Below are 45325 nucleotides of genomic sequence, written 5' to 3'. Positions count from 1 at the left end.
GAGAAGGGTTTCGGTCGTTGCGGCGGGAAGAATCCCGCGCCGTTTCCGCAGGCACGGGTCGCGGCGCTGGTTGAGTGCGGCACCCGCGCGGTGATAGCAGCGGAGATCGATCCGTGGAAGGAGCAAGAGCGGGTACAGGTCGCTCGGCTCCTGCACGCGTTCGAGCCGGGGATGCTGGTCCTCGCCGACGCCGGGTTCTATAGCTATGAGCTGTGGAAAGCCGCCGCGGAAACCGGCGCGGACCTGGTCTGGCGGGTCCAGTCCGAGCTCAACCTGCCCGTGCTGTCAGTGCTGCCCGACGGATCCTATCTGTCCGAGGTCGGCGACCCGCAGCAGAAACGTCACAATCGCGAATACGAGCGGAAACGTCGCGCCAGCGGCACAGCGGTCGACTATATCCCGCTCCGGGTAATCGAATACGAGATCCCCAACAGAGATGGCCGGAACGAAATCATCCGGCTGATCACCACAATTCTGGAACCAGTCGAAGCGCCGGCCGCGGAACTCGCCGCTGTCTATCACGAGCGATGGGAGGAGGAATCAGTATTCGATGAGATCGAAACCCATATTCGTGGCGGCTCGACTGTGGTGTTACGGTCGAAACACGCCGAAACGGTCCGACAGGAACTCTGGGCGCTCCTGCTGACACATTACGCGATACGGCATCTGATGACCGAGGCGGCCGAACAGGCCGATATCGACGTCGACAGGATATCCTTTATCCGCTCATTCCGGGCGGTCCGCCGCCAGGTCAGTGACCAGGCGGCGTTTTCCCCCCGAAACACTTCGCCAAGCGACCCGGGAAGCGATCTCCGAGATCCTTGACCGGCTCAACCCGGCACGACGGAACCGCAGCTGTCCCCGCGCCGTGAAGAAAACCCAAAGCCGCTACAAGAAGAAAACCGGCCCCGCCAGCGTCCGCTACGACAAGTCACCAATCATCGCCATCCGTACCCGAAACCGGCCAGAAGAGCCTCGAACACCCGTGTCCACCTGCGGAAATGCTAAGTAAGTGGCATTGATCCCTGGGGGGCGCGCCCTGCACCAGCGTATCGGGAGGGGGTGTCGGGGGGCGGGGTTCCGGGGAGTGAGGGGCAGGGTTGTCCACAACTGTGGGTGGGTGTGGACAGCTTGTGTGGATAAGTCGGTAAAGCCAGGTCAGAGTGGGTGGAGACGTGGCTGTTGGGGGTCGTGTGACTGGTGGGGTGTTGGGTTTGGGCGCCGGTGGACACGAATGGAGCAGCGGTGACTTGAAGGCCCCCTTGGGGACGCTCAACGTCTCAAAGGGGGCCTTCGGGACATCCGGGGGTCCATAGTGGACGGACGTGGGCCGAAAGCGTCCTTCAGCCCGCCCCCGCGGCACCGAAACCCCTCATGCCTCCCCGAACTTGCTCGCCAAATACCCCTTCACCACCGACTTCGCCTCCGCCACGATCCGCTCGTCCCCGCGCGGGTCCCGCCGGAAGGCCAGCTTCAGCAGCGCGTCGGCCGTCTCGTTCGCGATCGTCAGCGCGAACCGGATGTCGTCCGGCGGCGACTGGATCCGCGCGGCGAGCACGTCGGTGAGCGCGTCGACGATGACGGCGTTGTTGTCGCGGGTCTCGTCGAGGAGCTGCCGGTCCACGACGTCACCGAAGTGGACCTTCGAAAAACCGGGCACCTCGCGGTGCATCGCGAGGTAGATGTCGAGGATCGAGTCCACGACGTCCCACCAGTGTTCGGGCGCGAGTTCGTTCAGCGTTTCCGACACCGAAGCGACGAACCGTTCGAGGTTCCGCTGCGTCAGCGCCTGAACCACGGCTCGCTTGTCGGGGAAGAACTGGTACAGCGAACCGACGGCCACTCCGGCGCGCTTCGCGATCAGCGTGGTCGTCAACGCGTCGTAACCGAGTTCGTCGATCAGCTGGGCGCTGGCGTCGAGCATCTGCTCCACCCGCTTGGCGCTGCGCTGCTGAACGGGCTGCCGCCGGAGCGGAGTCGTCTCCGCTTGCGGTTTCGCGGCCTGGATGTCGGACACTCGGGCTCCTCCTTCGCTGATCTGCGACTTTATCGTGCCGACAGGGTTCCCCCCGGTCGAGTGAAGGCATAGTATCTGAGAACTTTTCATGTTCGGCCGAGTCTGAAGAGGAAAGGTGTGCCGCCGGTGGAGAATCCGACCTTCCCGTCCGAATTCCTGTGGGGTGTTTCGACCTCCGCCTTCCAGATCGAGGGGGCGACCGGGGAAGGCGGCCGAGGACAGTCCATTTGGGACACGTTCACCGAAACGGAGGGAAAGATCGCGCGGGCTGAGCACGCCAAGGTAGCGGCCGATCACTTCCACCGCTACTCCGAGGACATCGCGCTGATGGCCGAACTCGGGGTCGGCGCCTACCGGATGTCCTTCGCCTGGCCCAGGATCCAGCCCGACGGTGAAGGCAAGCCCAACGCCGAAGGCCTTGCCTTCTATGACGAATTGATCGACGAGGTCTGCGCCGCCGGCATCGCGCCTGCCGGGACGCTGTTCCACTGGGACCTCCCGCAGGCGCTCGAAGACAAGGGCGGCTGGCTTTCCCGTGATACCGCCGAACGCTTTGGCGAGTATGCCGCCATCGTGGGCGAACGGTTCTCCGATCGGGTGAAAATGTGGATCCCGCTCAACGAGCCCATGGTCATGTCGATCTTCGGCTACGCGATCGGCGAATACGCGCCAGGCAAGACGCTTCTGCTCGACGCCTTGCCCACCGCGCATTACCAGAATCTCGCGCACGGTCTGGCGGTCCAGGCCCTCCGCGCAGCCGGTGCCCGCAGCGTCGGCACCGCCAACAATCATTCGCCGATCTGGCCCGCCTCCGATTCGCCGGAGGACAGGACCGCGGGCGAATGGATCGACGCCCTCATCAACCGCACCTACGCGGATCCGGTGCTACTCGGCCGATATCCCGAACAAGTCGTCGACCACCTCCCGGTGGGATTCGCCGACGATCTGCCCACCATCGCGCAGCCGCTCGACTTCTACGGGGTGAACTACTACGAGCCGCAGGGCGTCGCCGCGCCCGGCGAAGGCAACCCGCTGCCCTTCGAGCTTCGCGCGATCGAGGGATATCCCATGACCACCAACGATTCGCCGATCGTCCCGCATGGACTGCGCGAGCTGCTCGTCGGTTTCCACGAGCGCTATCGCGAGCATCTTCCGCCCGTCTACATCACCGAAAACGGGTGCAGCTTCGACGACGTCGTCGCCGAAGACGGACACGTCCACGACCAGGAGCGCATCGACTTCCTCGACAGTCACCTCGTCGCGGTGCGCGAGGCGATGGACGCCGGCGTCGACATCCGCGGGTACTTCGTCTGGTCGCTGATGGACAACTTCGAGTGGTCGAAGGGCTACCAGCCACGCTTCGGCCTGGTGCACATCGACTACGAGACGCAGAAGCGCACACCGAAGGACTCCTTCGGCTGGTACCGCGACCGGATCCGCCATGAGTGAGGTCCGGGAGCTGCCCGAGGCGCTCGCCGAACCGGTCGCCAGGGTCCGCGCGGGCTGGACGAGCCTGCTGTTCTTCGCGAATATCGCGCTCTGGCTCGGGGTCTACGCGCCGATCCAGGTTCTCCTGCCGAAACAGGCCGAGCTGCTGGACGCCGCCAACAAGGAGGCCGTGTTCAGCCTGGTCACCGGTATCGGCGCGGTCGTCGCGCTGATCGCCAACCCGGCCGTCGGCCTGCTGTCGGACCGCACCTGCTCGGCCCGCGGCCGCCGTCATCCGTGGACGGCGGCCGGGGCGGCGGTCGCCGCGGCCGGGCTGCTCGTCCTCGCGTTCGCGCCGAACGTCGCGGTCATGGTGTTCGGCTGGTGCCTGGTCCAGGCGGGACTGAACGGAATGCTCGCGATGCTGGTCTCGGCCATCGCGGACCGCGTTCCGGTGCCCCAGCGCGCGCAGGTCGGCGGGCTGGTCGGCATCGCCCAGATGCTCGGGACCGTGCTCGGCGCGGTGGTGGTCGTGGTGCTGCTCGACCTCGCCGGTCTCCCGCTGGGATACGCGGCGTGCGCGGCCATCGTGCTGGCGGGTGCGGCGGCGTTCGTCCTTCGCACGCCGGACGCGCGGCTGCCGGTCGCGTTCCGGCCGTCCGCCCGGACCCGGGACGTGCTCGCGAACCTGTGGATCTCTCCGCGGAAACATCCGGACTTCGCCTGGGCGTGGGGCTGTCACTTCATGATCGGGCTCGGCAACGCCTTCGGGACGCTCTATCTGTTGTTCTTCCTGAAGGACGCGGTGCACCACGAAGACCCGGACACCGGCCTGCTGATCATGATGGGGTTGTACGGCGCCGCGCTCGTCGTCGGCGCGCTCATCGCCGGGCACTTCTCCGACAAATCGGGACGCCGCAAGCCGTACGTCCTCGCGGCGTCGGCGGTGATGGCCATCGCGGCGTCGCTGCTCGTCGTCTGGCAGAACTGGACGGCCGCGCTCGCGGCGTCACCGTTGCTGGGTGTCGGTTTCGGTGCGTACATGGCCGTCGCGCTGGCGATGCTCACCCAGGTGCTGCCCGCCGCGCAGGACCGGGCGAAGGACCTCGGGGTCATCAACATCGCGAACTCGCTGCCGCAGGTGGTGGCGCCGATGCTGACCGCGCCGATCCTGGCCTACCTGGGCGGATATCCGAGCCTCTTCGCGGCCTCGGCGCTGTCCACCGTCATCGCCGCGGTGCTGGTCACGCGGGTGAAGGGCGTTCGCTAGGCCTTTGGAGACCGCGGACCGGTGCCGGTCGGGGGAGGGGAGTGCAACGGCACCGGCCCGCGGGGTTCGGGGATGGCAGCGCGCTCCGGGGCAGGTATCGCGCTGCGTTTGTGATCATCAACCTAGCGACCGATTACTGCCTTCGCTAGGTGTTCTGCCGATAATTTTCGATTAATCGCGGTGGGGACCGGAGTGATTACCGAGAGCGGCTCGACGCGTTCGGGGGTACGCGCGAACCGCCACCGGCGAAGGCGAGATCGTGGCGTGGTTGCCGAGGGGGCGCTCGGACCGCCGTTCACTCGCCGGTCTTTCAAGCCGTGATGGCGGGGCGGCGCGGGTTGACCAGCGCGTGCCTGCCGGTGGTTTCCGCCGCGCTCACCCTGCTCTGTCCGGGGACGCGGCGGCGGGCTTCGCGCCGGTGGTCCTGGGAGGCCGCGGTCTGCTGGGGCGCGAGGCCGCCGGCGACCAGGTGCTCGTGCGCGACCTGCCATACCGAGCAGGGAGCCTTGCACTTGTGCCAGCGGGTCGAGCAGGTGGGGCAGTCCCCGCGCTCGTCGGGCTCGTGCGCCAGGAGCATCGCGCGCCAGCCTTCGGTCAGGCGGGGGAGCTCCGAGCGGGCGACCGAGACGAGCGATTGCGCGTCCGCCCGGTTCGCGAGATCGGAGAGCATGTCGAGGCGTTCCCAAACCGCGTTGCGGAGGACTTGCCCTAGGACCTGATCCACGGAGAACTCACCGTTACCTTTCCGCCATCTTGGCGGCTTCGTTGAGCGCTGCCCTGAGCTGGCCGAGCTGGCCGGAGGTCAGGCGCGCGGTCTCTCCCGGCGGCGAGACGAGAACCACCTGGTTGTCTTCGACGAACACGGTGACGGCGCGTTCACGGCTGATGAGATCGCCGCACTGCACGCGCCAGACCAGCTGTCCGCCTTCGTAACGGCGCACACTCGCGGTACGAGGGTCGACCGGGGCGGAAGGGGAGACCGGACGGTTGGCGCCGGGGGCGACGGCGACCGTCTGCTGACCGGCGGGGCCGGCCGCACGCAGGTGGCGCGTGGCCATACCGGGCCGTCCCGCGGTGATGGAGCCTGTTGCGATCGAGTCCACGAACTCCACTGGCTCTTCTCCGCTCTCTCGTTCCACGTCGTCTTCGTATCCGCGTGTCCGCACCCTGAGGGGGTTCGGAGACTTGGTAGCTCTCTGTGATCGCTGCCGGTGGCCGGTCGGTCACGGAGATCTGACAACTACAGTGATGTGAAACCGAGTGCGATAGAAGGTCGAACCGCCGTCATAGCGGTGACCGGACGAGGTTTCACGGTAAGCGGTCAAACGACTTCTGCCGGGCCGATCACGACGGGCGATCCGGTGTTTCGCACGGTTGAATAGGTGTGCCTACGCTGTTTCTCGACCCCAACGGAACTGTGAGGGGGCGCAATGGACGCCAGTATCGGTGGCGGCGCTGTCGCCGGCTCGGACGCTGCAAGCGGTTCGGGTCGCCAGAGTCACCCCGTGCCACCGGATGCCTGGGAGCAGCCGGAGATGCGAGCCGCACTGGCCAGCCGGGAGATCTCGTCGGTGTACCGGCTGTTGCGCAAGCACGGTGTTTCGCAGCGTCAGATCGCCGCGATGACCGGCCAATCGCAGTCCGAGGTGTCCGAGATCCTCAAGGGTCGCCAGGTGATGGCGTACGACGTGCTCACCCGCATCGCTGACGGCCTTGGTGTCCCCAGGGGATACATGGGTCTCGCCTATGACGAGGCGACAGCGATAAAGGTCGTCGGTGCTGCCGACGGCCAGCAGGCGGAGGAGGACGAGTCCGTGAAGCGACGGAGGTTCCTCGCGCACGCCGCCCAGGTCACGATGGGTGCGGCGGTGTTCGGTCCGGAATCGGGTACGTGGTCGGCGGGCCCCGCGAAGACGCCCGCCCCCGGGCGGATCGGCATGACGGACGTCCGCCAGGTGGAAGCCGCGACCAGAGCGCTCCGGTCCCTCGACTACCAGTACGGCGGCGGTTTCTGCCGCGACGCCGTGGTCGCCCAGCTGTCCTGGGGACAGCAGATGCTCGAGTCCAACGGCACCGAGATGGTCAAAAGCAGGCTGTACGTCGCGCTCGCCGACCTGCACAGCCTGGCGGGCTGGACCTCCTTCGACACCGGCCTCATGGATTCCGCCCGCGGTCATTTCGCGAACGCGCTCGACCTGGCCAAACAGGGCGACAGTCACCCGCTGGTGGCCAACGTGCTGTACCGGATGGGCCGGGTCTACCTGCACAACGACGCGCCCAACGACGCCTTGAAACTGTTCCAGCTCGGCCAGATCGCCGCCCAGGAATCGGGTTCCGAGCTGGCGGTCGCCGTGCTCTGCGCCAACGAGGCCTGGGCCTACGCGATGATGGGCAACGAGGAGCAGGCCACGAAGCTGCTCGGCCGGAGCAAGGACGAGTTCGCCCGCGCCGATCTGGCCGAGGCCGAGTCCTGGGTCAAGTTCTTCACCGAGACCGACGTCTACGCCATGATCGGCACCGTGCACACCGTGCTCGCCGAGAAGAACGCCGAGCACACCAAGTACGCGATCCCCGCGCTGACCAAGGCCGTCGAGTCCTACACCGACGACATGGCCCGCAGCAAGACGTTCATGCTCAGCGCCCTGGCGACGAACCACCTGCTCGAAGGCGATCTCGACCACGGAGCGAAGGTGGGTTCGAAGGCCATCGACTGCGCCGAAGGCATCAAGTCGGAGCGGGTGAAGGACCGGATGCGGCCGCTGCAGGTCGAGGCGGAACGCCGCCGGAACAACGCCGATGCCCGTGACCTCGCCGACCGCCTCAACTCCTTCTACGCAGCCTGAGCCGACCGGTCCGGGCGGCCGGTTCACGCCCGCCATCCTGCGCGACGCCCTCGGGCGGACGTGCGATCTGCTGGGCGTGGACCCCGAGGGCGCCCGCCTGCTGAGGTTCACCAACAACGCCGTCTACGAGCTGGCGAGCGCGCCGTTCGTCGTCCGGATCGTCGGTTCCACCCGGCTGCGGCACCGCGTCGGCACGGTCGTGCGGGTCGCGCGGCACTTCGAACGGCACGACGTGCCGGCCATCCGTCTCGTTCCCGGCCTCGACCAGCCGCTGCCGGTCGGCGAACATCTCGTGACGGTCTGGTGGAAGGTGCCGCCGACCGGCCGGAAGGCGAAGTCGGCCGATCTCGCCGAGCTGCTGCGCCGGGTCCACGCGCTCGAACCTCCGGAGGGGCTCCCCGATTGGGCGCCGTTCGCCGCGGTCCGCGCCCGCGTTTCGGACGCGGAGGAGCTGACCGACGGCGACCGGCGGTTCCTGCTCGAACGCTGTGCCGAGCTCGAAGCCGCGCTCACGAACCTCGACTTCCCCCTGCCCCGCGGCCTCGTCCACGGGGACGCGCACACCGGGAACGTGATCCCGGGACCGGACGGACCGGTGCTGTGCGATTTCGATTCGTCCTGTGTCGGGCCGCCGGAATGGGATCTGACGCCACTCGCCGTCGGCCGTGAACGGTTCGGTGATCCACCCGCGCGCTATCGCGTGTTCGCGCAGCGATACGGATTCGACGTGACCACTTGGTCCGGGTTCTCGGTACTGCGTGCCATCCGTGAACTGAAGCTCACGACGAGTGTCCTCCCGATTCTCCGGAGTCATCCCAGCGTGCGGGATGAACTGCGGAAACGGTTGAACGATCTCCGGAACGGGCGTACTGGGGCGCGCTGGAACCGGTATCGGTGACTCCCTCGGGAAAGGTATCTGCACGTGCATTCGCCGACGGCGAATGACCGTTCGTCGCTTGCCCGAATTCGCCGATCAAACGGTGACGAATTCGCCCGGGCTAATCACTTCTCCCGGCCCAATGCTCCCCCGAATGTGCAACTTGCAACTACGCTGCGTTATTCGGCAACGCGAGTTCACCCGGTCGCCGGGTACCGATCGGTGCCGTCGGGTCAGAGTCGCTCCAGTCGCGTGCGCAGAGCGTCAGCCTCCGGGCGGCCGAGGCCGACGAGGATGGGCAACGCCCGGTCGTAGAACCGCCTGGCCTCGTCGGCGTCGCCCTCCGCCTCGGCGATCTCGCCGAACGCGGACAGCGCCCTGGCGACCTCGAACCTCGACCCGCTGGCCTCCATGGTGGCCAGCGACGCTTCGAGTTCGGCTCGCGCGGCCGCGAGGTCCCCGGCCGCGGTCAGGGCACGGCCGAGTTCGGTCCGGGCGCGGGCCACGTTGTACGGATCGGCGGCCAGTACCTCGCGAGCGCGGGTGAGGTGCTCGATCGCGGGCTCCGGCCGCCCGGCCTTGAGCTGGGTCGAGCCGAGGTTGATCAGTGCGAGCCCGACGTCGTGCGCGCGGTTCTGGCGTTCGCTCAGCCGGTGGTCTTCGGTGAACCACTTCACCGCGTCTTCGAGCCTGCCCTGCGCCAGCGCGACCAGACCGAGCCCTTCCACCGACCGGATCTCGACGACCTCGTCCCCGGCCTTCCGCGCGGCTTCGCGGCCGGCCTCGTAATGCGCGACGGCCTCGTCGTACCGGCCGCTGCCGCGGCAGGCGGCGCCGCTGCGGTTGTGCATCAGGGCTTCGGCGGAGGCGTTGCCCCAGGTCCGCGCGCACCGCACGCCGGCCTGGCTCACCTTCAGGAAGTCCGGATAGTGCTTGCGCAGCAGGAAGAGCGGCCACATCGCGGCGGCGAGCTGCCAGCCGAGTTCCGGCAGCTGCCACGTTTCGGCGGTCTCGACGGCGGCGATGAGGTTCTCGCGTTCCCGTTCGAGCCAGGCGAGTTCCTCGTCGGCGGACTCGAACGAGACCGGCGTCGGCGGCCGGTATTCGTACCGGTACGGGATCGGATCCTGGTCGGGGACCGTCATGACGGTGGTCTTGGAAGCCGTGAAGAGGTACCACTCGAGCATGCGGCGCACCGCGATGTCGCGGTCGTAGGAGTTACCCGCCGTCTTCTCCTTGGCGTGCAGCCGCGCGAGGTCGTGGAAGGTGTACCGGTCGTCGCCGCGGTCGATCAGCAGGCCGACGTCGACGAGCTGGTCCAGCAGGTCTTCGGCGACCTCTTCGCGGACGGCGATCGACGCGGCGGCCACGCCGACGCCGAAGTCGGGGCCGGGATGCAGGCCGAGCGCCGCGTACAGCGCGGCCGCGTCCGAGGGGAGTTCGTCGTAGGAGAGGTTGAAGCTGGCTTCCACCGATTGCGCTTCTTTCGTCGAGAGCGTGGCCAGTCGACGATATTCCTTCCCCAGCTCGGTGGCGATCTTCTCCAGCGACATCTTCGGCCGCCCCGCGAGCTTGGCGCTGACCGTGGTGAGGGCGATCGGCAGGCCGCCGCACAGCTCGGCGATGGCCCGCGCCTGCGCTGCTTCGGCGCCGACCCGCTCCTCGCCGACAGCGCGTCCCAGCAGTTCGGCGCTGTGCGTGGAACCGAAGGGCGCCAGCTCGACCAGCCGCGCGCGATGTTCGGTCTGGAGCCTGCCCAGACGGCGCCTCGACGTCACGATCACGAGGCTTTCGCCGCCGGCGGGCAGCAGCGGAAGCACCTGTTCGGTCGAACCGGCGTTGTCGAGCAGCACGAGCAACGGCCGCTCGGCGGTCGTCGTGCGGTAGAGCGCGGTGAGCTCCTCGACGTCCGCGGGCAGCCCTTCCGGCGGAACACCCAAGGCCCGGAGGAACCGGCCGAGCGCTTCGCTCGCGGAGAGCGGGCCGTTCGTGCTGAATCCGCCGAGATCCGCCCAGAGGTGCCCGTCCGGGAACCGGTCGCCGAGGTGCCGGGCCCACGCGGTGGCCAGTGCCGTCTTCCCGATCCCGCCCTGACCGCTGATCAGGTGCACCGCCGGTCCGTCGGTGTCGTTCTGGGACAGGAGCTTTTCGAGCAGCGCGAGTTCGGCCGTGCGGTTGGTGAAATGCGCGGGGGCGGGCGGGAGCTGACGTGGCCCCGAACTCACCTGTCTGGTGAGCCTCACCGCCGATCGCTGGCGCGGTACCTGTGGCGTGCTGACTTCACTTTCACCCGGCAACGGGCCGCCCATCTACCTTCCCCTCTTCGGGTTAACCCCAGCGAACGCGTAGAGCATCCCGGCGTAGGTCCGGCGAGGACAGCGAAATCGGTCAAATGCGGCCGGATGGAGCAAGGTGTGTAACAGCTCCCGAAAAAGTCGTGCCGGTGATGTCGAGACCGGCCCGGCGGCTTCGTCCCCGGGGCGGACGCGGCCGGAGTGGCCGCGCGAACCGGAGGGACGGACATGCGCAAGCTCATCGTTCAGCAGTGGGTCACCGTCGACAACATCGCCGCGGAGGAGGACGGCGGCCTGAGCTTCGTGTCGGGAGAACCCTTCTCCGAGAAGACCGAGCCCGCGTTCAAGGCGAGCGTGATGGGGCTCGTCGATTCGGTCGACACGATGATCCTCGGCGCGAACACCTACGCCATGGCCAAGGATTACTGGCCCCACGCCGAAGAGCAGGGCGAATACGGCGAGAAGGTCAACAACCTCACCAAGTTCGTCGCCTCGTCCAAACTGGAAACCGCCCCTTGGGGCGGTTTCCCCGCCGCGACCGTGACACGCGACCCGGCCGCCACCGTCCGCGAGCTCAAGGAACAGGACGGCAAGAACCTGTGGCTGTGGGGAAGCTTGACCCTCATGCGGTCGCTGATGGACGCCGACCTCGTCGACGAGGTCCGGATGATGGTCTGCCCGGTGTCGCTCGGCAAGGGGACGCGCGTCTTCGAGGATCGGCGGGAGCTGAAGCCGATCGAGGCCACCGCGTTCGAGAACGGCGTCGTGATCCTGCGGTACGCGGTGGAGAACTAGGTGACAGATTCCGCGAAGCCGGCGTGTGCCGGGCAGATCATGACCACCGCTGTCCACAAGGGACACTTAGCCGTCCCCGCATGACCGATTTGAGCGCTTTGTTCCGGGTCGTGAGTGGCAATGATCGTTCTAACCCTCTTTGCCACTCACGACCCCTTGACGAAACTTCGCATAGTGGCAACGAGCCGAGTCTGCCCAGCTGCGGGTCTGGAACCGCCTCTGGCCACCGGTCGAACTAGGTCGTCGGGACGACCGGGGCTCGCGTGAGGACGACGGCGAAACCGAACGCGAGCCCCATCACCGTCAGTTCCAGCGTCGCCCACGCGGCCAGCGCCGTCCGGTTGTGCCGGATGATCCGCGGCATCAGCTTCCAGCGCGTGTACGCGCCGAGGCCCGCGATCACGCCGGTGCACAACAGCTTCAACAGCACCAGTTGCCCGTACGGCGTGGTGAAGATCCCTTCCCAGAAGCCGAGCGACGGGTTGAGCGAGATCTCGATGAGCCCGTTGAACAGCCCGGTCGCCGCGCCGAGGACCAGGCACAGCGTCGCGAGTTTGGAGAACCGCGGCAGGGCGTGCGCCAGCAGCGTCCGGTTCCCGACGAGCAGCACCGCCATCGCGGCGAGCCCGCCGGTCCAGGCGACGGCGCTCATCACGTGCAGTTCCATCGAGATCATCGTGTAGTCGTGGTAGTTCCAGTTCGACGCGTGCCCGGTGACCGGCAGGGGCAGCAACGCGAACAGGCCGAGCCCGACGCGGACCTCGGCGGGCACCTTCTCGCCGTGTTTCAGCGCGAGGACGCCGAGTCCCGCGTGCAGCAGGGCCAGCAGCGCCACGATCAGCAGCGCCTTCCCCGCACCGACGTCGGCGATGTAGCTCCCGACGTCCGACATCGACAGCGTGCTGGAACCCGGGCGGTATTCGGCGGTCTGCAGGATCAGCGCGACGAGCGCGGTGGTCGCCCAGACCAGCGCGGCCGCGACGCCCGCGGGCCGCGCGATCCGCATGATCGGTTCGGAGAGCTTCGGCCGGTCGTAGCCGACCAGTACCGAAAGCAGCGCCAGCCCGATCGTGGCGACCGCCGAGATGTCCAGCAGCACCCGCACGATCGGGATCGAGACCGAGACCACCTCGCTGACCTGCGCGACCCCGGGGACCGGGGCGGTGGCCGTCAGCGCGACACCGATCAGGGCGCCGACGATCCCCGCCGTCACCAAACAGAACAGGACGGCGACGCGGGCCCGTGAGGTGGTCTCGGCCTGGGTCATGAGCCGCTCTTCTCCTTGTCACCCGCGCCGGTGCGCAGCGCGACGGTCAGTCCGACGGCGAGCAGCACGACGGCGCCCGCGATCCACACCCAGATCGGCACGCCGGACGAACCTTCGCCGCCGGTCGCCGGGGCGGTCTCGGGCTGACCCGCGTTGCTGCGCGCGGCGTCGGCGCTCGCCGGGGTCCCGGTGCCCGCGGCGGTGAGCGTGAACGGCACCTCACCGGTCACGGCGTGCCCGTCCGCGGACAGGATCCGGTAGCCGATCTTGTATTCGCCCGCCGGGCCGAGCGGGCGCAGCGGCACGGTCACGACGCTGTCGCGGACCTCGACCTGGCCTTCGGCCCACTGTCCGCCGCCCGGTCCGATGACCGCGATCTGGTTGACGTTCGCGTTCTGGACGTACTGGTCGAACGTGAGCGTGACCTTCGCGGGCCCGGAGGCGATCGAAGCGCCCTTCGCCGGGTCCGAGGAGATCAGGACGTTGTGCGCCAGCGCCGGGGTGGCGGTGGCGAGCCACGCCACCCCGGTGATCGCCAGCGCGACGATCGCTTTACGCATTCACTTTCCTTCGGTGTCGCTCTTGCCGGTGACGGCGGTGGCGCGGCGGGCGCGCAGGGTGGCACCGGCGCCGACGCCGAGGCCGAGCGCCCCGACGACCAGGCCGGCGCCGCCGAGCCAGCGGGCGGTGTTGTCGGACGACGAGGACGCGTGGGCTTCCTCGGACGTGGCCTTGGAATCGGTGCCGTGGCCGCCGCCGTGTCCGTCGGCGCTCTTCTCGGCGAGCTTCACCGTCGGCGCGGGGTGCTCGGGCTCCTCACCGGAGGCCGGGGTCGGCTGGTTCCACTCGACGACCTTGCCGTTCTCGTAGGTCTGGGTGGCCGGGAACTCGATCGTGTCGACGTTGGTCGGGAACTTGCCCGCGCTGATCTGGAACTCCTGGAACTCGGTGGACCCGGCGGCGATCTTGTTGCCGGGTTCGGCGGTCCAGGAGACCTTGGTGACGGCCTCGGTGATCTGCGTACCGGATTCGGTGGTCACCGGGGCGGGCAGTTTGGACTTGACGACCTCGGCCTTCCAGCCGGGAAGCGGCTTGGCGCGCACGGAGCTGAGCGCGTACTCGGGCTTGAGGGTGATCTCGACCTTGGTGGTGCCGGCGTCCTTCTCCTCGTTGGGGACGCGGAAGAAGATCGATCCGTAGCCGCCCTTCGACGGCTGGGGGCCGTAGACGTTGGCGGTGACGTGGGCCGAGGCGATCCCGGCCGAGAGCAGGCCGGCGATGCCGACGGTGGCGGCCAGGAAACCGGCGCGCTTGAAGACGTGCTTGGACACGAAAACTCCTGAACGTGAGTGAGCCGGCGGGCTCGGGGGCCTCGCCGATTACGGGGGATGAGCTGGGTTCAGGAGAAGAGCGGCGGGCCGCGCCTGCCGTGGACCCGGCGGAGGTCCACGCGGACGAGGTGGCCGGGCCCGGCCGGACGGGCGAGCACCGGGGACGCCACCGCGGCGGGCACCGGGAGCGCGTTGAGGATGAAGGGGACCAGCGCGCGGAGGCAGGCGAGGACGCCGAGCAGCAGTCCGTCGGCCTTGGCCAGCAGCAACGCGGTGATCAGCGTGGCGACGACGTGCCCGACGGTCATCGCGAGCCCGCCAGAGAGCGGCGCGGGTCCGTCGTGTGGCTGGTGACTGCTCAGCGAACTGAGCACGAGGTGCATCACGACCTGACCGGCGCCGAGATCGACGATGGTGGCCATCGGGCCCCGGGCCTTCGCGGCGAGCGCGGCGGCGTTCCAGCCGATCAGCACCGTGAGTAACAACGTCATCGCCGTATCGGGGAGATCGCCGTCCCCGATCATGTGAGCGGTCACGGCCAGGGCCGCCGAACTCACGCCGAGCAAGCCACCACGCACAGCGCGTAACGCGCTTCGGTGATGGCTGCCTTTACTCACGGGTGAAGGGTATTCGACGCACGTCCGGGTGGTCGATGTCCTCCCGGCTGGTGAGCAGCGGGAAAGACGGCGTGTGCGTTTGCCCGATCAGGCCGGATCGGGCAGGTTGGCGGGATAAAAGCGGTACTGATCAGGGTTGGCGTAGCTCCGTTGAGGGTGGTGGCGGGGCGGGGTGGGGTTTGACCGCGCGGCTTTTGGGTAGTCAGGCTCCCGATACAGCTACTCCGAATGGGTGAGGAGTCTCACCCAGAGGCGGCGGGAGAACCAGCACGCGATGAACCTCTTCGAGTACATCTCGGATCGGTGGGACAGACTCGCCCTCCAAGGGCTCCTCCATGTCAGCGCGGTCGTGCAGTGCACGATCCTGGCCGCCGTCCTCGGCGTGGTGATCGGCGTCGCCGTCTACCGCAGCCCGATCGGGTCGGCCGTGGCCACGGCACTGGCGAGCACGATCCTCACCGTCCCCTCCTTCGCCCTCCTGGGGCTTCTCATTCCGGTGTTCGGCCTCGGCGCGAACACCACCGTCATCGCCCTCGTGCTCTACGCGCTGCTGCCGATCGTGCGGAACACGATCGTCGGGCTGAGCGGGGTGGACCCGGCGGTCAGCGACGCGGCGCGCGGGATCGGCATGAGCCGGTTCGGCGTGCTGACCAGGGTGGAGCTGCGGCTCGCCTGGCCAGCGATCCTCGCCGGGATGCGGGTCGCGACGCAGATGCTCATGGGCATCGCGGTCATCGCGGCCTACGCGAAGGGCCCGGGCCTCGGCTCGGAGGTCTTCTCCGGCCTCACCAACGCGGGGAGCACGAACTCCCTCAACCAGGCCTTGACCGGGACGCTCGGCGTGGTCGTCCTCGCACTGGTCCTCGACGCCGTTTACGTCCTGATCAACCGTTTGACCGTCTCTAGGGGTGTCCGTGGCTGAGTCTCCTGAAACCGTATCCGGCGTCGAAATCGAGCTGGAGAACGTCACGAAGCGCTATCCTGGCACCCGGGAGCCCGCGGTCGACGACTTCTCGATGGTGGTGCCCGCGGGCAAGATCGTGGTCTTCGTCGGCCCGTCCGGCTGCGGCAAGACCACGACCATGCGGATGATCAACCGGCTGATCGAGCCGACGTCGGGCCGCATCACCATCGGCGGTGACGACGCGCTGAAGCTCGACGTCGACACGCTGCGCCGTCGCATCGGCTACGCGATCCAGCAGGCCGGGCTGTTCCCGCACTTCACCGTCGCGCAGAACATCGCCGTCGTGCCCGGCCTGCTCGGCTGGGACAAGAAAAAGGTCAACGATCGGGTCGAGGAGATGATGGACCTGGTCGGGCTGGACCCGGCCGATTTCCGCGACCGGTTCCCGCGGCAGCTGTCCGGTGGGCAGCAGCAGCGCGTCGGCGTCGCGCGGGCGCTCGCGGCGGACCCGCCGGTGCTGCTGATGGACGAGCCGTTCGGCGCGGTCGACCCGATCACCCGCGGCAACCTGCAGGACGAACTGCTGCGGCTCCAGACCGAGCTGAAGAAGACGATCGTCTTCGTCACCCACGACTTCGACGAGGCCGTGAAGCTCGGCGACAAGATCGCGGTGCTCGGCAACCAGTCGAAGATCCTCCAGTACGACACCCCGGACGCCATCCTCGCGAACCCCGCCGACGACACCGTCGCCGGTTTCGTCGGCGCCGGTGCCTCACTGAAGCAGCTGACGCTGCTGCGGGTCCGCGACGTCGAGCTGAAGCAGGACGCGCTGACGGCGACGGTGAGCGAGTCGCCGTCCGAAGTGCGCGAGAAGCTCACCCAGCAGCGCAAGCATTTCGTGCTGGTGCTCGACCAGCGCCGCCGTCCGATGCGGTGGGTGCACGTCCGCGAGCTGGCCAGGGCGACGTCGCTGGCCACCGCGGGCAAACCGCTGCGTGACTCGGTCAGTCTCCAGTCGACCCTGCAGGACGCGCTCGAAGCCATGCTCGCCGAGGGCGGCAGCGTCCCGGTGACCGGCGCGCGCGGCGAGTACGCCGGGACGATCGAGCTCGACACCGTCATCTCGACGATCCAGCAGCTGCGCGAGGAGCACTCCGACGACAGCCCGGCGGAAGGTGTGACCGCATGACGGCCGCCGTCGATACCGGTTTCTCCACCGAGTCCTCGTCGAGAAGCGCCGAACGGGTCCGGCTGTTCGCCCAGCCCGCCGCGGTGCTGCTGATCGTCGCCGGGGTGCTGATCTGGGTGTTCAGCAGTGACCTGTCCGCGACGGAGAAGGAGACCCTCAACGCCGCCGGGCTGTTCGCCGCGCTGCGCGACCATCTGGCGATGACCGTCGTGGTCACCGCGATCGTGGTCGCCGTGGCGGTGCCGCTCGGCGTGCTCGTCACGCGGCCGTGGGCGAAATGGGCGGCGCCGGTCTTCCTGGCGGTCGCGAACATCGGCCAGGCCGCGCCCGCGCTCGGTGTGCTGGTGCTGTGGTTCATCGTCACCGGCGCCACCGGCGGCCTGTGGGTGGCTTCGCTGCCGCTGGCGTTCTACTCGCTGCTTCCGGTGCTGCGGAACACGATGGTCGGCCTGCAACAGGTCGACCCGTCGTTGATCGACGCGGGCCGCGGGATCGGCATGTCGGCCTCCGGCGTGCTGTGGCGAGTCGAGTTCCCGCTGGCCATCCCGCTGATCCTGGCCGGTCTGCGGACCTCGCTGGTGCTGGCCGTCGGTACGGCGACCTTCGGCATGTTCGTCAACGCCGGCGGTTTCGGCCTGCTCATCGACACCGGCTACAAGCTCAACCTGACGAAGGTGCTGATCACCGGCTCGGTGCTCGCCGTCGCACTGGCGCTGCTGGTGGACTGGCTCGGCGCGGTGGCGGAACAGTTCTTCGGACCGAAGGGACTGCGCTGACATGCGACGTCTGAAAGCACTGTTCGGCGCGGTCCTGTTGTGCGGCACGCTTTCCGCGTGCGGGCTGGAGGTCAACACCGCGCTGCCGTACAAGATCGAACCCGGTTCGATCCAGCCCATCGAGTCGCTCAAGGGCGTCAAGGTGACGGTGGGGTCGAAGGACTTCACCGAGAACATCATCCTGGGCTACATGGCCGAGATGGCGCTTTCCGCGGCGGGCGCGGACGTCGTCGACCTGACCGACATCAAGGGCTCGAACTCGTCGCGGCAGGCGCTGCTCGCCGGGCAGACCGACGTCACCTGGGAGTACACCGGCACCGGCTGGATCAACTACCAGGGCAACGAACTCCCCGTCCCCGGCGGGGAACAGGCCCAGTACGAAGCCACGAAGGCGGCGGACGAGGCGAAGTTCGGCGTCACGTGGCTGAACTACTCGCCGCTCAACGACCAATACGGATTCGCGGTCACGGAGGCCTACGGCGAGGCGAACAACCTGAAGACGACGTCGGACCTGGCGGCGTTCCTGAAGCGGAAACCGGACCAGAACGTGTTCTGCCTGGAGACCGAATTCACCAGCCGCCAGGACGGTTTCCCCGCCGCTGTGCGGGCGTACGGGTTCCAGAATCCGGTGATCAAGAACTTCGGCATCGGCACGATCTACTCGGCCGTGGCGAGCGGGACCTGCCCGATCGGCGAGATCTTCACGACCGACGGCCGGATCGCCGGGCTGAACCTTCGCGTCCTCGAAGACGACAAGAAGGCGTTCCCGCAGTACAACGCCGTGCCGACACTGCGGACGGAGTTCCTGAACCAGCACCCGGAACTTCGCGGACCGCTCGAAACCGTCGCCGCGGCCATCGACAACAAGCAGATGATCGAGCTGTGCAAACAGGTCGACGTCGACGGCCGTGACCAGGGCGAGGTCGCCTACGAGTGGATGAAGAAGAAGGGTTTCATCAAGTAAGGCCTCGTGAGTGGCTAGGACGGTTAGAACCGTCCTAGCCACTCACGAGCAGGTCAGATGCCCAAGCGGTGCAGCAGCTTCCCCTCCAGCTGGTCCAGCTCCCCGGCCACGGCCCGGTGCGCCGCCTTCCGCCGCGCGGCCGGCATCCGCTCCGAAGCGCGAACGGTCGCCGAAAGCTGCTCCAGCGTCCCCTGGGTGTCCTTCGCGAAGGCCGCGTCGGCGTCGGTCGCCTTCGCGGACCTCTTCAGCTCCGCGAGCCCCTGCGTCAGCCCCGCGATCCGCGCGTGCAGCGCGGCACCGCGTCCGCTGTACTCGCCGAGCTGGTCGACGGCGACGCCGAGCTTCTTCGCTTGATAACGGTCGTACAGCTCTCGCGCGGCACCGGCCGCTCGAACGGCGTACGGCGCGATCACCGGCAGTACGGCCGGTCCGAGCACTTTGGCCACCGCGACGGCGTTCTTCGCCTTCTTCGGGGTAAACCTGCCTTCGCCCTCGACGGCTTTGGCCTTGCGCGCCATGGCACCTCCCACGCTGTGTCACAGACGAACTTACTGGTCCCCGATGTGGCGGGCATGTCGGCTTGCCGGACGCCTTCTAGAGTGTTGTCTGTGAGTAACGAGGTGCTACTGGACGCGGGAGCGGTGAGCCGCTGCCGGCGTCGCGTGCACCTGGAACACGATCCGGCGATGCGTGAGGTGCCGCTCGCCCCGCCCGACCCCGCGGCGCAACAGCGGATCGCCGACGCCTCAGCGCATCGCGAGGCGATCGTGCAACGCCTCATGGAGGCGACGGGACCCGACGCGACCTGGGTCAAGATCCCCCGAGATCTCCCGGCCGCCGAGCGTGTGCAGCTCACCGAAGAGGCCTTCGCCGCCGAAGCGCGCTATATCTGGGGCGCGCTGCTTCCGGTGGATCGCGCCGGTCACCGGCGTGGCGGCTCCGAACTCCTGGTCCACACCGGCGACGGATACGTGCCGGTGCTGGTCGTGCGGCACCGCATCACCGACCGCGGCGCGGGCGCGCCGACCACGGTGATGACCGACCTCGACCCGGCGAACCGGATGCCCGACCCGGCACGAAAGGTCCGCTCGCAGCCGCGGGACCAGATGCGGCTTGCGCACCTCTACCGGATGCTCGAAGCGCTCGGGAAGCACGAAGGGCATCGCGCCGTCGGCGGCGTCATCGGGCTCGACGCGGACGTCGTCGTCTGGCACGACCTGTCCGCGGCCACCTGGCCTGGCGGCCGGAGCGCGCTGACGGAGTACCAGAGCCGCTTCGCAGACAGGCTCGCCATCGCGACCGCCGCCGCCGAAGGCGAGGAGCCGCTCGCCGAGCCGTCCCGCGTCCTCGAATGCCGGCGCTGCCCGTGGTGGCCGACGTGCGAGGTCGTGCTCACCGAAACGCGCGACGTCAGCCTGGTCGTCCGCGGCGAGGACGCGATGGAGCTCCGCCGCGCCGGAGTGTCCACAGTGGACAAGCTGGCCGCGCTCGATCCGGCCGACGAACCGCCGCCGATGAACTGGACCGGCGGCACGTTCGCCGACGCGATCATCCTCGCGCGCGCTTGGCTCGCCGATCTCACGATGGTGCGCAAGGTCGACCGCGTCGAGGTCCCGCGCGGTGACGTCGAGGTGGACGTCGACATGGAGAGCTTCGGCGATTCCGGCGCGTACCTCTGGGGTTCGCTGCTGACGGGCGCCGACATCGGGATGGAGCAGGGCTATCGCGCGTTCGCGACGTGGGAGCCGCTGCCGACCGCGGACGAGGCCCGGTCGTTCGCCGAGTTCTGGGCCTGGTTCACCGAAGTCCGCGAGCGCACGCTCGCCGCGGGCCTGACCTTCCGCGCCTACTGCTACAACGCCCTCGCCGAGAACCGCTGGCTCTTCGGCTCCGCCGACCGGTTCGGCGAGTACCCCGGCGTACCGAAGAAGGCCGAGATCGCGTCCTTTGTGGACTCCGAGGAGTGGATCGACCTCTTCCGCTCCGTCACCGACCAGTTCCTGTGCTCGCACGGCAAGGGACTCAAGGTCATCGCCCCGGTCGCCGGGTTCGCGTGGCGCGACCCGGAAGCGGGCGGCGAGGCGTCGATGAGGTGGTATCGCGACGCCGTCGGCATGGACGGCGGAGTGCCGGACGCCGCCCAGCGGGAGCGCCTGCTGCGGTACAACGAGGACGACGTCCGCGCGACGCACGCGCTGCGGAACTGGATGACCGACCACGCGCAGACGTCCGTGCCGTACATGAACGACCTCTGATCACCCCGGCGCGGGGACCTTGCGATCACCCGTGTTCTTGCGGATACTCGTAGACGAGTACTCGTCAACGAGGAGGCGTCGTGAAACGGCGGAAGGTCGCGAATCTGCTGGCGCTGGCGATCCTGTCCACGCTGAACGAGCGGCCTGCGCATCCGTACGAAATGGCTTCGATCCTGAAGAGCCGCGGCAAGGACCGCGACATGGGGATCAAATGGGGCTCGTTCTACACGGTCGTCGGCAACCTGCGGAAACACGGCCTCATCGAGGCCGCCGAGAGCGGCCGCGACGGCGCCCGCCCCGAGCGCACGGTGTACCGGATCACCGACGCCGGCCGTGCCGAAATGCTCGACTGGCTGCGTGAACTGCTGGCCGAACTCGCGCCGGAGGAGCCGAAGTTCGTCGCCGGGCTGTCCGTGCTGGGCTGGCTGGGGCCGGACGAGGTGATCGCCCTGTTCCGCACCCGGCTGGCGGCGCTGGACGAAGACATCGCGTCGACCCGGGCGGAGCTGGCGCGGCTGCTGGCGGAGATCCCGCGGCTGGTGCTGCTCGAACTCGAATACCACCTGGCGATCCGAGTGGCGGAAGCCGAATGGGTCCGCTCGATCCTCGGAGAACTGACTTCCGGCTCGATGCCCGGCCTCGCCGAATGGCGGGCCCTGGTGGCCGAAAGGGGGAACACCGGCTAGCCGAAAGAGCCCCGGCGAGGTGTTGCAGCACCCCGCCGGGGTGACGATCCCGCAACCGGAACCCGGCCACGAGACGGCACTTCGAGGATAACCGGGCTCCGGGAAACCAACCTGGAGTGACCATGTCGGACATCAAGGACAGGAAGCGGTTCAAGCTCATCCCGGAGATGGGCGGTGCGCTGGCGCGGAACTACGCCCGGCAGCGCGGCACCGGACCGCAGATCGAACTCTGGCGGACGCAGGCGCGGGAACTCACCGCGAACCTGCCGGAAGGCGCGAAGATCCTCGAGGTCGCGTTCGGCCCGGGCTACTTCGCCGTCGAGCTGGCGCGGCTGGGGTTCTCCGTCACCGGACTGGACGTCGCGCCGACGTTCGTCGAGATCGCGAGCGAGTACGCGCGGGCTCAGGGCGTCGAGGTCTCGTTCCGCGAGGGTGATGTCGCGGCGATGCCGTTCGACGACGAGACGTTCGACTTCGTCGTCTGCCAGGCCGCGTTCAAGAACTTCGTGTGGCCGGTGAAGTCGCTCGACGAGATGCACCGCGTGCTGCGCCCTGGCGGCACCGCCGTGGTGCAGGACATGAACCGGGACGCGACCGACGGCGACATCGTGCGTGAGGTCGCGAGCATGAGGCTCGGAAAACTGGCGGCTCTCGGTGTGCGTCAGGCGCTCACCGGGCTGCGGCGGCGGGCGTACACACCCGTCGACTTTGGCGGGCTGGTCGCCGAAACCGCGTTCCGCACGGGCGAGATCTCGGCGTCGGGCATCAGCCTGGACGTCCGGCTGAAGCGCGACTGAAAGGAGCTGAAGGGGACTTTCCCCGCGTCTCATGCGAGGAAAGTCCCCTTCGGGTCAGCGAGGAGCCATACGCAGCGAGCCGTCCATCCGGATGACCTCGCCGTTCAGGTAGTCGTGGTCGATCAGCGACAGCGCGAGCTGCGCGTACTCGTCCGGCCGCGCGAGCCGCTTCGGGAACGGCACGCCCTCGGCCAGCGAAGCGCGGAACTCCTCGCTCACCGTCGCCAGCATCGGGGTGTCGACGATGCCCGGCGCGATGGTCAGCACACGAATGCCGTGCGACGCGAGGTCACGCGCGGCGGGCAGGGTCATCCCGACGATGCCGCCCTTGGACGACGAGTACGCGACCTGCCCGATCTGGCCGTCGAAGGCGGCGACCGACGCGGTGTTGATGATGACGCCGCGCGCGTTGTCGGCCAGCGGCTCGGTCTTGGCGATGGCCTCGGCGGCCAGCGTCAGGACGTTGAAGGAGCCGATCAGGTTGATCTGGACGACCTTCGCGTACAGGGCGAGGTCGTGCGGGCCCTTCTTCGAGAGGATCCGCGCGGACGGCCCGATGCCGGCGCAGTTCACGACGGTCCGCAGCGGCACCCCGGACTCGGCGGCGGTCGCGACGGCGGCCCGCACCTGCTCCGGATCGGTGACATCGGCCTCGACGTAGGTGACGTTCTCGATCTGCTCGGCGTTCTCGATGGCACCGGCGAGGTCCAGCGCGAAGACCCGCGCGCCCTTCGCGGCGAGCGCCTTCGCGGTCGCGCCGCCGAGCCCGGACGCGCCACCCGTGACGAGCGCCGCGGTATCGGTGATCTGCATGTTCTCCCTTTCGTCGACAACCGTTCATAGGTTAACGCTCGTTCGCATCGGGCCCGGGTGGGATGGCTCACTCGGGGTGCGCAGCATGTCGTGAGGAGTATTCGGACCTGAAGCATTCCGTTCGTTTGGAGGTCAACTCCGGCTGTCACCTTCAGCAGCATGAGCGCTGCTCGGATCGTGGTGGTGGGGACCGGTTACGTCGGATTGACCACGGGAGCCTGCTTGGCCGGCCTGGGGCATCGAGTCACTTGCGTCGATGTCGACCAGGCGAAGGTCGCAAGGCTCTCCGCCGGACGGGTGGACATCCTGGAGCCGGGATTGTCCGAGCTGGTGTCGAGGGGACTGACCAGCGGAAGACTCGAGTTCGTGGTCGGCGCGCGCGACGCCGTCCGGGACGCCGAGGCCGTTTTCCTTTGTGTGCCAACGCCGATGGGTGCGGGCGGCTCGGCGGACCTGCGGGCCGTGGAGGCCGTGACCACCGAGATCGGCGACGTCATCCCGCCGGGATGCGCGCTGGTCACCAAATCGACCGTCCCGGTGGGGACGTCGAAACGCATCCAGGCGATGCTCGGCCGCACGGACGTGCCGGTGGTGTCGAATCCCGAGTTCCTGCGTGAGGGCACCGCGGTGGAGGACTTCCTCGGTCCCGACCGGATCGTCGTCGGCTCGGACGACGTCGCGGCCGCCCGCTGGGTCGGCGATCTCTACGCCGACCTCGCCGCGCCGGTCGTCGTCGCCGACGCGGCCAGCGCCGAACTGGTGAAGTACGCGGCGAACTGCTTCCTCGCGATGAAACTGTCCTATGTGAACTCGATCGCCGAACTGTGCGAACGACTCGGTGCGGACATCGACCTGGTCACCGAAGGTATGGGCTACGACCGGCGCATCGGCCGCTCGTTCCTCAAACCCGGCCCCGGCTGGGGTGGCTCGTGCCTGCCGAAGGACACCAGCGCGCTGGTCCGGGTCGCCGAATCGGTGCAGTACGACTTCACGCTGCTCACCTCGGCGATCGAGGAGAACATCGCGCAGCGCGACCGGATCGTCGCGAAGATCGCCGGCGCCGTCGGCGGCACGCTGGCCGGTTCGCGGATCGGCGTCCTCGGGCTGGCGTTCAAGGCCGGGACGAACGACCTGCGCGACTCGCCCGCCCTCGCGGTCGCTTCCGTGCTGGGCGCGCTCGGCGCGGAACTGACCGCCTACGACCCCGCTGTCGGCGGCCACATCGACGGAATGACCGTCGTCGACGACCCGTACCAGGTCGCGAAGGCGGCCGACGCCGTCGTCGTGCTGACGGAATGGGACGAATTCAAGCGGCTCGACTGGACGTACATGGCCGAGCAGATGGACGGCGACTCGGTCGTCGACACGCGCAATCTCCTGGACCCGCAACAAATCTTGGACGCCGGGCTGTCGTGGCAGGGCGTCGGGCGGCCGCGGGCGGCGCTGCGGCGGAAGGTCGCCGTCTCCTGACCCAACCTGTCTCCCTGGTGTCCTGAACGACCCTTTCAGGACACCAGGGAGACGAGCTTCATCAGCCCGTCCACGACCTCTTCGGCCGTCGGGCCGTTCTCCGGGTCGAGCATGTGCTGCAGCATCACGCCCGAGTTCAGGGCCGTGGCCACCGCGCCGATCCGCCGCTCGTCCGCCTCGGTGAGGGTGTCCTCGTCGATCCCCAGGATGCCGGCCGCCATTCCCCGGCGGCCTTCGCGTTGCGCGGCGGCGAGTTGTTTCCGCAGCTCAGGGTGATGCTCGGACTGGACGAACGCCTCGATCGAGGCGATCCACAGCTGCCGGTTGCGCCCGTAGGAGTCGATCATCGCGCGCCAGGACGCCGCGTACTGCTCGGACGGCGAGGCGTCGGGGTCGACGGCGCTCATCATCTCGACCTGGATCTCCCGGCCCCAGTCGTCCATCGCCTGCGAGAACGCCGTCAGCAGGAGGGCTTCGCGCGATCCGAAGTGGTAGCCGATCGCCGCGTGGCTGACCCCGGCCGCCGTCGCGATATCCCGCACCGTCGTGCGTGACCAGCCTTTTTCCTTCAAGCACTGGATGGCGCCCGCCATCAGGTCCTCGCGATTACCCATGCCCCGGGATCCTAGGCCACACGGTTTATCCACTTGGTTTAACCAAGTGGATTGACCAAGCGTGCAAATCTGCCGTACGGTCGCTGCCATCACCACGAACCCCAGGGAGCAGCCATGACGACCACCGTTCTGATCTCCGGCGCCGGCATCGCGGGCCCGGCCCTCGCGTTCTGGCTGCGGAAGCGCGGTTTCGCGCCGACCGTCGTCGAACGCGCCCCGGCCCTGCGCGAAGGCGGCAGCGCGGTCGACTTCCGCGGCGAGCAGATGGCCCTGCTGGAGCGCATGGGAATCCTCGAGGACATCCGCGCGAACGAGACCGCGATGGGCGCGCAGGTCATCGTCGACGTCCGGGGTAAGAAGGTCGCCCAGATGCCGTCGGTCTTCTTCAGCGGCGAAGTCGAGATCGAGCGCGGAGATCTGACCCGCATCCTCTACGACCACACGAAAGACGACGTCGAGTACGTCTTCGGCGACTGGATCACCGCGCTGGACGAGGTCGCGGACGGCATCGACGTCGGTTTCGCCCACGGCGAGCGGCGCAGATTCGACCTGGTCGTCGGCGCGGACGGGCTGCAGTCGGGTGTGCGGCGGCTGACCTTCGGCGAGGAAGAGCGATTCCGTACCGACCTCGGCTTCCACGCTGCGGGCTTCACCGTGCCGAATCACCTCGGCCTCGACCATCTCGGCCAGATCTGCAGCGTCCCCGGCCGCACGGTCATGGTCGCCAGTGGTCGCGACACGTCGGCCCTCAACGTCAGTCTCGTCTTCGCTTCGGAGTCGCTGGAGGTGCGTCGCCGCGATGGCGACGCGCAGAAGAAGATCCTTGCCGACCGCTACGCCGACTTCGGCTGGGAAGCCCCGACGCTGCTGGAAGGCCTCGGCGACGTCGACGCGCTGTACTTCGATTCGCTCAGCCAGATCCACCTCGACAAGTGGTCGCAGGGGCGGGTCGTGCTGCTCGGTGACGCGGCCTGGTGCGCGGGGCCGGGCGGTTCGGGCACTGGCCTCGCGATGATGGGCGCGTACGTCCTGGCGGGCGAACTCGCCGCCGCGCAGGGTGACCACGAGGTGGCCTTCGCGCGCTATGAAGAGAAACTGCGTGGTCCGGTGAAGGTCTCGCAGAAACAGGCGGCCGGCATCGGCACGTTCCTCGCGCCGAAGACGCGGTTCATGGTCGGCTACCGGAACTTCCTATACCGGGTGCTGGGCTCGCGGCCGATGACCAGGGTGTTCACGTGGATCACCTCGCGGGCGGCGAACGCGGCGACGCTGGAAAACTACGACGCTCCGGTGGCCGCGCGGGGATAGTTTCAGTGGGTGATGGAGGAGAAGGAGTTCCGGAAGGTCTGTTACGAGGCGGCCCGGCGAACGCGTGGCCGGGTCGTCCGGTTCGTGCCGGGCGATGTGGCACGGAACTTCAAAACCGGCGAGATCGCTTATGACCATCGAACCGTCGCGGTGTTGTGGACACAGGACTGGGACGAGGGCGGAAGGCGGGAGATCGTTGGCATCGCGGACGCGTCCATCGGCTACGGATCGATCACCTTCGTCGACGAGCCGGGACTGCTGGCTGTCCTGAGAGAGCTTCTTCCCGAGCACCGGCTGTACTCCCGGGCCGAGCTCGAAGCGCCGATCGACATCACGGCACCGCGCTGGAAGAACCACTACGGCGTCCAGTACTGGCGGCCCGACAGCATCGGCGAAGTCCTCTTCAGCTGCTGGGACTGAAAAAGTAGTTAGCAAAGCGTAGTATCACCGTCGTGTTCACGACCAGGCCGGAACTGGCCGGCACCCACGGCATGGTGGCATCGACGCACTGGCTGGCCTCGGCCACCGGTATGGCGGTGCTCGAAAACGGCGGCAACGCCTTCGACGCGGCGGTGGCCGCCGGGTTCGTCCTGCAGGTCGCCGAGCCGCATCTCTGCGGCCCGGCGGGGCAGGTCCCCGGCATCTTCGTCACCGCCGCGGACCGGACTCCGCGAGCTCTCGCAGGTCAGGGGGTCTCACCCGCGGCCGCGACGCCGGAGTACTTCGCGGATCTCGGGCTCGACCTGATTCCCGGCAGCGGCTTGCTTCCCGCGACCGTCCCTGGCGCGTGGGACGGCTGGCTGCTGCTCCTGCGGGATCACGGCACGAAGTCCTTGCGTGACGTGCTCGGTTACGCGATCTCGTACGCGCGGAACGGAATTCCGCTGGTCAGCCGGGTCGGCGACACGATCCGCGCGGTGCAGGACCTGTTCACCGGGCATTGGCCGACGTCGGCGGCGCTCTGGCTGCCGGACGGCAAGCCCGCCGAAGGGCTGCACCGCAACCCGGCCCTCGCGGACACCTGGGAGCGGCTGGTCGCCGAGGCCGAGTCGGTCAGCGGCCGGGAGGCGCAGATCGATGCCGGACGCAGCGCGTGGTCGCAGGGTTTCGTCGCCGAAGCGATCGAAGCGTTCAGCCGCAAGGCTTTCCGTGACGATTCCGGGCGCGATCACGCCGGTCTCCTGACCGGCGAGGACATCGCGGGCTGGGAGGCGACGTACGAGGACGTGCTGCAGGTGGACTTCGGTGACTGGGGCCTGGTGAAGATGGGCGCCTGGACGCAGGGTCCGGCGTTGCTGCAGCAGGCGCGGTTGCTGGACGGCCTGCGCGATGAACTGTCTTATGTGGACGGACTCCCGACGGAACGCACGGTGCACTTGGCCGTCGAGGCGGCGAAGCTGGCGTTCGCGGATCGTGAGGCTTGGTACGGGGATTCGCCCGATGTGCCGATCGAGTTGCTGATCTCCCGTGAGTACGCGGACGCCCGCCGCGCGTTGATCACCGACGAAGCGTCCGCCGAACTCCGGCCAGGAGGCCCCTCGCCGCGCCTGCCCGCGATCCTCGGAAAGCTGCGCGGACTGGAATCCGGCTCCGGTGCGACGGGGGAGCCGACGGTCGGGCCGCTGGGCGAGACTCGCGGCGACACCGTGCACATCGACGTCGTCGACGCGGCCGGGAACATGATCTCGGTGACGCCGTCGGGTGGCTGGCTGCAGTCGAGCCCGACGATCCCGGAACTGGGCTTCTGCCTCGACTCGCGTGGGCAGATGTTCTGGCTGGAACAGGGTTTGCCGAACTCGCTGGCGCCTCGGAAGCGGCCGCGGATCACGCTTTCGCCGTCGATGGGCCTGCGCGACGGCGAGCCGGTGCTCGCGTTCGGGACTCCCGGCGGTGACCAGCAGGACCAGTGGCAGCTGTGTTTCTGGCTGGCGCACACGCTCGGCGGGATGAACCTGCAGGAGTCGATCGACTCGCCCGCGTGGCACACCACCGCGTTCCCGAGTTCGTTCTATCCGCGTTCGTGGACGCCGCGGGAGCTGGTGGTCGAGTCACGGCTCGGCCAGTCCACAATGGACGCTCTCGCCGCGCGCGGGCACGCCGTCGTCGACGCCGGACCTTGGGCGCTCGGGCGGCTCTCGGCCGTGTCGCGTTCCGGCGGCGTGCTTCGCGCCGCCGCCAACGCGCGCGGCATGCAGGGCTACGCCGCCGGCCGCTGACGCTCCAGCCTCGTGAGTGGTAAGGACGGTTCTAACCGTCCTTATCACTCACGAGGTCACGTGCGCGGCTGTTCCCAGAGCCAGAATTCGATGCCCTGGTCGTCCACGCAGTCGGCGCTCAGGCCGTAGGGCTGCTGTTCCGTTTCGCCGGCCTGGCCGCCTTGGGCGCGCACGCGGTCGAGGGCGGCGGCGAGATCATCGACGGCGTACATGAGTTTCCAGCCCACCTGCCGCCCCGGGCCGCCCCAGAGTCCGCCCTGCAGGCCGGAACCTTCGACACCCCAGCCGCCTTCGACCCGCCCGGGCGAGAACTGCCAGCCCAGAACGGCGCCGTAGAACGCCTTCGCGCGTTCGTCGTCGGGCACCTGGAAGGTGAAGTAGCCCGCTTCGCCGTGCCGGATCGGCGTAGCACCCGCAGCGGGCCGAGGCGCCGCCTGTGCGAGAAGCCACCGCTGGCCGTACGGGTCCTTGATCTCCCCGCTCAGCCCGTGGCCTTCGTCCGCGACGGGACGTCGCAGCTCCCCGCCCAGCTCCACGGCCCGCGCGGCCGACGCGTGCACGTCCGCGACCTCGACCCGGATCAGCGGGCCACCGGCGGGCGCCACGGTGATCCCCAGTTCGGGGAATTCTTCCGCGAACATCAGCACGCTGTCCCCGATGGCCAGTTCCGCGTGCCCGACCCGGCCGTCCTCCATCACGACAGGATCGGACCGCCGCCGAGCCCCGAACACTTCGACATAGAAATCGAGCGCGGCGCGGGCATCCGTCACCACGAGGTACGGCGTCAAAGAGCGGACTTCGGCTTCAGTAGTGAGTGTTTCCGTCATATCGGCTCCGTTCAGGACGGCGCGACGAAGGTTGTCGCGCAGTTCGGCGGCGAAGAGCTGGTCAGGCTCCACAGGCTGCGAGGGCGCGCGAAGCGCGTCGAACGGATCAGGCATCGCGACCCTCCTTCTCCTGATAAGCACGTCGGAACGCGGCACGGGCCCGCACGAGCAACGCCTCCGTGGCGTGCACCGTGCGATCGAGATGGCCGGCGACCTCCGGTACCGGGAGGCCGTCGACGTAGCGAAGCGTCAACGCGGCCTGGTGATGCGCCCCGAGCGACGCGAGTACCTCGCGTGCCAGAAGCGCGTCCAGCCGTTCGTCCCACGGATCGGTGTATTCCTCCTCGTGGACGAGCCGCAGCCCGCGTTCCTCACGTGCTTTGCGCCGCCAGTGATCGGCGAGCTTGTGCCGGGCGACGCCGATCAGCCACCCGGTGCTCACTGGAGGTGCGAACTCCTTGCGACAGGCCCTCACCGCGCCGAGGAACGTCTCGGACGTCAGCTCCTCGGCGAGAGTGCGATCACCGCACCGGGACAGCAGGTACCCATAGACCTCCGGCAACGCCGTCTCGTAGAGCGAAAGCAGCGCGAAGGCCGGGTCCCGATGCACCCGTGGTTCCGTCACATCCCCATCGTCGCCCGGGGAGCCCGAACTCCGACGGGTGAAATCGAACTTTCTCAGTTCCGCGGATCCGGCAGCCGCCGGGCCACCGTGATCACCCCGACCGTCAGCACCGCCTGGATCCCGATGACCAGCACGAACGCGCCCTTCATCCCGAGCGGCCCGGCGCCTGCCGACGCGAACAACGTGCCCAGCGTCGCCACGCCCAGCGCCATCGCGGCCTGCTGCGAAGTCGTCAGCATCCCGCTGCCGACCCCGGCGATCTCCGGCGGCACCTTCGACAGGACGATGCGGAACACGGTCGTCATCGCCAGCCCCTGACCGAGACCGCACAGCAGCATCCCCGGCACGAAATCGAGCACTCCCAGTTCCGGCCATTCCAGCAGGACGGTGCCGATCAGCGTCAGCAGCCCGAGCAGCTGCACCGAGAGACCGGCGGCCACCACCCGCTGCCCGAACCGCGTCACCAGACGGCTGCTGACCAGGCACATCGCGAAGAACGCGAGCGAAAGCGGCGCCGTCACCAGACCGGATCCCAGCGGGCCGAGGTGCAGGCCGTCCTGCAGCGTCACCGCGAACACGAACATGAACGCGCTAAAGCCGACGAAGAACGGCACCCCGACCAGCAGCCCCTGCCGCACGCTCGGCATCCGCAGCACCGAAGGCGGCAGGAGCGGGACGTCGCCCCGGCGTTCCATCCGGCGCTCGACATGGACGAATCCGGCCGCGGCGAACGGGAAGACGACGAGCAGCGCGATCGTCCACAGTGGCCAGCCCAGCACCGGCCCTTCCGCCAGCGGGAGCAACAGCGACACCAGCGCGATCGCCAGGAAGACCGTGCCGGGACGGTCCACGCCGAGCGGGTTTCGCGAGCGGCTCTCCGGGATCAGCCGCCGCGCGAGCAGCAGACCGGCGATCCCGACGGGCACGTTGACCAGGAAGATCGGCCGCCATCCGGTGCCCCACAGATCGGCGGCCACCAGGGCCCCGCCGAGGAACTGGCCGAGCACCATCGAAAGCCCCGCGGTCGCGCCGTAGAGACCCAGGGCCTTGGACCGGCGCTCGCCGGTCGTGGTCGCCTGGATGATCGACAGCACCTGCGGCAGCATCAGCGCGGCCGCCGCCCCCTGCGCGGCCCGTGCCAGCACCAGCGTCAACGCCGTGGGTGCGATCCCGCAGAGCAGGGAGGTGAAGGTGAACGAGGCCAGCCCGATCAGGAACAGCTTGCGGCGGCCGAAGGCGTCGCCGAGCCGTCCGCCGACGACGAGCAGGACGGCGTACGCGATCCCGTAGGCCGCGACCACCAATTCCAAGGTGGCGGACGAGGTGCGGAGATCCGACCCGATCGCGGGCAGGGCGATGTTGACGATGAAGAAATCGACGAGTGGAAGTGCCGCCCCCAGCAGCACGGTGACCAGGCCCGCCGAGGTCAGGGCCGGGCCGGCGGCGGCGCGGGCGGGCGCCGCCGGAACTTGCGTGGAAGTCATGAGTACCACGATCAGCCGATCTCGAACCTGGTACCAGGAGTGTGTTTATCCTGGTACCACCACTACCCTGGTAACCGGCTTCGAGCTTTGCGAACCTGATGAGGTGACCATGACCGTCGATTCGCGAGTCGCCGAAGTGCGGCGGCACGAACTGGCCGCCTTCCTGCGCAGCCGCCGCGAGCGCATCACCCCGGATCAGGTCGGCCTGCCGATCGGCGGCAGGCGCCGCACGCCGGGCCTGCGCCGCGAGGAGGTCGCGCAGCTGGCCGGGGTCGGGGTCACCTGGTACACGTGGCTCGAACAAGGTCGCGACATCAACGCGTCCGAGCAGGTGCTGGACGCGATCTCCCGCACCCTGCGGCTCGACCCGCACGAGCACACGCACCTCTTCACCCTCGCCGGCGCGCCCGAGCCGCCACTGGAGAAGGACTGCAAGCTCCTCAGCCCGAACGTCCACCGCATGATGAACAAGCTGGAGCCGTTCCCGGTCTGCGTGCGCAACGCGCGGTGCGACATCCTCGCCTACAACCGCGCCTACGACTGGTTGATGGGCGGCCTCGACGACATCCCGTTCGAGGACCGCAACACCATGATCCAGTGCCTGACCAATCCCGAATGGCGCCGCCGACTCCCGGACTGGGAGCTCAACCTGCCCCGCGTGGTCGCCGGATTCCGCGCGGCGATGGCCGAACACATCGCCGAACCGGCGTGGAAGAACCTGGTCAAGCGGCTGCGGCAGGAGTCCGAGCTCTTCGAGCGGATGTGGAAGGAGCACGACGTCTCCAGCGAGCGGATCGTGCTCAAGCGGTACCTGCACCCGGACGTCGGCCTGCTGCGGTTCGAATTCTCGTACCTATACCTCGGGCGGCGTTCCGAGATCTCCCTGGCGACGCTGACCCCGGCGGATGAGGAAACCGCGGCGAAGCTGCCCAGCTCCTTCTGAAGAGGGAGGCGGACCAGGCTCGCGAGGGAGCCTTTCCGCGGCGCGAACGCCGACGCTGGGGAGCATGACCGTAGCGATGGCTCCACCCAAGATCTCCAGCGTCCGCCTGATCGTCTGCTACGCCGCGATCCTCGGCACGCTCCCGTACCTGACCCTCAAGGCGTCCTGGGTCACCGGCGGCAGCCTCGGCCTGCGCGATCCGTCCTTTGTGGACTCCGACCTGATGATGTTCGCGAACCTCGCCACCGGCGGGATGGACGTCGTCGCGGTGCTCCTCGCGCTGGCGTTCACCTACTCCTGGGGCCGCCGGATCCCCGCGCCGCTCGTCCTGTTCCCGATCTGGATCGGCACCGGGCTGCTCGCGCCGATCGTGCTGGATCTCCCGGTGATCGTCGCCGAGCTGTCCACGACGCAACTGGCCGAAATGCCGCTGGAGAACTGGGTCTGGGCCGTCGTCTACGGCGGGTTCGCCTGGCAGGGCATCCTGCTGCTGACCGCGTTCGTGCTCTACGCCCGCGATCGCTGGTGGTTCGTCGTCACCGGCACCGTGAAGCCGGGGACCATCGGTGCGGCGGGCGTGGTCGGCATCGTCGCCGCACTCGTCACGGCGACCGGTCACTCGATCTGGGCATTCGGGACCGGCGGTATCGCCGCCCGCGGCCAGGACGTGGTGATCGCGGTGCTCGCCGTCCTCGCCGCGATCGCGCTGGCGAACGTGTCGCGAGGACGGTTCTGGCCGCGGCTGGTGCTGGTGTGGACCGGCGCCGGGGCGATGGCGGGCCCGGGGGTGTGGGCTCTGTTCAGCGCGCTCACCATGGGATCCACCGGGCGTGCGCCGGTGCTGGCCGTCCAGGTGATCGGCGGGGTGCTGATGATGATCTCGGTCCTGCGGCGGCTACCGGTGGTCGAACAGACGACGTGATTCCTTGCTGAAGCCGGGAACCGTCTTCTCGAATCTTTCGAGGAAGTCGCTCATCGATTCCGGCGGTCGCTCGAGTGCGCCGACCTGTTCGCGTAAGCAGCGAAGGGTGGCCGCCGGATACGGATCGAGCTGGTCGAGCAGGAAATCGTCCGGATGTACCGCCTCGACCCGGTAGGGCTCAAGGGCCGCGGTCGCGAAGTCCTTGAGGTTCGCCGTCACGGATCACAGCGGCGTTCGCGTGCACCGCGGCGGCCAGCACGTGCCTGTCCTTCGGATGGTTGGTCATGGCGGGAATCAGCGGCTCGTAACCGGTGACCTCGGAATCCGGGAAGGCTGAGCGCATGCCGGTCAACCGTCGCTTCGCTTGCTGTGGCTCCAGACCGAAATGCCCGACTAGGTTCCGCTCGACCTCGTCGAGTACTTCGCCCGACCACAGAACGCGATAAGTGCCGGCCTCGGCCAGACGCAGCAAGAGATCCGTCAACCGGATCGGGATGAGCACACAGGCATCGAGGAAAGCGGGAAATGGCACGGCTAGCGAGTCTGGATGAACCCGTCGACGATGTCATCGCTGCCATCCCGGCTCGCCGAAGCTGTCAGCTCATCGAGTAATTCTTGCCGCTCCGCACGAGAACGTGCCCGGTAGTCGAGCAGATCGCTGAGGAGGACCCGCCGGTGACGTCCCGGTTTCTCGAACGGGATCTCGCCGGATTCCAGCAGTTTGACCAGTGTCGGCCGGGAGACGTTGAGCATGTCGGCGGCTTGCTGCGTGGTCAGTACGGCGTTCAACGGCGCGATGTTGATGGCGAAACCCTGGGACATGGCCTTCACGACCTCCCGAAGAACGTCGTAGACCTGTTCGGGAAGGGTCACTTCGCTGCCGTCCGGCCCCACCAGCTTCGCCTGACCCGCCGGAGAGGACGCGATCATGAACTCGTCGAGCTGCCGGAGTTCTCGTCGGGCGTCCGGCTCGGTTGCGGAGGGCGGGAGCACAGTGTGCTGTTCGATCGTCGATGTCATGTCGCCTCCCTTGGTCGGCCGGGGTACCCGTCAGGGTAATCGAAAAAAACGAAAGGCGCACCTCGGTCCTGCGGCGGCTACCGCGGGCGGCGTAGCCGGGAAGCCGCCTTTCAACGGACGCGATCGGTCCCCGCCCCGGGTAGCTTTCGGACTGTGCTGCTGAAAGAACGGTTTCCGTGGAGCCCCTGGGTGGGCCGCGTCCTGCGGGTGGTGCTGCCGCTGGGGTTCGTCCTCGGTGCCACGAGCGGCGCCTCACGCTGGCAGCCGGACGCGCCGCAGCTGACCACGTCCGGCGTGCTGTGGCTGGTCGCCACCGCGGTGCCGCTGCTGATCGTCCACCGCTTCCCGATGTCGATCTTCCTGCTCACCTCCGCGCTGACGCTCGGCTACTACTCGTCGGACAACCCCGGCGGACCGGTGATCGTGCTGCCGACGATCGCGTTGTTCGTGCTCACCAAGATCCGCGGGCCGATCGTCGCCGGGATCACCGGCGGATCGCTGCTCCTGGCCGCCGGCGTCGCGTTGTTCGTCCGGCACGGGTTCGCCGGCTTCGATCTGCGGAGCGGGCTGGGGCTGGTCTGGGTGATCGCGGTCGTCGGGGTCGGGACGGCGGTGCGCAACGGGATGGCGGCCGCGCGAGCCCGCCGTGAGCAGGCCGACGAGCACCGGCACCGGATGGCCGAGCAGGAGCGGCTCACCATCGCCCGCGAGGTGCACGACGTCGTCGCGCACAGCCTCGCGATGATCAACGTCCAGGCCGGGGTCGCCGCGCACGTCGCCGACCGGCGTCCTGAGCAGGCGAAAGAGGCATTGCTGAACATCAAGGAGGCCAGCGCTTCGGCGCTGAAAGACCTTCGCGCGACGTTGGCCGTGCTGCGGTCCGGGGAGGACAAGGCCCCCGCGCCGAGCCTCGCCCAGGCCGAGGAGCTGTTCGAGCACGCTCGCGCCGCCGGGCTGGAGGTGCGCGTCGACGGCGAGCCGGGGGAGCTGCCCGCCCCGGTCGACGGCGCCGCGTACCGGATCCTGCAGGAATCGCTGACGAATGTGGTCCGCCACGCGGAGCAGGCACGCGGTGTCGACGTCAGGTTCGAGCGGAAAACCGGTGCGCTGACGCTGCTCGTCCGCGACGATGGCCGTGGCGCCGTCGATCCCGCGCCCGGTCACGGTCTGCGTGGGATGTCCGAACGGGCGGCCGCGCTGGGCGGCGCGCTCACGACGTCCGTGGTGAACGGCGGCTTCCAGGTCCGCGTGGACCTGCCCATCAAGGGGGAAGAATGACGATCCGGGTGGTTCTCGCCGACGACCAGGTGCTGGTCCGCGCCGGTTTCCGGGTGTTGCTGGAGACCGAGGACGGGTTCGAGGTCTGTGCCGAGGCGGGTGACGGCGAGCAGGCCGTCGCCGCCGCCGTCGAACACCGGCCGGACATCGTCGTGATGGACGTCCGGATGCCGGGCGTCGACGGGCTCGAAGCGACGCGGCGGATCACCGCGAATCCCGAACTGGCCGGGGTGAAGGTCCTGGTCCTGACCACTTTCGACGTCGACGAGTACGTCTACGAGGCGTTGCGCGCCGGCGCGAGCGGATTCCTGCTGAAAGACACCGATCCGGTGGAACTGCTGCGGGCGCTGAAGGTGGTCGCCGCGGGCGAGGCCCTGCTGGCGCCGACCGTGACCAGGCGGCTGATCGCGGAGTTCGTCGACCGGCCGGAGAACCGCCGCATCGACGTCAGCGCCGTCCGCGAGATCACCGACCGGGAGCGCGAAGTCCTCGGCCTGGTCGCCGGCGGGATGTCGAACGACGAGATCGCCGCGCACCTGGTGATCTCGACGGCCACCGCGCGCACGCACGTCAGCCGCATCATGACCAAGATCGGGGCCCGTGACCGGGCGCAGCTGGTGGTGCTCGCCTACGAATCGGGTCTGGTCAGCCCTCGCCGGGGTTGAGGTTCCCCCAAAAAGCTGAGATTGCCGGAAAAACTCAGCCGGTCACGGTGGGTCGTCAAGGTGATCCCAACGTCGACGTTCCGTTAATCGGCCGCCTGACCGGCCTGCCGTCGAGACTCTCGCAGGACGTGCATCTGCACGTGCACTTCGGTCGGCGGCACTTCATTTCCGCTTCCACCAGGGTTCCGGCTATCCGGAGGGGTGATTCCGGTGGACGGTCCGAAAACAATACGAATGTACGGCTAGTGCTGATTTCCTGACGAACGCGGAAGTAAAGCGCGGAGCCTTCTCTCGCCACTGGGTACGGTGCGTGATTTTTTGTTCGGTCAGCGGACGGAATGATGGTCACTTTCCGTTGCGAAATCGCTCCCTGGATGGGTTCGGCTCGCCCCGTGTTGCTTTGTCGCAATGGCGCTGAGCATTAGTCTTCGGCTCAACGGCATGGGGGATGTCACCTACGCGACGTGATTCTCACCCGGCCGCGCAGAAACTGGATTCACCTTTCTTCTCTCACTGGGAGTCACCATTGACGACACAGACATCTGACCCGCTCTTGGTGGTCACCGCGGGCGTCGTCGTTCTGGCCTACATCGTTTTCGCCGCGATCCTCATCCGGCTCCTGCTCGCCGGAAGGGTCGCCCAGCCGGCGAAGGTCATCGGGTCCGTCGCGGCCCTCGTGGCCGGGCTCCCGGCGATCCTCTACGCGTTCGCGGCGGTGGTGGGCTGATGGACGTGGATTTCACCGAACGGCAATGGCAGCGGCTGCTCGACCTCGGCAGGCACGTGGACCACGCGGCGGGTACGACCCTGCTCCGCCAGGGTGACCCGGCGCCGCCGGTGCTGATCCCGCGGTCCGGTTTCGTGAAGGCGTTGCGCGCCGCCCAGGGTGACACGACGCCGATGATCGTGGACCTGCTCGGCGCCGGTGACGTGCTCGGCGTCGAGGACTGCCTGGCCGGACGCCCGAGCAGGCTCTCGTACATCGCCACGAAGCCGGTTCGCGTGCTGGAGGTTCCGCAGCCCGCCTTTCGCGGCTTTCTCGACGGTGACGACCAGGCGATGGCCTTGATCGCGGTGGTGCTGGCCTCCCGGCTGCGGCAGCGGAACGTCGCGCTGGGTTTCGCGACGGCCAAGGTGCGGAGCAGGCTGACCGCGTTCCTGACCAGAATGCAGGCGATCTACGGGGTTCCCGGTGAGGGTGGCGTCGTGATCGACGTGGGACTGAACCACACGGACATCGCCTCCGCGATCGGCGCTTCGCCCGCGTCGGTCAACGCCGAGATGGCGAAACTGAAGAACGAGGGATATCTGAGCACCGGCTACAAGACGATCCACGTGAAGAAGCCGTTGCGTGAGGACGGCCCGCCGCTCACCCCGGTCCCGGCCGCGCGGCGGCGGATTCCGCAGCTGCGGATACCGCGGATCGCGATGGGGTGAACGGGGCCTTCTTCGTGAGACCCACGAAAAGGCCCCGTTCATCTCCTTCATGCGCCGCGGGGTGCGCAAGATCGGGTCAACCGCGCTTCAACTGAAGCGCTAGCCGTATGACGAATACGACGGCCAGCACGGCGACCAGGGCGATCTCCCAGGCCATGGCTGCACCTCCTCGGCCGGCATCCGGACTTCTCAGATGCTCTGCCCATAAGGCGCGCCAGAGGGGGAGGTCGTTCACCGACACGGCCTAACCCACTCGGATGGATTAACCGCGGCCAGGTGTCGCTCCAGCTGCTCTTGTCAGTTGCGCTCGGTCGGCGGTGCCTTCTGGACCTGCGAGCTGAGCAGCGACCGGAACGCCTGCTCGGCCTCCGCCTCGGGTCCGAAGACCTCGACGACGATCACCCGGGTGTAAAGGGTGTACACGGCGCGATAGACGGTCGAGTCGGTCGACTTCCCGACGAAGACCGGTACCCCGCGCATCGCGAGGTCGCGTTGGGCGGTGAGACCGCCCTCCAGCTGCGCGTTCCCGTATTCCTGGGCGACCTTCGCGGTGCCCTGCGCGTCCGGGAAGTCGAGGGCGATCAGGCTGAGCGTGACCTCGCCGTTGGTGTTGGTCTTGAGCAGGGCTTCGGTCAGGCCGCTGCGCTCGATCTGCGTGGTCACCGATTCCGCCAGGAACTTGGCCGACTTCAGCTTCGCGATGTCGAACGTGCCGCCACCGGCGCGAGGCGTGCCGGCGAGGTCGGCCAGCGCCGCGGCGTTGGCCGACGGCTCGGGCTTGGCCGCCGGTGGCTCGGGGAGCGGTGTCGTGCTCGGCGCGGGCGGAGGCTCCTGCTGGCCCGAGGTCTGCTGCGCGGTGGGGTTGTCCCCGACGGTGTTCGAGAGCAGCGCCCAGACGCCGACGCCGATACCGGCCAGCACCACGACGGCGATCGCGGCTATGACGACCTTGCGCTTGGCGCCGGACGACGGCTTGATCTGGAACGACTCCGGCCCCTGGCTCACCCAGCTCGTGTCGTTGCCGGACGGCGCCAGCGGCGGGAACTCCGAACCGCCCCACGGCGGGCTCTGGTCCTGCGGCGTGTTCCAGCCTTGCTGCGGCTGCGGCTGCGGGGGCTGGGCGAACCCGCCACTCGGCGAGTGCTCACCGGGGCGCTGCGAGTACGGCTGCTGGAACCCGCCCGCGGGCGAACCGGGGTGCTGCTGCTGCGGCGGCTGTTGCTGGGGCTGCCATGGCTGGACGACCTGGGTGCGCTCGGCGCCGCCGGTGTCGGACGCCGACACCACCTGGGTCGCGTCGGCCGAGGGGCGCGGGGGCTCTCCCGGCGGCGCGACCGGCTGGATGATCTGAGTCTCGGCGGGGTTCGCTCCCGGCACCTGCGACGGCGGGTGCTCCAAGGACACGGCCTGCGAGAGCACCTGGTCACGCCGAGTGCGGTAATCGTCGGCCGTGAGCTTGCCGGCCGCGAGTTCCTCGTCGAGCCTGCGCAGCTCTTCCTGCCAGGTCACCCCGTTACCCCCTTTGGATCAGTCGTCCCCGAGCGACGAAGGATCTTTGTCGTCGCGGCCTACATGACCGCACCGGGCACATTGTGCACGGGGGTCGTCCGGGCGTCGCGGCCTACCACCGAGTCGTAATATTCGGGCGACCGATCCCGCCCGTCGCCCGGCTCACCTCGGGGTTTGCGCGAGGACCCTGGCGAGCCGGTCGATGGCCTGATCGCGGAGAAGCATCGACGACCCGCCCACGACATTGCGCTCCACGAACTCGAACACGACGACGTCGCGGTCTTCGAACAGATTCTTCAGCGTCGCGTCGTCACCCGTGGCCACCGTGTCGGTGTGGACGATCGTCAGATCCCTGCAGGTGGCGGCGAGGAACGGGCTGGCGAACTGGCTGAACGAGTCGGCGACCAGCGCCATATTGGGCGTGATGGTGCCGCGGGGGGTCTCGGGCCGGGTCAGCCGCAACGGGGTCTTGAAGTCGCTGGCGAGGTACCGCGCCCGATCGGCACCGCCGTCCGGGGCCAGCGAGTAGGCCCGCAGGGTGCGGTCCACCGGCCGTCCCAGCAGCCGCTCGAGGTCGGCAGGCCACGGCCTTGAACCGCTCTCCTTCGCCTGCCAGGTGGCGGTGACCCCGGGCGTGATCGCCTCCGCGAGCGCGTAGGTCATGGTGAGCCCGGCTTCGAACGTCCAGTGGGTGTCGTTCGGGACGTACACCGACCGGCCGATGCGCCGCTCGGTGTCGGCGAGCGAGCCACGCAGGTCGATCACCCCGGTCGCGGCGGGCACCTTGTTCCAGAACTCGGCCGTCCGCGGTGGCGCGCAGTCGTGACCGGCGTAGTGGTCCGGCAGCTGCGCCGGCTTCATGGTGGACTTGTCGGGCGCGAAGACGAGCTCGAACCGGCGTCCCGACGCCTCGACCGCCTGACGTAACCGATTCAACAGCGCGATCACCCGGTCGAGGTCCATCACCGGCTCGCAGCGGGTGTGCATGTCCTCGCCGAGGTACAACCAGCCGTCCTTGCCGACGACGACCTGGGGGTAGGCGTCCGGGCCCTTCGGCACGCGCCCCTTGCCCGGGGTCCCGGCCGTGCTGTCCTGCGCACCGGCCGCCGCGCCGGGCGGGTCGCCGAAGACGCCGGTACTGACGCCGTCCGCCGCGTTCACCCCGGCCTGGCGCAACGGGAGATGGTCGGTCGCCCAGCCGGACAGCCCGGTGAAGAAGCTCCAGCCGTCGCCGAAACCGGGGAATTCACGCAACGGGCGGTTTTCGAACGGCTCGGTCCGGACACCGACGGCCAGCAAAAGCACGGGGACGAAGAAGAAGGCGAGCGCGCAGGTCAGCGCCGTCCGCTGCCGCCTGCTGTGCCGTGGCCGGTAGAGGCTGTGCTCGTTCGGCAACCACGATTCCGGTGTCTGGAGCAGCTTTGCCGGGCCGGACGATGTCGGCGGGGGGTTGACGAACACAGTCGCGATCGTAGCGGGGCGAGTTCGCCGCCGGAGGCGAATGTGAAGACCGGACGGGTAAGCCGAGGCGTGCCTGAACCGCCGGTTAGTCTCCTCTTCATGGGCAAGGGGACTCCTGGTGAGCGGTTGATCGAGTGGACCGGCGAGCGGTGCGTGCCGTGGGTCGACGACATCCAGGTGATCTACGAGCACTATCACCGCTACGCGTTCGCCACCCGGTTCGCCGCCGGGAAACGGGTGCTCGACCTCGCCAGCGGCGAGGGCTACGGCAGCGCTCTGCTCGCCGGGTCCGCGGCCGAGGTGGTCGGGCTGGAGATCGACCCGGCCACCGTGGACCACGCCCGCGCCCGCTATCCGGAGGTCACCTTCGAGGTCGGTTCGATCACCGACCCGGAGGCGCTCGCGGGCACGGAGCCGTTCGAGCTGATCACCTGTTTCGAGGCGATCGAGCACGTCGAGGCGCAGGACGAGATGATGGCCCTCGTCCGTGCCCGGCTCGCGCCGGGCGGGATCTTCCTGTGCAGCACCCCCGACATCGCCGTGTACACCGAAGACCACGGCAACCAGAATCCGTTCCACGTCCACGAGCTGACCGAGTCGGCCTTCCGGACGCTGATGGAGAAGAACTTCGAGCACGTCTCCCTGTTGCGGCAGAACGTCGCGGTCGGCTCGCTGATCCACGACGGCGGGACCTCGGCGGCCGAGCTGTTCCGGATCGAGCCGGGCGACGGCGACGCGTGGCGGGTCGCCGCCGGTGCGCCGCACACGTACTTCGTCGCGGTCGCGTCTTCGGCGCCGATCACCTTGCCGAACGCTTCCATGCTGGTGGACCCGCATCTGACGCTGGTCGCCAAGGCCAACGCCGCCGCGCAGGCGCACGCGGCCGAGGCCGAGCGGGCACGGGTCGCGCTGAGCCGGGCCGAGGACGGGCTGCACCGGGCAGGCGAACAGGCCGCCCGGCAGGCGGGCGAACTCGCGGAGGTCACCGCCGCCGAACGGCGTGCCGTGGCGGAACGCGACCAGGCGACCGCCCGTGCCGAAAGCGCCCGCGCCGAACACCGCCGGGCCGCGAACGAACTCGGCCTGCTGCGGCGGAAGGAGGCCAACGACCGCGACCGGCTGCGGTGGCTCGGCCAGAACAATGTCCAGCTGAGCGAGACGGTCGGCCGCCTCGCCGCGGAGAACGCCGAGCTTCGCGCCGACCAGTCCGCGCTCGTCCAGCGCGCGCTCGGCAAGTACCGCGGCGCGATCGAGAAGTTCGCTCCGCGGGGCACTCGCCTGCGTGACTTCTACGAGACGGCGCTCGGCCGCCCCACGGGAGCGGATCCGACCGCGGCGGCCGTACCCGGCCCGGTGGCGGTCACCACCAGCGACGAGCCGATCGTCAGCGTCGTCATCCCGGTCTACGGCAACTGGTCCTACACGCGTGCCTGCCTCGACTCGATCCAGCGCCACCTGCCCCTCACCCCGTTCGAGGTCATCGTGGTCGACGACGCGTCGCGCGACGACTCGGCGGACCGGGTCGCCCAATGCGCGGGCATCCGGCTGGTGCGGGCGCCACGGAACCTAGGCTTCGTCGGCGCGTGCAATCTCGGCGCCGGACACGCGCGCGGCGACTTCGTCATGTTCCTCAACAACGACACCGAGGTCCGGCCCGGCTGGCTGGACGAACTGGTCGACGTCGTCGAGACCCGTCCGGACGTCGGGCTGGTCGGCTCGAAGCTGGTCTACCCGGACGGCAGGCTGCAGGAATGCGGCGGGATCATCTGGGCCGACGGCTCCGGCTGGAACTACGGCAGGCTGCAGAACCCGGACCTGCCCTGGTTCCAGGCACTCCGGGACGTCGACTACTGCTCCGGGGCCGCGGTGCTGGTCCGCCGTCAGCTGTTCGAGCGGATCGGCGGGTTCGACAAGCGGTTCTCTCCCGCCTACTACGAGGACACCGACCTCGCGTTCGCCGTGCGGGCGGCCGGGTTCCGGACGATGGTGCAGCCGTCGTCCGTGGTCGTCCACCACGAGGGCGTCTCGAACGGAACCGACCTCTCCGCCGGGGTCAAACGGCACCAGGAACTGAATCGCGGCGTGTTCGTGGACAAGTGGAGCGTCCAGCTGCGCGACCACCTCCCGTCGGCCAGTGCGCGCGCGTTGTGGTCGGCACGGCAGCGCACCGAGGACGGCCATCGCGGTGGCACCGTGCTCGTGCTCGACCACCAGATCCCCACGCCGGACAAGGATTCCGGGTCGGTGCGGATGGCCAGGATCCTCGAGCTGTTCGCCGGGATGGGCCATCGCGTCGTCTTCATGCCGTTCAACAACGCGGTGCCGGAGCCGTACGCGAGCCGGCTGTACCGCATGGGCGTCACCGTGGTCACCGGCGTGGACGAGCAGCTGGAGTTCCTGCGCGACGCCGGTCCCGACCTGCGGCTGGCCGTGCTGTCGCGGCCACATGTCGCCTGGCAGTGGATCGAGCAGGTCCGCCAGCACGCGCCGAACTGCCTCATCGCCTACGACACCGTCGATCTCCACTTCGTCCGGCTCACCCGGCAGGCCGATCTGGTCGCGCAACTCGGCGACACGGACGAAGAGGTGACCTTGCGCCGGCGCGCGAGAGTGCTGCGGGAGTCGGAACTCGGCCTGACCAGGCTCGCCGACGTCACCTTCGTCGTGTCCGACGTCGAACGGGAGCTCCTGCGGGAACTCGTCCCGTCGGCCAGGGTCGAGGTGCTGTCGAACGTGCACTACGCCGACGGCGCCGCGTCGGTTCCCGACGGCCGCGACGGGATCGTCTTCGTCGGCGGCTTCGATCACGTGCCGAATCGGGACGCCGCACACTGGCTCGCCACCGAGATCATGCCGCTCGTGCGCGAGCGCAGGCCCGGCGCGGTCGCGCAGATCGTCGGCAGCAACCCGCCGCCCGCGGTGCTCGAGCTCGAGCGTGACGGCGTCGTCGTGCGGGGCTGGGTGCCGGACCTCGACGAGGTCTACCAGACCGCGCGGGTGGTCGTCGCGCCGCTGCGGTTCGGGGCAGGCGTGAAGGGGAAGCTCGGCGAGAGCCTCGGCTACGGCGTGCCCGTCGTCGCGACCCCACTCGCTGCCGAGGGCATGCACCTCACGCACGGTCAGGACGTCCTGATCGGGGAGACGGCCGAGGAGCTCGCCGACCGGATCGTGGCCCTGCTCGAGGACGACAAGCTGTGGACTCGGCTGTCCGAGGAGGGCAAGACCGTGGTGGAGAGCCGGTTCGGCGCGGAGGTGGCCCGGCGGACCCTCGCCGGCGTCCTCGAAGCGGGTGGCCAGGCCTGATCAGCTCGGCGGCAGCGCCGCCTTGAAGGTGGCGCGTGTCGTATCGAGGCTGGTGCGGAGCTTGTTCTTGTCCAGGTTGAACGGCTGCGACGCCCACAGCACGACGGCGACCTTGCCCGAGGTGAACCACGTGCCGTCCATGCGGCGTGCCCCCTCGCGTCCGGTGACGGACTCGGGGTCGTCGGCCCGCAGAGTGAATCCGCCCGCCTGGGAAGCCTGCATCAGGTAGGCGACGACGGCCTTCGCGTCTTCGTCCGATCGCGTGGGGATGGCGTACGCGAGATAGCCGGTGTCGCCGTCGCTGGAGCCACGGAAGACGACGCTGGTGACGCCGTGCTGGGCGAAGATCTGCGCGGACTCCTTCGGGAAGAGCTTCAGCTCGACCCCTTTGTCGAGCGAGACCGTGGAGTTCTCGGGAAGCGGCGAGCCCGGCAACGCCGGAACGCGGTCCTCGAGCGCGGGTTCTTGTGCGGGCTGGCCGGCGCCCGGCCCGCCGACGGCGTCCGGTGCCTGCGCGATGGCGGGTGGCGACGGCTGGTCGCCGCCCTTCGGCGCCCCGAGCCACACGGTGCCGCCGATGATCAGCCCCAGCACGACCAGCACGCCGGCGGCGATGAACAGCCAGGTCGGTTTCCCCTTGCCGACGACGGCGTAGTCCTCCGGGGCGGGAGCGCTGTGCCGGGGACCGGCGTCGGGGACCAGCGACGGCAGGGCGCGGGGCAGCTGCCGGGTACCCGGATCGCGCCGGGGCTGGGGCGGCTCGGCGCGCAGGTACACCGTCGGGTTGATGTCGGCGGGCGACGGCGCGGTGGTCTTGTGGTCGGGGAGGCTGGGCAGGGGGCGCTTGGCGGGAGGCCGTTCGGGTTCGCGGGGCCGTGTGTCGAAGGGCTGGGTCGGCTGCTCCGGCGGGAGCGTGACGGCGGGAAGCTCGATCGGCCGCGCGGCCGGGTTGGTGCTGTGCCATGGGCCTGCCGGATGACGCAACGGCGAGGCGACCGGCGACGGCATCGCGCCACCGGAAGCCTCCGCGAGGAGCTCGTCGCGCCTCTTGCGGTGTTCGGTGTGCCCGATACGGCCTGAGGCCAGCTCGACATCCAGCTGCCGAAGCTCGTCCTGCCAG

44 protein-coding genes (1 of these 44 running past the window's edge) are annotated in these 45325 nt (G+C 68.7%); 24 read left to right on the top strand and 20 right to left on the bottom strand.

Annotated elements, in window-relative coordinates; genetic code table 11:
- The coding region (locus ACZ3HL_RS28800; RefSeq protein WP_465534729.1) for an IS4 family transposase at window positions 1-825 on the top strand (825 nt) is incomplete at its 5' end.
- Between the two features lie 547 nt (window positions 826-1372).
- Here ACZ3HL_RS28800 and ACZ3HL_RS28795 read toward each other — a convergent pair.
- Entirely contained in the window at window positions 1373-2017 is a 645-nt protein-coding gene (locus ACZ3HL_RS28795; protein WP_063276750.1) for a TetR/AcrR family transcriptional regulator, read from the bottom strand.
- A gap of 126 nt (window positions 2018-2143) precedes the next feature.
- Here ACZ3HL_RS28795 and ACZ3HL_RS28790 point away from each other — a divergent pair, with 126 nt between their 5' ends.
- Together ACZ3HL_RS28790 and ACZ3HL_RS28785 are read left to right on the top strand one after the other, a co-directional pair.
- On the top strand, window positions 2144-3466 hold the full coding sequence (locus ACZ3HL_RS28790) for a GH1 family beta-glucosidase (RefSeq protein ID WP_465534728.1): 1323 nt from the start codon (window positions 2144-2146) through the stop codon (window positions 3464-3466).
- The gene (locus ACZ3HL_RS28785; RefSeq protein ID WP_465414447.1) at window positions 3459-4715 is read left to right on the top strand and encodes an MFS transporter; all 1257 of its coding nucleotides are present in this window, start codon (window positions 3459-3461) and stop codon (window positions 4713-4715) included. The genes ACZ3HL_RS28790 and ACZ3HL_RS28785 overlap by 8 nt, the downstream gene beginning before the upstream one ends.
- A 310-nt stretch (window positions 4716-5025) precedes the next feature.
- On the opposite strand, the gene ACZ3HL_RS28780 is transcribed toward ACZ3HL_RS28785, so the two are convergent.
- Both ACZ3HL_RS28780 and ACZ3HL_RS28775 read right to left on the bottom strand, forming a co-directional pair.
- Window positions 5026-5439, bottom strand: a complete 414-nt coding sequence (locus ACZ3HL_RS28780) for a hypothetical protein (RefSeq protein ID WP_457958931.1) — start codon at window positions 5437-5439, stop codon at window positions 5026-5028.
- Between the two features lie 13 nt (window positions 5440-5452).
- Window positions 5453-5827 carry a hypothetical protein gene (locus ACZ3HL_RS28775; RefSeq protein ID WP_016330535.1) on the bottom strand — a complete coding sequence of 125 codons (375 nt, stop codon included), beginning with the start codon at window positions 5825-5827 and terminating at the stop codon, window positions 5453-5455.
- Between the two features lie 423 nt (window positions 5828-6250).
- Between ACZ3HL_RS28775 and ACZ3HL_RS28770 the strand changes: the two genes are divergently transcribed.
- On the top strand, window positions 6251-7558 hold the full coding sequence (locus ACZ3HL_RS28770) for a helix-turn-helix domain-containing protein (RefSeq protein ID WP_465415008.1): 1308 nt from the start codon (window positions 6251-6253) through the stop codon (window positions 7556-7558).
- Window positions 7518-8456, top strand: a complete 939-nt coding sequence (locus ACZ3HL_RS28765) for a phosphotransferase family protein (RefSeq protein ID WP_465534736.1) — start codon at window positions 7518-7520, stop codon at window positions 8454-8456. The genes ACZ3HL_RS28770 and ACZ3HL_RS28765 overlap by 41 nt, the downstream gene beginning before the upstream one ends.
- Before the next feature lie 212 nt (window positions 8457-8668).
- On the opposite strand, the gene ACZ3HL_RS28760 is transcribed toward ACZ3HL_RS28765, so the two are convergent.
- Window positions 8669-10678 carry a tetratricopeptide repeat protein gene (locus ACZ3HL_RS28760; protein ID WP_465534727.1) on the bottom strand — a complete coding sequence of 670 codons (2010 nt, stop codon included), beginning with the start codon at window positions 10676-10678 and terminating at the stop codon, window positions 8669-8671.
- Window positions 10679-10957: 279 nt separating this feature from the next.
- On the opposite strand from ACZ3HL_RS28760, the gene ACZ3HL_RS28755 reads away from it, so the two are divergent.
- Window positions 10958-11524 (top strand): dihydrofolate reductase family protein, encoded by a 567-nt coding sequence (locus ACZ3HL_RS28755; RefSeq protein WP_465534726.1) that lies wholly within the window; start codon window positions 10958-10960, stop codon window positions 11522-11524.
- Window positions 11525-11759: 235 nt separating this feature from the next.
- Here the strand turns inward: ACZ3HL_RS28755 and ACZ3HL_RS28750 are convergent, their stop codons facing one another.
- From ACZ3HL_RS28750 to ACZ3HL_RS28735, 4 genes are all read right to left on the bottom strand, one after another.
- Window positions 11760-12791, bottom strand: a complete 1032-nt coding sequence (locus ACZ3HL_RS28750) for a copper resistance D family protein (protein ID WP_465534725.1) — start codon at window positions 12789-12791, stop codon at window positions 11760-11762.
- Window positions 12788-13351, bottom strand: a complete 564-nt coding sequence (locus ACZ3HL_RS28745; RefSeq protein WP_465414455.1) for a copper resistance CopC family protein — start codon at window positions 13349-13351, stop codon at window positions 12788-12790. Before ACZ3HL_RS28745 ends, ACZ3HL_RS28750 begins: the two co-directional genes overlap by 4 nt.
- A complete protein-coding gene (locus ACZ3HL_RS28740; RefSeq protein WP_465534724.1) occupies window positions 13352-14122 on the bottom strand; it encodes a YcnI family copper-binding membrane protein in 771 nt (256 codons plus the stop codon). It lies immediately after the preceding gene.
- A 68-nt stretch (window positions 14123-14190) separates the two neighbouring features.
- Window positions 14191-14679 carry a hypothetical protein gene (locus ACZ3HL_RS28735; protein WP_465415013.1) on the bottom strand — a complete coding sequence of 163 codons (489 nt, stop codon included), beginning with the start codon at window positions 14677-14679 and terminating at the stop codon, window positions 14191-14193.
- Between the two features lie 334 nt (window positions 14680-15013).
- Here ACZ3HL_RS28735 and ACZ3HL_RS28730 point away from each other — a divergent pair, with 334 nt between their 5' ends.
- From ACZ3HL_RS28730 to ACZ3HL_RS28715, 4 genes are read left to right on the top strand one after another with little or no spacing between them, the layout of a single operon-like run.
- The gene (locus ACZ3HL_RS28730) at window positions 15014-15661 is read left to right on the top strand and encodes an ABC transporter permease (protein ID WP_007030477.1); all 648 of its coding nucleotides are present in this window, start codon (window positions 15014-15016) and stop codon (window positions 15659-15661) included.
- The gene (locus ACZ3HL_RS28725; protein WP_465414459.1) at window positions 15648-16832 is read left to right on the top strand and encodes an ABC transporter ATP-binding protein; all 1185 of its coding nucleotides are present in this window, start codon (window positions 15648-15650) and stop codon (window positions 16830-16832) included. The genes ACZ3HL_RS28730 and ACZ3HL_RS28725 overlap by 14 nt, the downstream gene beginning before the upstream one ends.
- A complete protein-coding gene (locus ACZ3HL_RS28720; RefSeq protein WP_465414461.1) occupies window positions 16829-17608 on the top strand; it encodes an ABC transporter permease in 780 nt (259 codons plus the stop codon). The genes ACZ3HL_RS28725 and ACZ3HL_RS28720 overlap by 4 nt, the downstream gene beginning before the upstream one ends.
- Before the next feature lies 1 nt (window position 17609).
- On the top strand, window positions 17610-18572 hold the full coding sequence (locus ACZ3HL_RS28715; protein WP_465534723.1) for a glycine betaine ABC transporter substrate-binding protein: 963 nt from the start codon (window positions 17610-17612) through the stop codon (window positions 18570-18572).
- Between the two features lie 53 nt (window positions 18573-18625).
- On the opposite strand, the gene ACZ3HL_RS28710 is transcribed toward ACZ3HL_RS28715, so the two are convergent.
- On the bottom strand, window positions 18626-19090 hold the full coding sequence (locus ACZ3HL_RS28710; protein WP_125679227.1) for a DUF6474 family protein: 465 nt from the start codon (window positions 19088-19090) through the stop codon (window positions 18626-18628).
- Window positions 19091-19180: 90 nt separating this feature from the next.
- On the opposite strand from ACZ3HL_RS28710, the gene ACZ3HL_RS28705 reads away from it, so the two are divergent.
- The 3 genes from ACZ3HL_RS28705 to ACZ3HL_RS28695 all read left to right on the top strand — a co-directional run bounded on the left by ACZ3HL_RS28705 (window position 19181) and on the right by ACZ3HL_RS28695 (window position 22310).
- Window positions 19181-20827: a TM0106 family RecB-like putative nuclease gene (locus ACZ3HL_RS28705; RefSeq protein ID WP_465534722.1), complete on the top strand. Its 1647-nt coding sequence runs from the start codon at window positions 19181-19183 to the stop codon at window positions 20825-20827.
- Window positions 20828-20907: 80 nt separating this feature from the next.
- The gene (locus ACZ3HL_RS28700) at window positions 20908-21513 is read left to right on the top strand and encodes a PadR family transcriptional regulator (RefSeq protein ID WP_465414467.1); all 606 of its coding nucleotides are present in this window, start codon (window positions 20908-20910) and stop codon (window positions 21511-21513) included.
- Window positions 21514-21635: 122 nt separating this feature from the next.
- Entirely contained in the window at window positions 21636-22310 is a 675-nt protein-coding gene (locus ACZ3HL_RS28695; RefSeq protein ID WP_465534721.1) for a class I SAM-dependent methyltransferase, read from the top strand.
- A 54-nt stretch (window positions 22311-22364) separates the two neighbouring features.
- Here the strand turns inward: ACZ3HL_RS28695 and ACZ3HL_RS28690 are convergent, their stop codons facing one another.
- Window positions 22365-23123 carry an SDR family NAD(P)-dependent oxidoreductase gene (locus tag ACZ3HL_RS28690; RefSeq protein WP_465414471.1) on the bottom strand — a complete coding sequence of 253 codons (759 nt, stop codon included), beginning with the start codon at window positions 23121-23123 and terminating at the stop codon, window positions 22365-22367.
- Between the two features lie 159 nt (window positions 23124-23282).
- Between ACZ3HL_RS28690 and ACZ3HL_RS28685 the strand changes: the two genes are divergently transcribed.
- On the top strand, window positions 23283-24593 hold the full coding sequence (locus tag ACZ3HL_RS28685; RefSeq protein ID WP_465414473.1) for a UDP-glucose dehydrogenase family protein: 1311 nt from the start codon (window positions 23283-23285) through the stop codon (window positions 24591-24593).
- A gap of 35 nt (window positions 24594-24628) precedes the next feature.
- On the opposite strand, the gene ACZ3HL_RS28680 is transcribed toward ACZ3HL_RS28685, so the two are convergent.
- On the bottom strand, window positions 24629-25207 hold the full coding sequence (locus ACZ3HL_RS28680; protein WP_465534720.1) for a TetR/AcrR family transcriptional regulator: 579 nt from the start codon (window positions 25205-25207) through the stop codon (window positions 24629-24631).
- 114 nt (window positions 25208-25321) lie between these two features.
- Between ACZ3HL_RS28680 and ACZ3HL_RS28675 the strand changes: the two genes are divergently transcribed.
- The 3 genes from ACZ3HL_RS28675 to ACZ3HL_RS28665 are packed head-to-tail and all read left to right on the top strand — an operon-like array spanning window position 25322 to window position 28731.
- Complete coding sequence (locus ACZ3HL_RS28675; protein ID WP_465534719.1) at window positions 25322-26515, top strand: FAD-dependent monooxygenase; 1194 nt, start codon at window positions 25322-25324, stop codon at window positions 26513-26515.
- Between the two features lie 12 nt (window positions 26516-26527).
- Window positions 26528-26935 carry a hypothetical protein gene (locus ACZ3HL_RS28670; RefSeq protein ID WP_465534735.1) on the top strand — a complete coding sequence of 136 codons (408 nt, stop codon included), beginning with the start codon at window positions 26528-26530 and terminating at the stop codon, window positions 26933-26935.
- Window positions 26936-26967: 32 nt separating this feature from the next.
- A complete protein-coding gene (locus ACZ3HL_RS28665) occupies window positions 26968-28731 on the top strand; it encodes a gamma-glutamyltransferase family protein (protein ID WP_465534718.1) in 1764 nt (587 codons plus the stop codon).
- A 56-nt stretch (window positions 28732-28787) separates the two neighbouring features.
- On the opposite strand, the gene ACZ3HL_RS28660 is transcribed toward ACZ3HL_RS28665, so the two are convergent.
- From ACZ3HL_RS28660 to ACZ3HL_RS28650, 3 genes are read right to left on the bottom strand one after another with little or no spacing between them, the layout of a single operon-like run.
- Window positions 28788-29672 carry a VOC family protein gene (locus tag ACZ3HL_RS28660; protein ID WP_465534717.1) on the bottom strand — a complete coding sequence of 295 codons (885 nt, stop codon included), beginning with the start codon at window positions 29670-29672 and terminating at the stop codon, window positions 28788-28790.
- A complete protein-coding gene (locus tag ACZ3HL_RS28655) occupies window positions 29665-30183 on the bottom strand; it encodes an RNA polymerase sigma factor (RefSeq protein WP_192747392.1) in 519 nt (172 codons plus the stop codon). The genes ACZ3HL_RS28660 and ACZ3HL_RS28655 overlap by 8 nt, the downstream gene beginning before the upstream one ends.
- Window positions 30184-30236: 53 nt before the next feature.
- Window positions 30237-31667 (bottom strand): MFS transporter, encoded by a 1431-nt coding sequence (locus ACZ3HL_RS28650; protein ID WP_465534716.1) that lies wholly within the window; start codon window positions 31665-31667, stop codon window positions 30237-30239.
- A 109-nt stretch (window positions 31668-31776) separates the two neighbouring features.
- On the opposite strand from ACZ3HL_RS28650, the gene ACZ3HL_RS28645 reads away from it, so the two are divergent.
- Complete coding sequence (locus ACZ3HL_RS28645) at window positions 31777-32610, top strand: helix-turn-helix transcriptional regulator (protein WP_465534715.1); 834 nt, start codon at window positions 31777-31779, stop codon at window positions 32608-32610.
- A gap of 64 nt (window positions 32611-32674) precedes the next feature.
- Complete coding sequence (locus tag ACZ3HL_RS28640) at window positions 32675-33532, top strand: hypothetical protein (protein WP_465414488.1); 858 nt, start codon at window positions 32675-32677, stop codon at window positions 33530-33532.
- Here ACZ3HL_RS28640 and ACZ3HL_RS28635 read toward each other — a convergent pair.
- From ACZ3HL_RS28635 to ACZ3HL_RS28625, 3 genes are read right to left on the bottom strand one after another with little or no spacing between them, the layout of a single operon-like run.
- On the bottom strand, window positions 33506-33751 hold the full coding sequence (locus tag ACZ3HL_RS28635; RefSeq protein ID WP_465534714.1) for a VapC50 family PIN domain-containing toxin: 246 nt from the start codon (window positions 33749-33751) through the stop codon (window positions 33506-33508). The genes ACZ3HL_RS28640 and ACZ3HL_RS28635 overlap by 27 nt on opposite strands.
- The gene (locus ACZ3HL_RS28630; RefSeq protein WP_465534713.1) at window positions 33711-34064 is read right to left on the bottom strand and encodes a hypothetical protein; all 354 of its coding nucleotides are present in this window, start codon (window positions 34062-34064) and stop codon (window positions 33711-33713) included. Before ACZ3HL_RS28630 ends, ACZ3HL_RS28635 begins: the two co-directional genes overlap by 41 nt.
- 2 nt (window positions 34065-34066) lie before the next feature.
- Window positions 34067-34552 (bottom strand): helix-turn-helix domain-containing protein, encoded by a 486-nt coding sequence (locus ACZ3HL_RS28625; RefSeq protein ID WP_465414492.1) that lies wholly within the window; start codon window positions 34550-34552, stop codon window positions 34067-34069.
- A gap of 153 nt (window positions 34553-34705) precedes the next feature.
- Here ACZ3HL_RS28625 and ACZ3HL_RS28620 point away from each other — a divergent pair, with 153 nt between their 5' ends.
- The 4 genes from ACZ3HL_RS28620 to ACZ3HL_RS28605 all read left to right on the top strand — a co-directional run bounded on the left by ACZ3HL_RS28620 (window position 34706) and on the right by ACZ3HL_RS28605 (window position 37932).
- Window positions 34706-35830 carry a sensor histidine kinase gene (locus ACZ3HL_RS28620; protein ID WP_465534712.1) on the top strand — a complete coding sequence of 375 codons (1125 nt, stop codon included), beginning with the start codon at window positions 34706-34708 and terminating at the stop codon, window positions 35828-35830.
- Window positions 35827-36495, top strand: a complete 669-nt coding sequence (locus ACZ3HL_RS28615) for a response regulator (protein ID WP_257483619.1) — start codon at window positions 35827-35829, stop codon at window positions 36493-36495. Before ACZ3HL_RS28620 ends, ACZ3HL_RS28615 begins: the two co-directional genes overlap by 4 nt.
- A gap of 526 nt (window positions 36496-37021) precedes the next feature.
- Window positions 37022-37222: a hypothetical protein gene (locus ACZ3HL_RS28610; protein ID WP_457958907.1), complete on the top strand. Its 201-nt coding sequence runs from the start codon at window positions 37022-37024 to the stop codon at window positions 37220-37222.
- Complete coding sequence (locus tag ACZ3HL_RS28605) at window positions 37222-37932, top strand: Crp/Fnr family transcriptional regulator (protein WP_465534711.1); 711 nt, start codon at window positions 37222-37224, stop codon at window positions 37930-37932. Before ACZ3HL_RS28610 ends, ACZ3HL_RS28605 begins: the two co-directional genes overlap by 1 nt.
- 297 nt (window positions 37933-38229) lie before the next feature.
- Here the strand turns inward: ACZ3HL_RS28605 and ACZ3HL_RS28600 are convergent, their stop codons facing one another.
- Both ACZ3HL_RS28600 and ACZ3HL_RS28595 read right to left on the bottom strand, forming a co-directional pair.
- Window positions 38230-39441, bottom strand: coding sequence for a DUF1707 domain-containing protein (locus tag ACZ3HL_RS28600; protein WP_465534710.1), 1212 nt, complete (start codon window positions 39439-39441; stop codon window positions 38230-38232).
- A 162-nt stretch (window positions 39442-39603) separates the two neighbouring features.
- Window positions 39604-40902 carry an alginate O-acetyltransferase AlgX-related protein gene (locus ACZ3HL_RS28595; RefSeq protein ID WP_465414501.1) on the bottom strand — a complete coding sequence of 433 codons (1299 nt, stop codon included), beginning with the start codon at window positions 40900-40902 and terminating at the stop codon, window positions 39604-39606.
- Between the two features lie 99 nt (window positions 40903-41001).
- On the opposite strand from ACZ3HL_RS28595, the gene ACZ3HL_RS28590 reads away from it, so the two are divergent.
- Entirely contained in the window at window positions 41002-44205 is a 3204-nt protein-coding gene (locus ACZ3HL_RS28590) for a glycosyltransferase (RefSeq protein WP_465534709.1), read from the top strand.
- Here ACZ3HL_RS28590 and ACZ3HL_RS28585 read toward each other — a convergent pair whose 3' ends face one another.
- Window positions 44206-45325, bottom strand: partial view of a hypothetical protein gene (locus tag ACZ3HL_RS28585; protein ID WP_465534708.1) — the 3' portion only. It continues 5 nt past the right edge of the window; the window shows 1120 of its 1125 coding nt (coding positions 6-1125); its start codon lies beyond the right edge, outside the window; its stop codon occupies window positions 44206-44208. It lies immediately after the preceding gene.

Source organism: Amycolatopsis sp. NPDC000009, assembly GCF_055563465.1.
Note: the sequence above shows the minus strand (reverse complement) of the source record. Positions and strands in the feature narration are given on the sequence as shown.

What these genes read in the sequence shown, in the direction of transcription:
- ACZ3HL_RS28785 (WP_465414447.1), top strand. Translation starts at nt 3,459, where the DNA reads ATGAGTGAGGTCCGGGAGCTGCCCGAGGCGCTCGCCGAACCGGTCGCC.
- ACZ3HL_RS28770 (WP_465415008.1), top strand. Translation starts at nt 6,251, where the DNA reads ATGCGAGCCGCACTGGCCAGCCGGGAGATCTCGTCGGTGTACCGGCTG.
- ACZ3HL_RS28755 (WP_465534726.1), top strand. Translation starts at nt 10,958, where the DNA reads ATGCGCAAGCTCATCGTTCAGCAGTGGGTCACCGTCGACAACATCGCC.
- ACZ3HL_RS28750 (WP_465534725.1), bottom strand. Translation starts at nt 12,791, where the DNA reads ATGACCCAGGCCGAGACCACCTCACGGGCCCGCGTCGCCGTCCTGTTC.
- ACZ3HL_RS28745 (WP_465414455.1), bottom strand. Translation starts at nt 13,351, where the DNA reads ATGCGTAAAGCGATCGTCGCGCTGGCGATCACCGGGGTGGCGTGGCTC.
- ACZ3HL_RS28730 (WP_007030477.1), top strand. Translation starts at nt 15,014, where the DNA reads ATGAACCTCTTCGAGTACATCTCGGATCGGTGGGACAGACTCGCCCTC.
- ACZ3HL_RS28720 (WP_465414461.1), top strand. Translation starts at nt 16,829, where the DNA reads ATGACGGCCGCCGTCGATACCGGTTTCTCCACCGAGTCCTCGTCGAGA.
- ACZ3HL_RS28715 (WP_465534723.1), top strand. Translation starts at nt 17,610, where the DNA reads ATGCGACGTCTGAAAGCACTGTTCGGCGCGGTCCTGTTGTGCGGCACG.
- ACZ3HL_RS28710 (WP_125679227.1), bottom strand. Translation starts at nt 19,090, where the DNA reads ATGGCGCGCAAGGCCAAAGCCGTCGAGGGCGAAGGCAGGTTTACCCCG.
- ACZ3HL_RS28695 (WP_465534721.1), top strand. Translation starts at nt 21,636, where the DNA reads ATGTCGGACATCAAGGACAGGAAGCGGTTCAAGCTCATCCCGGAGATG.
- ACZ3HL_RS28690 (WP_465414471.1), bottom strand. Translation starts at nt 23,123, where the DNA reads ATGCAGATCACCGATACCGCGGCGCTCGTCACGGGTGGCGCGTCCGGG.
- ACZ3HL_RS28685 (WP_465414473.1), top strand. Translation starts at nt 23,283, where the DNA reads ATGAGCGCTGCTCGGATCGTGGTGGTGGGGACCGGTTACGTCGGATTG.
- ACZ3HL_RS28680 (WP_465534720.1), bottom strand. Translation starts at nt 25,207, where the DNA reads ATGGGTAATCGCGAGGACCTGATGGCGGGCGCCATCCAGTGCTTGAAG.
- ACZ3HL_RS28675 (WP_465534719.1), top strand. Translation starts at nt 25,322, where the DNA reads ATGACGACCACCGTTCTGATCTCCGGCGCCGGCATCGCGGGCCCGGCC.
- ACZ3HL_RS28670 (WP_465534735.1), top strand. Translation starts at nt 26,528, where the DNA reads ATGGAGGAGAAGGAGTTCCGGAAGGTCTGTTACGAGGCGGCCCGGCGA.
- ACZ3HL_RS28660 (WP_465534717.1), bottom strand. Translation starts at nt 29,672, where the DNA reads ATGCCTGATCCGTTCGACGCGCTTCGCGCGCCCTCGCAGCCTGTGGAG.
- ACZ3HL_RS28650 (WP_465534716.1), bottom strand. Translation starts at nt 31,667, where the DNA reads ATGACTTCCACGCAAGTTCCGGCGGCGCCCGCCCGCGCCGCCGCCGGC.
- ACZ3HL_RS28645 (WP_465534715.1), top strand. Translation starts at nt 31,777, where the DNA reads ATGACCGTCGATTCGCGAGTCGCCGAAGTGCGGCGGCACGAACTGGCC.
- ACZ3HL_RS28640 (WP_465414488.1), top strand. Translation starts at nt 32,675, where the DNA reads ATGACCGTAGCGATGGCTCCACCCAAGATCTCCAGCGTCCGCCTGATC.
- ACZ3HL_RS28625 (WP_465414492.1), bottom strand. Translation starts at nt 34,552, where the DNA reads ATGACATCGACGATCGAACAGCACACTGTGCTCCCGCCCTCCGCAACC.
- ACZ3HL_RS28615 (WP_257483619.1), top strand. Translation starts at nt 35,827, where the DNA reads ATGACGATCCGGGTGGTTCTCGCCGACGACCAGGTGCTGGTCCGCGCC.
- ACZ3HL_RS28605 (WP_465534711.1), top strand. Translation starts at nt 37,222, where the DNA reads ATGGACGTGGATTTCACCGAACGGCAATGGCAGCGGCTGCTCGACCTC.
- ACZ3HL_RS28590 (WP_465534709.1), top strand. Translation starts at nt 41,002, where the DNA reads ATGGGCAAGGGGACTCCTGGTGAGCGGTTGATCGAGTGGACCGGCGAG.